Raw genomic sequence first — 54289 nt, 5'->3', positions numbered from 1 at the left:
TTTCGAGCGTAGCGTACAGGGAACGGGTGCGAGCCGCCGCCTGCGCAATTCGGGCAAGACCCCCGGCATCATCTACGGCGGCGCCGCCGAACCGAAGATGATCGAACTGGATCACAACGCGCTGTGGCACGCCCTGAAGAAGGAAGCGTTCCACTCGTCGATCCTGGAACTGGAAGTCGCTGGCAAGTCGGAACAGGCCCTGCTGCGCGCATTCCAGATGCACCCGTTCAAGCCGCTGGTGCTGCACGTCGATTTCCAGCGCGTGTCGGCCAACGACAAGATCCACGTCAAGGTGCCCCTGCACTTCATGAACCAGGAAACCGCTCCTGGCGTGAAGCTGGGCCACGGCATCGTCAACCACATCGTGAACGACCTGGAAGTGTCGTGCCTGCCGGCCGACCTGCCTGAGTTCATCGAAGTGGACCTGGCCGCCGCCGAGCTGAACCAGACCGTCCACCTGTCGGACATCAAGCTGCCGAAGGGCGTGACCGTGATCACCCACGGTGACGACAACCCGGCTATCGCCAGCATCTCGCAACCGGCTGGTGCCGTGTCGGAAGCTGCCGAAGGTGGCGAAGCCGCTGGCGAAACGCCGGCTGCCTAAGCTGCAGCAGCGGTTGCGGCCTGCCGGCCGCGCCACGAAGAAACCGCCGCTTCTTGCGGCGGTTTTTTTTCGCCCGGCAGCCGTCTGCCGGTTTTTCGGTATCCTTGGCGCTTGTGGCGCAGCCTTGCGCGCCAACGACCCAGTCAAACGCATGATCAAGCTCATCGTCGGCCTCGGCAATCCCGGTGCGGAGTACGAGGCCACCCGACACAACGCCGGCTTCTGGCTGGTGGACCAGCTGGCCCGCATGGGCGGCGCCACGATGCGCGTGGAGGGCCGCTTCCACGGCCTGGCCGCGCGTGCGCGGCTGTGGGACCAGGATATCTGGCTGCTCAAGCCGTCGACCTTCATGAACCGCTCCGGGCTGGCCGTGGTGTCGCTCGCGCGCTTCTACAAGGTCCTCCCCGACGAGATCGTGGTCGCGCACGACGAGATGGACCTGCCGGCGGGCGCGGCCAAGCTCAAGCGCGGCGGCGGCGCGGGCGGCCACAACGGGCTCAAGGACATCTCGGCCCACCTGTCCACGCAGGACTACTGGCGCCTGCGCCTGGGCGTGGGCCATCCGCGCAACGCGCCCGGCGGCGCCGGCGCGGGCCGCGAGGACGTGGTCAACTTCGTGCTCAAACCGCCGCGGCGCGAGGAGCAGGAAGCCATCGATGCCGCCATCGACCGCTGCATCGACCCGCTCGGCCTGCTGGCGCGCGGCGATGCCGAACGCGCCATGGCGCAGCTGCACACCACGCGCTGACAAATACGCACATCCCTGCGACAACAGCATGAAAACGGGCCGCATCTGCGGCCCGTCGTCATTTGGCGGTCCAAGACTGCTGTTGCAGACAATATGTCATCAAAGTGCCATGGGCGGCACATACATTCCGTGGTTTCCAATCGCATCGGTATCGCATGGTGGCCGATGCGCATGACAACCCACAGGAGGAAGCCCATGTCGTACCTGACCGATGAAGCACGAGCCGCCAGCCGCGCTGCCAAGCCCGACGTTGAAGTGCCCGGCCAGATGCTTGAAGACATCGTAGCCGCCAATCCGGCCCGCCGCCGGGTGCTGCGCGGCGGCCTGGGCCTGTCGCTGGCCTCGGCGTTCGGCAGCGGCCTGCTGGCCGCCTGTGGCGGCGATGACGATCCCGCACCGGCACCGGCACCGGCCCCCGCGCCCGCACCCGCTCCGGCCCCCGCGCCCGCCGCGGTCGCCCCGAGCTACGACGTCACCTTCGAGCCGATCGCCAAGTCGACCGCCGATACCGTGGTCGTGCCCAACGGCTACAGCGTCGACGTGCTGTTCTCCGCCGGCGACCCGGTCGAAGCCGGCGCCACCGGCTATGCCGGCGCCTTCCAGTCCTCGGCCGAAACCGAGCGCCAGGCCGGAGGCAACCACGACGGCATGCACTACTTCGCGCTGCCGGGCGTCGATCCGCAGAAGGGCGGCCTGCTCGCGATCAACCACGAACTGCCGGACTACAACATCCTGTTCCCGACCGCCTACAACGCCGCCACCGCAAGCGCGGAGCAAAAGCGCATCGCCCTGTCGGCGGTGGGCATCTCGGTGATCGAAGTCGAACTGGCCGTCAGCGGCAAGTGGCAGGTCAAGCGCGACTCGATCTACAACAAGCGCTACACCGGCAACACGCTGTACCGCGTGGGCGGCCCGGCCGCCTCGGTGGTGGGCTCGACCGTGGTCGGCATGCTCAACAACTGCTCGAGCGGCTACACGCCGTGGGGCACCTACCTGACCTGCGAAGAAAGCACGGACAACTACATCGACCCGACCCAGGCCGAGAACGGCTACGGCTGGGTGGTCGAGATCGACCCGTACGGCACGCTGGGCGCGCCGGCCAAGCGCACGGCGATGGGCCGTTTCGACCATGAGAACGTCGCCTTCCTGACCGACGCCAGCAACAACGTCGCCTTCTATATGGGCGATGACGGCACGCCGGGCTGCATCTACAAATTCATCCCGAGCAAGGCCTTCGATCCGAACAACCGCGCCGCCAATGCCAACCTGCTGGACAGCGGCACGCTTTACGTTGCCAGGTTCAATGCCGACGGCAGCGGCCAGTGGATCGAGCTGACGCAGGGCAAGAACGGCCTGACCGTCGGCGCATCGGACCCGGGCAACTGGACCCAGTCGGCGGTCTCGCCGGCGCCGAGCACGGTCGACTTCACCAGCCAGGCCGATGTGCTGATCAACACCAAATCGGCCGCGCGCGTGGCCGGCGGCACGCTGATGGACCGCCCCGAGTGGATCACGGCCGCACCGGACAAGACGCTCTACTGCACGCTGACCAACAACAGCGGCCGCCAGCAGACCGACGCCGCCAACCCGCGCAAGAACAACCTGCACGGCCATATCGTCAAGTGGAACGAAGCCGGCAATTCGCCGCTGGCCACGACCTTCACGTGGAGCATCCTGCTGCAGGCAGGCGACCCGTCGCTGGCCACCGACAACCTGAAGGGCAATATCAACGGCGACACCTTCTCCAGCCCGGACGGCCTGCGCGTCGACCCCAAGGGCCGCCTGTGGGTGCAGACCGATTCCAGCACCAGCGCCACCTATACCGGCACGTTCGGCAACAACAGCATGTACTACATTTCGCCGACGGGTCAGTCCCGGCGCTTCCTGGCGGGCCCGACCGGCTGCGAGATCACCGGCATTGCCTACACGCCGGACCTGACCACCTGCTTCATCAATATCCAGCATCCCACCGGCAAGTGGCCGGACGCGGCCAAGCCGCCGCGCTCGTCCACCATCGTGGTGCGCCGTAGCGACGGCAAGCCGATGGGTGCGTGACCGCGCAGTGTTGTAGGTAGTAGCAGTAACTGGGGAAAAGTTAAACCCCCGTCACCTTGCGGTGCCGGGGGCTTTTTTTGCCTGGCTGAAGCTGCGGGTCAGGCGGCGTGCTTTGCGGCCGTCAGCAGCCGGTAGCGCTGCATCAGGACCTCATGCGTTTCGACGCGGTTCGGATCCTTGGGGATACAGGCGACCGGGCAGACCTGCTGGCATTGCGGCTCGTCGAAGTGCCCGACACACTCGGTGCACTTGTTGGGGTCGATTTCATAGATCTCGGGCCCCATCGAAATGGCTTCGTTCGGGCACTCGGGCTCACAAACGTCGCAGTTGATGCAGTCGTCAGTGATCATCAGCGCCATGGTGTTTCCTTCCTGCGGACACGCCCGCGCCCGACTGGCCGCGACTCGACGTATCTGAGTCTGCTATTTTATTCCGGTTTGCCGATTTTCTCTTGCAGCCAGCGTTCCACCGACGGGAACACGAACTTGCTGACGTCGCCGCCCAGCACCGCGATCTCGCGCACAAAGGTGCCGGAGATGAACTGGTACTGGTCCGACGGCGTCAGGAACATGGTTTCCACGTCGGGCAGCAGGTAGCGGTTCATGCCTGCCATCTGGAATTCGTACTCGAAGTCGGACACCGCGCGCAGGCCACGCACGATCACGCGCGCATTGTTGTTGCGCACAAAGTCCTTGAGCAGGCCGGAAAAGCCTTCGACGCGCACATTGGGATAATGCCCGAGCACTTCACGGGCAATGCCGATGCGCTCTTCGAGCGAAAAGAACGGGCGCTTGTTGGGGCTGTGCGCCACGCCCACCACCAGTTCGTCGAAGATGTTCGACGCACGGCGGACCAGATCCTCGTGTCCCCGGGTCATTGGATCGAACGTGCCGGGATAGACCGCGATGACCATACTTCCTCCTTGATCTGCCCGCTGCCGGCCGTGGGCCGCCTCTTGCGCCGGCCGGACCGGCGTGGGTGCTGCGTCGCGAGCGTTGTGACAGCGGCGTAGTGTAACCCCAAATGCGCCACTTGGAAGTCGCCCGGCGCACCGTTTTGCCGCAGCGCAGCTAAGAACCCGTTTCCTATTGAGGAAGGGGACCTTCCTCATTGCGGAACAGGCCTACCCCGACAATCGCCCCAGCCTGGTGCATCAGGCCGCGCCGTTGCCCGGCACGCGATGCTGCAGCAGGTGGAAATGCACCGCGCCGGCGCGCGCGTGGCGCACGATTTCAAGCGATGCCGGCACCGGCGCGTCGGCACCGGTCAGCGCATGGTCGGTCTCGACATAGACTGCGCCGCCGGGCCGCGACAGCCGCGCCGCATGCTCCAGCGCCGGCCCGATCCAGTCCTCGGCAAAGGGCGGATCCAGGAAAACCACGTCGAAGCTGGCATCGGGCAGCTGCGCGGCAATGGCAAAGGCATCGCCCTGCATCACGCGCACCTGGGCCGCGTCGAGCCGGTACTGGTTGTCGCGCAGCTGCTTGGCCACGCGCGCATTGGACTCGACCAGCGTGACCGCGGCGGCACCGCGCGAGGCGGCCTCGAAGCCGAGCGCGCCGGAGCCGGCGAACAGGTCCAGGCATTCCAGCCCGGACAGGTCCTGGCCGAGCCAGTTGAAGAGCGTCTCGCGCACGCGGTCGGGCGTGGGGCGCAGGCCCTGGGCGTCGGGAACGGGCAGCAAGGTGCGCTTCCAGCGGCCGCCGATGATGCGGACCTGGGACGGTTCCTGGCGTGGTGCCTGGCGCGGTGCCTGGCGTGGCGCCGCGGAAACGGGGGAACGCCCGCCGCTGGCAGCGGCAGGAGAGGCGGGTCGCCCGCCGGTGGCGGGCGTCGGCAATCGGGAACGCGAATTCATCCCGTGATTGTAGAGCCTGCGGGCCGGTTCGCCGCACGCGCCGGAGTCCCGGCGCGCATGACGGGCCCAAGCGGTGCCGGCATCACTGCCTGGCGGCGGTCGCAGGCGCTGCCACCGGGCCGCCGACGATCACCGTCGCCATATTGTCCGGGCGCACATGACGCTGGAAAGCGGCCCTGACCTGCTCGCGCGTGACCTTGCCAATCTGGGCGGTCCAGGTGTCCAGGTAATCCAGCGGCAGCCCGTACCAGCCGATATTGGCGACGTTGGTCAGCAGCTTGCGGTTGTTGTCGATGCGCAGCGGGAAACCGTTGATGAGGTTGTCCTTGGCCGCGCGCAGCTCTTTCTCGGTCGGGCCCTCGGCGACAAAGCGCGCCAGCACCTGGCGCACCAGCGCCAGCGCTTCGTCGGTCTGCGCCTTCTTGGTCTGCAGGCTGATGCCGAACGGACCCGGCTGCTTGGACGGCGCGAAGTAGCTGTCCACGCCGTAGGTCAGGCCGCGCTTCTCGCGCACCTCGTCAGTCAGGCGCGAGCTGAAGCCGCCGCCGCCCAGCACGTAGTTGCCCACCAGCAGCGCGAAGTAATCGGGGTCGCCGCGGGCAATGGCCGGCTGGCCGATGGCCACGCTGGACTGCTGTGCCGGATGCGGCATGCGCTGCTCGCTCGGGGCGATGTTCAGGCGCACCTGCGGCATGGCCGGCGCCGCGCTGCCGGGCGGCAGCCCGCGCGTGAGCTGCTCGGCAATGGCTTCGGCCTGCTTGCGGTCGACCGCGCCGATCAGCGTCACCACGGCGCGCTGCGCGCCGTAGTTGTCGCGCCAGAACCTGACGATGTCGTCGCGTGTGATCGACGCCACGCTGTCCGGCGTCGCGGCCACGCCGTAGGGATGGTCGGGATACATGGCCTTGGCCAGCGCCTTGTCGGCGATTACGCCGGGCTTGACGTCGGCTTCGCGGATGGCGGTGATCAGGCGCTGCTTCTCGCGCCCGACCACGGCGTCCGGGTAGGTCGGTGCCTTGATCAGCTGCGCGGCCAGCGCGACTGACTGGTCCAGCTCCGGCTGCTCGGTCAGCGTGCGCAGCCCGATGCCGCCGCGGTCGCCGCCGGCAGCGCCGCCAAAGGCGGCACCGGTATCGGCAAAGCCATCGGCGATCTTCGCTTCATCGCGCGCCGGCTGGCCCTCCAGCGCCGCGGCGCCCTTGTCCAGCAGCGCGGCGGTCAGCGTGGCCAGCCCGGCCTTGCCCGGCGGGTCATAGCGGCTGCCGGCGTCGAAGTCGATATTGACGTCGAGCATCGGGATCGACGGGCTGTGCACGAAGAACACCTTGGCGCCGGTGGACGCGGTCCAGTGCTCGATCGGGATCGCGGCCTGCGCAAGTTGCGCGGCCAGCAGGACGACGGCGCCCAATGCGGCGCCGGCCAGTTTGCGCAGCGCACGCTGCGGGGTGGTGACGTACTGAGTCATCGCCTTTCCTCAGTGGCGCAGGCCCGACGGGGCCTGGGGCTTGGGCTTGTTTGGATCGATCGGCTGCGGCACCAGCGTGGCCACGGTCAGGTTGTCGTCGTTGAAATACTTCGCGGCGACGGCCTGCACCTGCGCCGGCGTGACGGCCTTGATCTTGTCGAGCATGCGGTCGATCTGGCGCCAGGAGATATCCGAGATCTCGGACACGCCGATTTCCATGCCCTGCCCGAACACCGAATCACGCTTGTAGATCTGGCCGGCCACCACCTGCGCCTTGACGCGCTTGAGCTCTTCCGGCGACACGCCTTCCTTGGCGATGCGCTGGACCTCGGCGCGCAGCGCGCGCTCGATCTCGTCGGTGTTGTGGCCTGTGGCCGGCGTGCCGTCGAGTACGAACAGCGACTCGCCGCGGTTGATGCTGTCGTAGCCGACGTTGACGTCGTCGGCCAGGCGCTGCTCGCGCACCAGTTCACGCGTCAGGCGTGCGTTGTCGTAGCCGTTGAGCACGGCCGACAGCACCTCAAGCGCGTAGGGGTCGACGTCCTTCTCGATATCGCGCAGGCGCGGCACCTTGTAGGCCATCACCATGTACTGGTTCTCGGCCGGCGCCTTGACCCAGATGCGCTTGATGCCCTTTTGCGCCGGCTCTTCCTGGTCCTTACGCAGCGGCAGCGTGCGCGGCTTGACCTTGCCGTAGTAGCGCTCCGCCAGAGCGCGCACTTCCTCGGCCTTGACGTCGCCGGTGACAATCACCATGGCGTTGTTGGGCACGTACCAGTGCCGGTACCACTCCTTGACGTCATCCACGCGCATGTTGACCAGGTCGTCCATCCAGCCGATCACCGGGTGGCGGTACGCGGCGGCGGTGTAGACCGTGGCCAGCAGCTGCTCATAGACGGTACCGCGCGCGGAGTCGTCGGTGCGCAGGCGGCGTTCTTCCATCACCACTTTCATCTCGCGTTCGAACTCGTCCTTGGTGATGATGAGGTTGGCCATGCGGTCGGCCTCCAGCTCCATCATCCTCGGCAGATACTGCTTGCCGATCTGCTGGTAGTACATGGTGAAGTCGCGGTTGGTCATGGCGTTCTCACGCCCGCCCAGCGCGGCCACCTGCTTGGAGAACTCGCCCACGCCAACTTTGGGCGTGCCCTTGAACATCATGTGCTCGAGCATGTGCGCCACGCCGGTGGTGCCGCTGACCTCATCGATGCCGCCCACGCGGTACCAGATCTGGTGCGCCACCGTGGGCGCGCGGTGGTCTTCCTTGACGATCAGCCGCAGCCCGTTGGACAGGCGGTATTCAGTCGTGCCCTGCGCGGTCGCGCCGGCCAGGGCGGTCTGCGTGCCGGGCCTCGGCGAGGGCACGGCTTCCTGCGCCCCCGCCGGCATCGACCAGGGCAGCAAGGCCAGCAGCAGCGTGGGAATGACACGCCGCGCAAGACGCGCGGCGCGGGCAGAAAGCGGATTGGAAGGTTGTGAGAGGCGTTGGATGCGCGTTTGGACGCAGGCTTTGGTGCCTTGTGCGCCCGCAGCGGTCAGGACAGCGCAATGGTTCATGCGACCCCGTCTGCTAGAATTTTGCCGATCGACTCACGTGCGCAAGACTGCGCGCATGAATCTGCCATGTAGCGAACTATACGCAATCGCCGGCCGGGACCACAACGGTTTCTCCCCAGCCATCGCGACACCTGCGTAACCCATTGATTTATAACCGGTTGCCTGCTGGCATTGGCTGCCGCCAGGGTATCGCCCCCGGTATTGACTCCATTCCCCAATGTTTAGTTTCTGGAAGAAGCGCAAGGCCGAGCCCGCGCCCGTCGAGGCGCCAGCCCCGGCCCCCGCTCCGGTCGAGGTCCCCGCCCCTGTGCCGGCACCGGCCCCCACGCCTGCGCCAGTCCCTGCGCCCGCACCGGCACCGGTCCCAGCGCAAGTGCCACCCCCTGCCCCAGCGCCCGTGGCAGCCCCGGTCCCCGTGCCGGCGCCCGCACCGGCCGAAGCGCTCGAGCTGGTCCCGCCGCCCGCCCAGACCGCTGAAGCGAAGCTGGGCTGGATGCATCGGCTGCGTACCGGCCTGTCCAAGACCAGCCGCAACATCGGCACGCTGTTCGTCGGCGTCAAGGTCGACGAGGCCCTGTTCGAAGAACTGGAAACCGCGCTGCTGATGGCCGATGCCGGCGTCGAAGCCACCGAGTACCTGCTGGGCGAGCTGCGCAAGCGCGTCAAGGCCGAGCGCATCGAGACCGCTGAAGGCGTCAAGGCGGCACTGCGCGAGCTGCTGACCCAGCTGCTGCGCCCGCTGGAAAAGACCATGGCGCTGGGCCGCGAGCAGCCAATGGTGATGATGATCGCGGGCGTCAACGGCGCCGGCAAGACCACCAGCATCGGCAAGCTGTGCAAGCACTTCCAGCGCTATGACCAGAAGGTGCTGCTGGCCGCCGGCGACACCTTCCGCGCCGCCGCGCGCGAGCAGCTGACGATCTGGGGCGAGCGCAACAACGTCACCGTGGTGGCGCAGGAAAGCGGCGACCCGGCGGCGGTGATCTTCGACGCCGTCAATGCGGCCAAGGCGCGCGGCATCGACATCGTCATGGCCGACACCGCCGGCCGCCTGCCGACGCAGCTGCACCTGATGGAAGAGCTCAAGAAGGTCAAGCGCGTGATCAGCAAGGCTATGCCGAGCGCGCCCCACGAGGTGCTGCTGGTGATCGACGCCAATACCGGCCAGAACGCCCTGCAGCAAACCCGGGCCTTCGACGACGCGCTGGGCCTGACCGGGCTGATCGTAACCAAGCTCGACGGCACCGCCAAGGGCGGCATCCTGGCGGCGATCGCGCGCCAGCGCCCGGTGCCGGTCTACTTCATCGGCGTGGGCGAGAAAGTGGAAGACCTGCAACCGTTCAAGGCGGACGAGTTCGCCGACGCGCTGCTGGGATAAGGCCCGGCAACCTGCGCCAAGCAAAACGCCCCGGCAGTGCCGGGGCGTTTTGCCTTGCAGGCCTGCGAACGCTTATTCCGCGTCGGGCTGCGACTTCGGCTGCGCCTTCTGGAAGGCAGGCAGCTCCATGCAGGTTTCATAGATCCTGGCGATCGCCGGGTAGCGGGCCAGGTCGATATTGAAGCGCTGCGCGTTGAACACCTGCGGCACCAGGCAGATATCGGCCAGCGTGGGCGTATCGCCAAAACAGAAGCGCCCGGCCTTGCCGCCGCGCTCCAGGTTGGTCTGCAGCGACGCAAAGCCCAGCTCGATCCAGTGGTGGTACCACGCGTCCTTGACCTCGTCGGTCACGCCCACGGTGTGCTTCAGGTACTTCAGCACGCGCAGGTTGTTCAGCGGGTGGATCTCGCACGCGATCTCCTGGGCCAGTCCGCGCACATAGGCGCGGTCCAGCGCCGTGCCGGGCAGCAACTTCGGCTCGGGGTGGATCTCGTCCAGGTACTCGACGATGGCCAGCGATTGCTGCAGCACGTGCTCGCCGTCGACGAACGCCGGCACCAGGCCGTCAGGGTTCACGGCGCGGAATTCCGGCTTGAGCTGCTGGCCGCCTTCCTTGAGCAGGTGCACCGGCACATAGTCATAGGACAGCCCCTTGAGCTCCAGCGCAATGCGCACGCGGAACGAGGCCGAGCTGCGGAAATAGCTGTAAAGCTTGAGCATCGGATCAGACTACCTTGATGGTGAGATCGCCCACGCCGCCGACGTGGCAGTGCATGACATCGCCCTTGACCACGGGGCCCACGCCTTCGGGCGTGCCGCTGAAGATCAGGTCGCCCGGCTGCAGCTCGAACAGCTTCGACAGGTACGACACCATCTCCGGCACCGACCAGATCAGGTCGGACAGGTCGCCGCGCTGCTTTTCCACGCCGTTGACCGCCAGCGTCACTGCGCCCTTCTCTGGATGGCCGATGGCCGACACCGGCACGATCGGGCCGATCGGCGCGGACTGGTCGAAGGCCTTGCCGGTCTCCCAGGGGCGGCCGGTTTTCTTCGATTCGTTCTGCAGGTCGCGGCGGGTCATGTCCAGGCCCACGGCGTAGCCGAACACGTGGCCGGCCGCCTGGTCGACCGGGATGTCGCGGCCGCCCTTGCCGATCGCCACCACCAGCTCCACTTCATAGTGGCAGTTGCTGGTGCCCGGCGGGTACGGGAAGGCGCCTTCGGTGCCGTCGGCGACATAGCTGACCGCATCGGACGGCTTGCAGAAGAAGAACGGCGGCTCGCGGTCGGGGTCCGAGCCCATTTCACGGGCGTGGGCAGCATAGTTGCGGCCGACGCAGTACACGCGCCGGACCGGGAAGCTAGCGTTGCTGCCGCGCACCGGCACGCCAACGGGCGCGGGCGGGGCGAACACGAATTCGGTCATGCATCTCTCCAGATTTGTTCTGATCAGTGCTGCGGCGCAGGGATGCGGGGTTGCGGGATGCAGCCACTCGCGGCGTCGCCAGCAGACGCGCCCGGCGCAGCAGGGCAACAGGATACACCGCGAGAGTTGGCTCTGCGTACGACCGCATACAATGAATCCAGGCATCCTCGCAGCGCCACCGCACCGGACTGGCGCAGGTGACCGGATACTTACCCGGCGCGAATCTTGCATGGCGCACTGCAACAGAGCCTAGCCATGACACGACGCCACCCGCCCCCATCGCCCACCCCCGCCGCACCTGCCCCGCCGACTGCCGGCGGCCGGGTGTTGCGGATCCTGCTCGTGCGGGACCCGCATGACGCCGACCCGCTAAACGTCGAGATCATCCGCGGCGGGCTGGTCAGCGCGGGCTTTACCGAGATCCAGATCGTCGATGCCGACCTGCGCCTGCCGGATGTGATCACGGCCACCCAGCCCGACATGCTGATCATCGCGTCCGAATCCGCCGCGCGCGACACCATCGAGCATGTCTGCGTCTCGACCCAGCATGCGCCGCGCCCGATCGTGCTGTTCACCGATAACGACGACAGCCAGCGCATCAAGGCAGCGCTGACGGCGGGGATCACCGCCTATATCGTCGACGGCCTGCGCGCCGAGCGCGTCAAGACCGTGCTCGACGTGGCCTATGCTCGCTTTGAACTGGACCAGCAGCTGCGCGCCGAGCTCGATGCCACCCGCCTCAAGCTGGCCGAGCGCAAGGTGGTCGAGCGCGCCAAGGGGCTGCTGATGCAGGCGCGCGGCCTCAGCGAGGACGAGGCCTACAAGCGCCTGCGCAGCATGGCGATGGAGCGCGGCCTGAAGCTGGTGGACGCGGCCCAGCGCGTGATCGACGTGATGGGCTGAGCCGCTCCCGCCTGCCAGTCGTGGTGCGCTGCCGCACGCGACTGGTGCAATGCACGCTCCTGGCGCTGCCGCGCGGCGTCACCTCCCTCCCCGGCTCCCCCGAATGTGGCAGCGGCGACCGCGCGCGCACCGCATCCGACCATTCCCTCCCGATCCGTCACAAATCCGCCCTCGAATGCTGCACTGCACAGGCTGGCATACGCCTTGCGTTATGCAGGTATCGGCCAACGGCGGCCGACCAACCATTTCGGCGGACACGGCCAACGCGGGCTGCGTCACGCCACGGACAACGGCGTCCCTGCGCCGCACCGGTCTTCTGGCGAAGCCGGTCGCGGCAGGGACGCCTTTTTTCTTGGAGCCATGCAATGCCCTCTCGCCTCAGGATTGCCAAGCCGCTGCACGCAGCCGTCCACGTTTCCGACGCGGCTGCCGACGCCGTCCCGGCCAGCAGCGGCCGCCGCCGCGTGCTGGCCACCATCGCCGGCGCCAGCGTGATGACGCTGGTCGATCCGCTGGTGCGCGCCGGTGCGTGGGCTGCGGGCTCGGATGCGCCCGAGAAGACCGATGTGCGCATCGGCTTTATCCCGCTGACCGACTGCGCCTCGGTGGTGATGGCCGCCACGCTCGGGCTGGACAAGAAATACGGCATCAAGATCACGCCGACCAAGGAAGCCTCGTGGGCCGGCGTGCGCGACAAGCTGGTCAACGGCGAGCTGGACGCGGCGCACGTGCTGTATGGCCTGATCTACGGCGTGCAGCTGGGCATCGGCGGTCCGAAAAAAGACATGGCCGTGCTGATGAACCTGAACCACAACGGCCAGGCCATCACGCTGTCGTCCAAGCTCGCCGAGAAAGGCGTGAAGGACGGCGCCAGCCTGAAGGCGCTGATGATGAAGGAGAAGCGCGACTACACCTTCGCCCAGACCTTCCCCACCGGCACGCATGCGATGTGGCTGTACTACTGGCTGGCAGCCAACGGCATCAACCCGATGCAGGACGCCAAGGCGATCACGGTGCCGCCGCCGCAGATGGTGGCCAATATGCGCGTGGGCAATATGGACGGCTTCTGCGTGGGCGAGCCCTGGGGCGCGCGCGCCATCGCCGACAAGATCGGCTTCACCGCCGAGACCACGCAGGCCATCTGGAAGAGCCACCCCGAAAAGACCCTGGGCACCACCGCCGAATTCGTGCAGAAATACCCCAACACCGCGCGCGCGATGGTGGCCGCGGTGCTGGAGGCATCGAAGTTCATCGATGCGTCGGCCTCCAACCGCCGCAAGACCGCCGAGACCATCGCCGCCAAGTCCTACGTCAACACCGACATGGACATCATCCTGGACCGCATGCTGGGCCGCTACACCAACGGCCTGGGCAAGACCTGGGACGACCCCGACGCGATGAAGTTCTACCAGGACGGCAGCGCCAACTACCCGTACCTGTCCGACGGCATGTGGTTCCTGACCCAGCACAAGCGCTGGGGCCTGCTGAAGGAACATCCGGACTATCTCGCCGTGGCCAGGCAGGTCAACCGCATCGACGTCTACAAGCAGGCCGCCGCCGCCGCCCAGGTGCCGCTGCCCAAGAGCGACATGCGCAGCGCCAAGCTGATCGACGGCGTGGTCTGGGACGGCAAGGACCCCAAGGCCTACGCCGACGGTTTCAAGATCAAGGCCTGACGCAAGCCTTCCCCCACTGATCCGCAGTGCCCCTGACGAAAGGAGCCAGACGTGAATGCCATAGCCCACACTACGCCCGATGGTGCAACTGTAGCCGCCAGCGCCGACCCCGACACCAAGGAGCGGGCGCGCCGGCGCGAGCAGGAAATCGCCGCGCAGGCCCGGCGTGCGCAACGCCGCGAAGCGGTCGCCGCGCTGGTGCTCAAGGCCGTGCCGCCGGTACTGGGTTTTGCCCTGTTCGTGCTGGCCTGGCACGGCATCGCCACGATGATCCCGGCCATCCCCACGCCGCAGGCCACATGGAACGCCGCGGTGCCGCTGTTTGCCGACCCGTTCTACCGCAACGGGCCCAATGACCAGGGCATCGGCTGGAACGTGCTGGCATCGCTGGCGCGCGTCGCGGCGGGCTTCGGCCTGGCCGCGCTGGTCGGCATCCCGGCCGGCTTCCTGATCGGGCGCTTTGCCTTCCTGAACGCGATGACCGCGCCGGTGATCAGCCTGCTGCGCCCGGTCTCGCCGCTGGCGTGGCTGCCGATCGGCCTGCTGCTGTTCAAGGCCGCCAACCCGGCCGCGATCTGGGCGATCTTTATCTGCTCAATCTGGCCGATGGTGATCAACACCGCGGTGGGCGTCACGCGCGTGCCGCAGGACTACCTGAACGTGGCGCGCGTGCTGGACCTGTCGGAATGGAAGGTATTCACGCGGGTGCTGTTCCCCGCAGTGCTGCCCTACATGCTGACCGGCGTGCGGCTGTCGATCGGCACCGCGTGGCTGGTGATTGTCGCGGCCGAGATGCTGACCGGCGGCACCGGCATCGGCTTCTGGCTGTGGGACGAATGGAACAACCTGAAGGTCGAGCACATCGTGATCGCGATCTTCGTGATCGGCATCATCGGGCTGCTGCTCGAGCACGCGCTGCTGGCGCTGGCCCGGCGCTTCAGCTACGGCACCAACTGATACGCGGGGAGAATCGCCATGGACAAGTTCGTCAGCATCGAAAACGTCGGCCAGACCTTCAAGACCCGCAAGGGCCCGTTCGTCGCCCTGCGCGATATCAACCTGCAGATCGCCGAGGGCGAGTTCATCACGCTGATCGGCCATTCCGGCTGCGGCAAGTCCACACTGCTGAACCTGGTCGCGGGACTGGCCACGCCCACCACCGGCGCGCTGATCTGCGCCGGGCGCGAGATCGCCGGGCCGGGGCCAGAGCGCGCGGTGGTGTTCCAGAACCATTCGCTGCTGCCGTGGCTGACGTGCTTCGAGAACGTCTACCTGGGCGTGGAGCGCGTCTTCGCCGCCAACGAGAGCAAGCCACAGCTCAAGGCGCGCACGCATGACACGCTGGCGCTGGTGGGCCTGACGCACGCCGAGAACAAGTACCCGCATGAAATCTCCGGCGGCATGAAGCAGCGCGTGGGCATTGCCCGCGCGCTGGCGATGGCGCCCAAGGTGCTGCTGATGGACGAGCCCTTCGGCGCGCTCGATGCGCTCACGCGCGCGCACCTGCAGGACGAGCTGATCAAGATCGTGGCGCGCACTCGCAGCACGGTGGTGATGGTGACCCACGACGTCGACGAGGCCGTGCTGCTGGCCGACCGCATCGTGATGATGACCAATGGCCCGGCCGCCACCATCGGCGAGATCCTGAAGGTGGGCCTGCCGCGCCCGCGCGACCGCGTCGCGCTGGCCGATGACAAGGCCTATCACGCCTGCCGCACCGCGGTGCTGGACTTCCTCTACCGCAAGCAGCGCAACCCGGCGCTGCAGGAAGCCGCGTAGTGTCCTCAGGAGGCGATGCGCGGTGACCGGCGGCGGTGGGCGCGGCGGCCTGGCTCCGCTATCATGAACCCAGAACAGACTACCCCCACGCCGCCATGACCACGCCAGCCACGTCCTTCCCTGCTGCCCGCTATATCAAGGAGATCGGCCGCGGCGTCAACGGCGCGCGCGCGCTGCCCCGCGAAGACGCGCAGGCCCTGTTCGACGCCATGCTGGCCGGGCGCGTCTCCGACCTGGAGCTTGGCGCCATCCTGATGGCCTACCGCATCAAGGGCGAGGCCCCGCACGAGCTGGCGGGCATGCTGGAAGCCGCCCATGCGCACTGCCAGCCGCTGCCGGCGCCGCCTGACCGGCAGGTGGTGGTGATCCCCAGCTACAACGGCGCGCGCAAGCAACCCAACCTGGTGCCGCTGCTGGCGCTGCTGCTGGCGCGCGAAGATGTCCCCGTGCTGGTGCACGGCACGCGCCTGTTCAATGGCCGCGTGACTAGCATGACGCTGTTCGAGGCCCTGGGCGTGCCCTTGTGCGCGACGACCGACGAGGCCTCGGCACGGCTGCGCGAGGGCAGCGACCTCGGGCCGCTCGCGGTGTTGCCGGTGGATGTGCTGTCGCCCGGGCTGTCGCAGCTGCTGGAGCGGCGCACCGTGATCGGCCTGCGCAATTCGGCGCATACGGTGGCCAAGATGCTGCAGCCGGTGGGCGAGCATTCGCCCGCGGAAGGGTTGCGCCTGTACAGCTACACCCACCCCGAATACCGCGAGACGCTGACCGACTACTTCTCGCATGAGCCCGCCAACGTGCTGCTGGCACGCGGCACCGAGGGCGAAGTGGTGGCCGATGCGCGCCGCACCAGCCGCATCGACTGGCTGCATGAGGGGCACCAGCAGACGCTGGTCGATCCGGCCGTGGGTTCACTGGCCGAAGTACCTGAACTGCCGCCCGGCAGCGACGCCGGCCAGACCGTGGCCTGGATCCGGCGCGTGCTGGACGGCGCGGTGCCGGTGCCGGCACCGATCGCGATCCAGGTCGATGCCATCCGCGAATGCCTGCGGCAAGGCACCCACGTGACCTGGGCCAGCCCGGTCTGAGCCAGCCCCGGGACCGCTGTCAGGCCTTGCGCGGAGGCAGCGGGATGCGCTCGGTCTCGCCCGGCACGTGCGGGAACTGATCGTCCTCCCAGCGCTGGGCGGCAGCCTCGATCGCCACCTTGCTGCTGGCAACGAAATTCCAGTAGATAAAGCGGTGCCCGTCGGTCGGGTCGCCGCCCAGCAGCATCACGCGCGACGGCGCCGTGGCCGTCAGCGTCGCGGGCTGGCCCGGCGTGAGCACCACCATATGCTCGGCCGGCAGCGGCTCGCCGTCGAGCGCCACCGCGCCATCCACCGGATAGACGCCCCGTTCGGCATGCTCGGCCGGGATCTCCACGCTCGCGCCCGCATCCAGCTCGATCGCCACATACAGGGTGCGGCTGAAGACCTTGACCGGAGAGACCTGGCCAAAGGCATCGCCCGCAATCACCACCATGCGCACGCCCGGCCGCTCGATCTGCGGCAGCGTGGCAGCGGGATGGTGGAAGAACGACGGCTCGGCACCCTCATGCTCCTGCGGCAGTGCCACCCAGGTCTGGATGCCGTGCAGCCGGGCCCCGGCGGGGCGCACATGCTCGGGCGAGCGTTCCGAGTGCACGATGCCGCGCCCGGCGGTCATCCAGTTGACGTCGCCTGGGCGGATCGCCTGGTCGCTGCCCAGGCTGTCGCGGTGGATGATCTCGCCCTCGAACAGGTAGGTGACCGTGGCCAGCCCGATATGGGGATGCGGACGCACATCAGCGCCGGCGCCCGGCGGCAGCTGCACCGGCCCCATATGGTCGAAGAAAATAAACGGCCCGACGGTCTGGGTAGCGGCGGCGGGCAACAGCCGGCGCACGGTAAAATCGCCCAGGTCGCGCACATGCGGCTTGAGCAAGTGTTCGATAGCAGACATAACTCCTCCGGTGGAATGAGAGAGGCTCGCAAGGATGCCAGCGCGCCGCAGGTGGGTCGAGTGTAGCCGCTGCTGCAACAAATCATTGCAGCAGCGGGCAGAACCCCCGTGCCCCGCGCCGCTCTAATATCCTGTGCGCCGAACCGTGGGTATCGTTTCCGCCGCTCGAAGCGGTAAGTAGCTATGCTATCCGCAAGAGCAATCGAGTGGAACTATCACTGCCATCGGGACTCCAATTAGCACTCACCCGGCCTGAGTGCTAATATGTGTTGCAGTGCCGCCGACCAAGAGGCGCGGCACACCGGCAACCGAACCGCCGGATGCGAAAGGAGCCATTGAGTGAACGCAGTCTTGTCTGCCGACCAAACCCTGAATAACCGTCTGCCGACGGCACCCCGGAGCACGGGCAGCTTTGCGCTGACCTTCCCGGCCACCGTTGGCAACCTCGACAGCTATATCCAGGCTGTCCACCGGATTCCGTTGTTGACCGCGGAGGAAGAGCAGCGCCTGGCGCGCGAGCTCCGCGACCACGACTCCGTTGATGCTGCCCGCCAGATGGTGATGTCCCACCTGCGCCTGGTGGTGTCGATTGCCCGCCAGTACCTGGGCTACGGCCTGCCCCACGCCGACCTGATCCAGGAAGGCAATATCGGCCTGATGAAGGCGGTCAAGCGCTTCGACCCCGACCAGGGCGTGCGCCTGGTGTCGTACGCGATGCACTGGATCAAGGCCGAGATCCACGAATACGTGCTGAAGAACTGGCGCATGGTCAAGGTGGCCACCACCAAGGCCCAGCGCAAGCTGTTCTTCAACCTGCGCAGCCACAAGCAGGGCGCACACACGTTCACGCCGGAGCAGGTCGAGGCCGTGGCGCGCGAGCTGAACGTCAAGCCCGAAGAAGTGATGGAGATGGAAACCCGCCTGTCGGGCGGCGACCTGGCGCTGGAAGGCCAGATCGACGACGGCGAAGAGGAATTCGCCCCCATCGCCTACCTGGCGGACAACCACAACGAGCCCACCCGCGTGCTGGAAGCCAAGCGCCACGACCGCATGCAGGTCGAGGGTCTGGAAGAGGCGTTGGCCAAGCTGGACGAACGCAGCCGCCGCATCATCGAGGCGCGCTGGCTGCACGTCGAGGACGATGGCTCGGGCGGCTCCACGCTGCATGAGCTGGCTGACGAGTTCGGCGTCTCGGCCGAGCGCATCCGCCAGATCGAGGCCGCGGCCATGAAGAAGATGAAGGGGGCGCTGCAGGCGTTCGCCTGACCCGCTCCCCCAGCCATGCAAAAGGCCGGTCCACTGGACCGGCCTTTTTGTTGCCCGCGAGGGGACAAGTGCGACGTTATGCCGCACCCCTTCCCTCCCTTTCACATCACGACAGCAGCTGTTTCAGGTCGTGCGCGATCGGATCCGGACCCTGGCCGTGGCGGATGAACAGCCGCAGCTTGCCCTCCGGATCGAACACATAGCTGCCCGCGGAGTGGTCCACCGTGTAGTTGCTCGGGGAGCTGCCCGGCACCTTGGCATAGAACACCTTGAAGTCCTTGGTCACCTTCTGCAGTGCGGCTTCGTCGGCCGGGCGCAACCCCAGGAAGCGCGCATCGAAGGCCGGCACGTACTGGGCCAGCAGCGCCTGCGTGTCGCGTTCCGGATCGACCGTGACGAACAGCACCTGCACGCGGTCGGCGTCCGGGCCCAGTTTCTCCATCACCGCCTTCAGTTCGGCCATCGTGGTCGGGCACACGTCCGGGCAGTGGGTGTAGCCGAAGAACATCACCACCGCCTTGCCCTTGAAGTCGGCGATGGTGCGCACCTTGCCGTGATGGTCGGTCAGCGAGAAGTCCTTGCCGAAGTCCGCCGCGCCGGTGATGTCGACATTGCGGAACGAGACCTTCTGCTGCCCGCAGGCAGCCACGGCCAGCGCAAGCGCGGCCAGCAGGGAAAAGCGGCGGAAGGCGGCGAACAGGCCGGAGGCGGGGCTTAGGCGGGGCATGCGGCGGAAACCGGTCAGGGGTGGGAGGAAACGGCGGCACCGGAGGGCGGCGACATCACGCAGTATCGCCGATCGTGTCGCCACGCTGCGCCGGCCGCGACAAGATGCCGCAGCCGGTGGGCCACAGGTCACACCTGGGGCACGAACTTGAAGTAGTGGTCGACCAGCAGCGCGGCAAACAGCAGCGACAGGTACAGGATCGAGAAGCGGAAGGTGCGCTGCGCCAGTTCGTCTGAATAGTTGCGGTACATCTTCCAGGCATAGGCCAGGAAACCCGCGCCCAGCGCCAGCGCGGCCGCCAGGTAGATATAGCCGCTCATGCCGTAGACAAAGGGCAGCAGCGTCGCGGCGATCATGATCAGCGTGTACAGCAGGATATGCAGCAGCGTATAGCGCTCGCCGTGCGTGACCGGCAGCATCGGCAGGCCGGACTTGGCGTAGTCGGCGCGGCGGTACAGCGCCAGTGCCCAGAAGTGCGGCGGGGTCCAGGTGAAGATGATCAGCACCAGGAACCAGGCCTCGGCCGGCACCTCGCCCGCCACCGCGGCCCAGCCCAGCGCCGGCGGCATCGCCCCGGACAGTCCGCCGATGACGATGTTCTGCGGCGTGGCCGGCTTGAGCAGGATGGTGTAGACCACCGCGTAGCCGAGGAAGGTGGCAAAGGTCAGCCACATCGTCAGGTCGTTGGCGTAGACGTGCAGCAGCCACATGCCGGCGCCGCCCAGGATGGCGGAGAACACCAGGGTCTGCGGCGTGGTGATCTCGCCGGTGGCCGACGGGCGCCACGCGGTGCGGCGCATCAGCGCGTCGATCTTCTGCTCGACCAGGCAATTGATGGCAAAGGCCGCACCGGCCAGCAGCCAGATGCCGGCGGCGCCGCCGATCAGCACGCGCCACGGCACCATGCCGGGCGTGGCCAGGAACATGCCGATGATGGCGCAGAACACGGCCAGCTGCGTCACGCGCGGCTTGGTCAGGGCGGCGTATTGTCGGGCAAGGTGCCGTATCCGGCTCAACTTGCCCAGCGAATGGGGGTGGGTAGCGGTAACCACGGAAGGGGTCTTGTCTTTCATGTGGCGCGGGCGGCGTTCGGCACGGCAGCGGGGGCGCCGGCGGCCCGCATGGTGAGCCCTGCGAGCCCTGTATTGTAGTGGAGGCGGACCAGCAGCAGCAGGAGCAGCGCCGCGCCGCCGTTGTGCGCAACCGCGGCCACCAGCGGCCAGTCGAACACGATATTGGACATCCCGGTGGCCAATTGCAGCACCAGCGTGCCCAGCAGCCAGCCGGCCGCGCGCGCGAGCCCTTCAAGCCTGCGCGCGCGCAGGCCAAGCCACGCCAGGTAGCCCAGCACGACAAAGGCAAAGCCGCGGTGGACCCAGTGGATCGCCACCAGCGCCGCGTGCGGGATGTAGTCGCCGTCGGCGGTCATGCCCAGCTGGCGCCAAAGCGTGAAGCCGTGGCGGAAATCCATCTCGGGCACCAGCTGGCCGTTGCACAGCGGGAAGTCGGTACAGGCCAGCACCGCGTAGTTGGTGCTGACCCAGCCGCCCAGGAAGATCTGGATCACCAGCAGCAGCAGGCCGATGCGCACCGGCCAGCGCAGGCGCGCGGCCTGCGCCGCGACCGGGTGCGGCGGATCGTTGCGCGAGCCCAGCTGGATCAGCACGGCCAGCAGGGCCATGCCCAGCATCAGGTGCGTGACCACGATGACGGGCTGCAGCTTCAGGGTCACAGTGAAGGCGCCGAACGCGCCCTGCACGCACACCAGCAGCAGCACCCCGGTGGCGAACCACGGCGACTGCTTCAGCTCGCGCCGCTTGACCCACGCCAGCACCATCAGCGTGATGATCAGCACCCCGACCGCCATGGCGAAGTAGCGGTGGATCATCTCGATCCACGCCTTGGCCAGCGTCACCGGGCCGCTGGGCAGCGCGGTCTCGGCCGCGCGGATCGGCTCCATCGCGGCGTGCGGGTTGGAGTGCCCGTAGCAGCCGGGCCAGTCCGGGCAGCCCAGGCCGGAGTCGGTCAGGCGCGTGAAGCTGCCGAACATGATCAGGTCCAGCGTCAGGAACGCCGTGATCCAGGCGAGTTTGCGGTACTTGTTGCGGTCCCCTTTCACCAGCACGTAGGACAGCGGAAACAGCGCGATCAGGATGCCGATGATGGCCAGTTGCAGCAGCATGCCGTCCCCTTTAGCCGATGCGCGAGACCTTGAGCAGCTTCTTCAGGTCGCCGCTCATCTTCTTGGGGTCCGGGTCCTGCGGGAAACGCATCATCAGGTTGCCCAGCGGGTCGACCAGGAACAGGGTGTCCTCGGCGCGCTTGCCGGGTTCGGCCGGCAGCCACTGCTGGGCGGCCTGGCGGTCGATGCGCAGGAAACGCACACCGGCGTAGGGCTCGTTGTAGGCGGCGGTCAGGCGCTCGTCGATCTTGCCATCATCGGTCACCAGCCACACCGGCACGATCCGTTCGCGGTCCTGGCCCTGCCCGGCGCGGATCTGGCGGATGGTGAAGAGCTTCTTCGCGCAGGCCTCGTCGCAGGCGGACGGATCGGCGGTCACCAGCAGCCATTTGCCGCGGAACTGCTCCAGCGGCACGGCACGACCCTGCTCGTCGGTGACGCGCACCGGCGGCATCGGCCGCTGCGGGTCGACCAGCGCGCCGTAGTTGGTGGCGCCACCGCGCGGCTTGATCACGTAGTAGGTGAAGTAAGAGGCAATCACCGGCGACGCGCACACCAGCAACAGCATCAGCATCTGCAGGCGGCCGCGGCGCGTGCGCGCATCGATGCGGGTATCCGGCGGCGAGGCCGCGGCGGCCGGGGCGGAGTCTTGCTGTGCCATGGAGTACGTCTGTCCTTTGTCTTCGGCGAGCGCATGCGCCCGGTTCATTCGAGTTACGGTGCGGCCACCCGGCGCGCGCGGCGCCAGCCCAGCACGGCCACCAGCACCACCGTCAGCGCGGCCAGCCCGAACCACTGGAAGGCATAGCCGTAGTGTCGGTCCGCGCCCAAGTCGGCCGGGGCCCAGTCGCGCGCCAGGCCATCGCCGGTGTCGCTGCGCTGCTCCAGCACCAGCGGGTGCAGCGCCAGGCCGGTTTCGGCCGCATAGGCAGCGATGTCCAGGTTCTGGCGGATCTTGCTGCCAGCGGCGTCCTGGCCCAGGCTATAGACCCGCGGCACGGCCGCCAGTGCCGTGCCTTCGATCGTTACCTCGCCCTCGGGCGTGGGGAACGGCGCAATCCTGGTGCGGTCCTGGGCATCGCGCGGCAGCCAGCCGCGCAGCACCAGCACCGCCTGCATGGCGCCGGCGGCACCTGCTGGCGCTGGCGAGGCGGCTGAAATCCGCAGCGGCGTCAGCACCAGGAAGCCGGCGCGGCTATCCCCGGGGCTGCTGCCATTGCCGTGGGGGCGATTATCCAGCAATACGCTGCGGGCCGTGTCAAAGCGCCCGGTCACGCGGACCGTGCGGTCGGTCACAACTTGCGGCAGCGGCGCCGTGCCCAGCAACACCGGCGGCTGCGCCGACAGCGCCTGCAGCCGCGCCGCGCGCGCCTCTTTGTCGTGCGCGCGGTTGAGCTGCCAGTTGCCCAGCGCGCAGGTCACGGCGATCACCACCAGCGCGGCGGCCAGCGGCAGCGGGCTGAACCTGCGGCGCACTGTCATCGCCAGGCGGGACCACAACGCGGGCCGGTGCGATAATGGGTTTTTCCGTCGCTCTTTGCCCCGACCTGCCCCGCCATGCGCATTGTCATCATCGTTGCCTTCATCCTGATCATCGCCAGCCTGGCCTCCGCCCTGTTCTTCATGATGCGCGACCGCGGCACGACGCCCAACATGATGCGCTCGCTGATGCTGCGTGTCGGGTTCTCGGTGGCGCTGTTCCTGTTCATCCTGTTCTCGAACTGGATGGGCTGGATCCACAGCACGGGCATCCGCATGGCGCCCTGAACGCCAGGACGCGGGCAGCAGGCCCGCAAAAGACAAACGCCGCAGGCTAGACAACCTCCTGCGGCGTTTCTCTTTTGCGTTGGCGCCGGCCGCCCCCGAGGGGCGCGCCGGCGGGTACGGCAGCCGGATTTACAGCCAGTACACCACGACGTAGAGGAACAGCCACACCACGTCAACAAAGTGCCAGTACCAGGCAGCGCCTTCGAATGCAAAGTGGTGATCAGGCGTGAAGTGGCCCTTCAGCACGCGGATCAGCACCACGGTCAGCATGATAGCGCCCATGGTCACGTGGAAGCCGTGGAAGCCGGTCAGCAGGAAGAAGGTCGAGCCGTAGATGCCCGAGGACAGCTTCAGGTTCAGTTCCGAGTAGGCGTGCATGTACTCGTACACCTGGAAGCACATGAAGACCGCGCCCAGCAGGATGGTCAGCGACAGGCCCTGGATCAGCTGGCTGCGCTTGCCGGCCAGCAGCGCGTGGTGCGCCCAGGTCAGCGTCAGGCCGGACATCAGCAGCAGCGCGGTGTTGATGGTCGGGATCGGCCACGGACCCATGGTCTGGAAGCTTTCCACCACGCCGGCCGGGCCGGTGTTGGGCCACACCGCGGCAAAGTCGGGCCACAGGATCTTGTTGTTCAGGTCGCCCAGCCACGGCATGGCGATGGTGCGGGCATAGAACAGCGCGCCGAAGAAAGCCGCGAAGAACATCACCTCCGAGAAGATGAACCAGCCCATCGACCAGCGGAACGACAGGTCGATGTTCTTGCCGTACATGCCGCCTTCGGACTCGCTGATGGCGTCGCCAAACCAGCTCTTGAGCACGAACAGGAACCACAGCAGGCCGAAGCCGCACAGGTACGGCGCCCAGGGCTGCCCGTTTACCCAACCGGCGGCTCCCGCGCCCGTCATCAGCAGGCCGAAGCTTGCCGTGATCGGGTGGCGCGACGGGCCCGGTACGAAGTAGTACGGAGCGTTTGCGCGATTCGCACTCATTCTTTTATCTCCAGCTCAGAGTCTTTGATTCAGTATTCGTGATCCGCGCTTTGGCACTGCGGGCCGCCCCCTCCTCTGGGCCGGCCCCGCCGCCGCGGTTGCTTTGTTCTGCGACTGCTTTTGTTGTCTACCCTTCCTGCCCTGCTATCCCGCTGCCTGTCCCACCACGATGCGCACGATGACCACCAGCACCGCGATGAAGATGGCCGCCGCGATCACGCCTGCGATCACCACATGCACCGGGTTTAACCGGGCCATGTCGCGCTCGTGCTCGGCGCCTTTGCGCAGGCCGATGAACGACCACAGCACCGCGCGCATGGTTTGCGCGAACGACATCTTGCGCTTGACCGCGTCCTTCATCTCATCCATCGCCCGTCCTCCTCAGCCCCGGCATGCACCGCAGCCGTCTCAGATGCCCTTGCCGGCCGGTGCCGGCTGCGGCGCCACCTGGCCCTCGGGCGCCTGCGCCACCGGCGCACCCACCTCGAAGAAGGTGTACGACAGCGTAATATTCTTCACATCTTTGGGCAGCGCGGGATCGATCACGAACACCACCGGCATCTCGCGCGCCTCTTTCGCCTTGAGCGTCTGCTGCTTGAAGCAGAAGCACTCCAGCTTCATGAAATACTGGGTCGCCTGCTTGGGCGCGTAGCTCGGGATGGCCTGCGCCGAGATATCGCGCGGCTGCCCGTTGGCCACCTCATAGACGATCGTCGCCATCTCGCCCGGGTGCACTTCCATGCTGTTCTTCACCGGCCGGAAGGCGAAGGGCCCGCGCGCGTTGGAGTCGAACTCCACCGTGATGGTGCGGCTCTTGTCGACCTGCGTGTTCTTCACCGCGCCGTGCAGCTCGCGCGTGGTGATCACGTTGATGCCGGTGATCTCGCAGATCTTCTTGTACAGCGGCACCAGCGCATAGCCGAAGCCGAACATCACGGCCACGATCACGACCAGGCGCAGCATCATGCCGCGGTTGAACCGCTTGTCCGCTTCCCTGCCAGCCTGCTGGTCGTTGCTCATCTCGCTACCCTGCCGCCTCAGCCAAGAAACATCATCTTGGCGAAGAACCCCAGAAAGAAAACCACCACGATCGACAGCAGGATCAGGCCAAGGCGGCGGTTGGCGGCCTTCTGGTCCGGGCGTGATGGGCTTTTGTCTGGAGACTGCATAGTTGCTTCTGTTGCCTGCCGGCGCGGGAGGCGGACGCTGCCGCCTCCCGCTGCCTGATTACGCTGGCCGCGCCTTAGCGGACCTGCGGGGGAACTTCAAAGGTGTGGAACGGCGCCGGCGACGGCACGGTCCACTCCAGGCCCTCGGCGCCATCCCAGGGCTTGTCGGCGGCCTTCTCGCCACCGCGGTACGACGGCAGCACCACGAAGAAGAAGAAGTACACCTGCATCAGGCCGAAGCCCAGCGCACCGATCGACGCGATCGCGTTGAAATCCGCGAACTGGGTCGGATAGTCGGCATAGCGACGCGGCATGCCGGCCAGACCCAGGAAGTGCATCGGGAAGAAGGTGACATTGAAGAAGATGATCGAGCCCCAGAAGTGGATCTGGCCGCGGGTTTCGTTGTACATGAAACCGCTCCACTTCGGACCCCAGTAGTAGAAGCCCGCGAACAGCGCGAACAGCGAGCCGGCCACCAGCACATAGTGGAAGTGCGCCACGATGAAGTAGGTGTCCTGCAGCTGGATGTCGATCGGGGCCACGGCCGGCATCAGGCCGGTGAAGCCGCCGATGGTGAACACGAAGATGAAGCCGATCGAGAACAGCATCGGGGTCTCGAAGGTCATCGAGCCGCGCCACATGGTGGCGATCCAGTTGAAGATCTTCACGGCGGTGGGCACCGCGATCAGCATGGTCGCGTACATGAAGAACAGCTGGCCGGTCACCGGCATGCCGGTCGTGAACATGTGGTGGGCCCACACGATGAACGACAGGATGGCGATCGAGGCGGTGGCGTACACCATCGAGCTGTAGCCGAACAGGCGCTTGCGGGCAAACGCCGGCACCACCTGCGAGACGATCCCGAAGGCCGGCAGGATCATGATGTACACCTCGGGGTGGCCGAAGAACCAGAAGATGTGCTGGTACATCACCGGGTCGCCGCCGCCGGCGGCCGAGAAGAAGCTCGTGCCGAAATGGCGGTCGGTCAGCACCATGGTGATGGCACCAGCCAGCACGGGCATCACGGCGATCAGCAGGTAGGCGGTGATCAGCCAGGTCCAGCAGAACATCGGCATCTTCATCAGCGTCATGCCCGGGGCGCGCATGTTGAGGATGGTCACGATGATGTTGATCGAGCCCATGATCGACGACGCACCCATGATGTGCATCGCGAAGATGGCCATGTCCATGCCCGGGCCCATCTGCACCGACAGCGGCGCGTACAGGGTCCAGCCGGCGGCGGTGGCGCCGCCCGGGACCAGGAACGAGCCGGCCAGCAGCAGCGCGGCCGGCGGCATCAGCCAGAAGCTGAAGTTGTTCATGCGCGCGAACGCCATGTCGGACGCGCCGATCTGCAGCGGGATCATCCAGTTGGCGAAGCCGACGAAGGCCGGCATGATCGCGCCGAACACCATCACCAGGCCGTGCATGGTGGTGAACTGGTTGAACAGCTCGGGGCGGAAGAACTGCAGGCCCGGCTCGAACAACTCCAGGCGGATCAGCAGTGCCAGCAAGCCGCCCGATAGCAGCATGATGAACGAGAACAGCAGGTACAGCGTACCGATGTCCTTGTGGTTGGTCGCGAACAGCCAGCGGCGCCAGCCATGCGGGTGGTCGTGCGCGTGGTCGTCATGCGCGTGATCGTGCGGATGGGCGAGCGCGTCCGGGGTAGCAGTACTCATCGCAAATGCTCCTCTAATCCTGTTCTGTCTTCAGCGGGTCAGCCCGCGACGCGGTTGCCCGCGAGGCTGGCCTGCTTGTCAGCCTTGTCGGCCGGCTTGGCTTCGGCCTTCGGCGCTTCGCCGCCGGCCGCGCCGCCGCCCTCGGGGAACTTGCCCGCGCGGGCACCCACGAAGTCGCTCGGCTGGATCACTTCACCCGTCTTGTTGCTCCAGGCGTTGCGCGTATAGGTCATGACCATGGCCAGCTCGGTATCCGAGAGCTGCTTCCACGACGGCATGCCGCCCTTGCCTTCGAGCAGGATGTGCATCTGGCCGGCCTTGGGGCCGTTCACCACCTTGGAGCCGTCCAGCGCCGGGAAGGCGCCGCCGCCCTTGCCGTTGGGCTGGTGGCAGACCGCGCAGTTGGCTGCGTAGATCTTCTCGCCGCGCACCTTGGCCTCGTCCAGCGTCCAGGTCTTGTTGGGATCGTCGGCCTTGGCCGCCAGCTCCTTCTTCTTGCCGTCGACCCACTTGGTGTAGTCGGCGTCCGAAACCACGCGCACCACGATCGGCATGAAGGCGTGTTCCTTGCCGCACAGCTCGGCGCACTGGCCGCGGTACACGCCGATCTTCTCGGCCTTGAACCAGGTGTCGCGCACAAAGCCGGGGATCGCATCCTGCTTGACGCCGAAGGCCGGGATCATCCAGGCGTGGATCACGTCGTTGGCAGTGGTAACGATGCGGATCTTCTTGTTGACCGGCACGACCAGCTCGTTGTCCACCTCCATCAGGTAGGTGTTCGACTTGGGCTGCTCGTTGTTGATCTGCTCGCGCGGGGTGGTCAGGGTCGACACGAAGGAGATGCCTTCGCCTTCGCCCTTCAGGTAGTCATAGCCCCACTTCCACTGGTAGCCGGTGGCCTTGATGGTGACGTCGGAGTTGGTGGTGTCCTTCATCGCCACCACGGTCTTGGTCGCCGGCAGGGCCATCGCAATCACGATGATGAACGGGACGATGGTCCAGATCACTTCGACCGTGATGCTCTCGTGGAAGGCAGCAGGCTTCGCACCCTTGGACTTGCGGTGCTTGAAGACGGAATAGAACATCACGCTGAATACCGCGATGAAGATCACCGTGCACATGATCAGCATCATCCAGTTCAGCCAGTGAATCTGTTCGGCGATCTTGGTAACCGGCTCGGTCAGGTTGAGCTGGCGCACGGCGGGGCCGCCCGGCATGTCGCTGACCGCGGACGCCGTCTGGCTGGCAAGCAGGGACGCGCCGGCCAGACAAACTGCGGATGCCTTCTTCCACATTTTCATTTGTTATCTACCCAATTTACAGATTCAAATCTGTCCCCGCCGCCGCCACCGCCGCCTCTCAGAGGCGGCGCAAGGCCGCTGCGAGCTCCTGCGCGAACTTGCGTCGCCGGTACGGGTCCACGTAACACCCCACCTGTACCTCACGCCCGCCCGAGCGCAGCGTCACCAGCGCGCGGAACGATTCACCCAGTTCGACCCGCACCCAGCGCGGGTTGAATTCCCGGCGCGTCACCTTTGTGCCGCTGGCTGTCTCCACGACCAGCATGCCGTCGGTAATGCTGACGCGCTCATAGTCTGTCGCATGGCGCGCATACACCAGCAGCGCGATCCCCAGCCCGATCAGCTCGATGCTGGCAAATGGCAGCACGAGCCAGGACCCTTGCCACGCGAAAAACAACGCGATGGCAAGCGAAACCGTGAGGATCGAGAGGTAAAACCAGCCGACCTGGCGTGGAGACAGCGAGCAATTCCGCTTCATCAGCCAGTCGTGGGGCGCGGGGAGAGGTCCGTCGAGATTTCCGCCGGAGTCACCACCTGCCGTCTGGAGTGCGATACCCAAGTCTTGCATCGCCAACCACTCTGCATCGGATGCACACCCGGGACGATGGCGCCCGGGCCGCACAGTGCAAGTGCAAAACCAGGACGTTCTTGTGCCAGGGGACCACTGCGACAAACTGGCGCATTATAGGGCGCTTCCTATACACGGACAAGGGCGCGCCTTGACCGGACGGCTTGCGCGCCGCTTGATTCTGTGCATAGGGAAGAGCCCCGCCATCGCCCTGCCCGCCGCGCCGGTGCTATGTTTGCGGCAATCCCGCACCGGCGCAAGTTAACTCTGTTTTAACTTGTCCGGCGCGGCCTTGCACGGCCGATCTGGTCCAGCGGCACCACCGCGCGGCCCTGGTCGTCGACCGCCTGGCCGCCACGCGGGGCCAGCTTCCAGGCGTGGCCGTAGACGATCTCGAAGGTGAGCGGGATCACGCCGTCGGCGTTGCGCCGCCGCTCCAGCGCCTGCGCCAGCGCCTGGTACCAGCCGCGGCCGCGCAGGCCCTGCGGCAGCGCAGCGGCCGGCCCGCGCAGGCCGCCGAAGGCCTGCACCTCGCGCAGCAGCGTGGCGGGGGACTCGTAGGTCACGGTCAGCGTCTCCATGTCCATCACCGGGGTGGACCAGCCGCTGTGCACCAGCATGTCGCCGATATCGTGCATGTCGACAAAGCGCAACGTATGGGGAGCTTCGTCGACTTCGGCAAAGGCCGCGCGCAGCTCCTTCAGGGTGTCCGGGCCGAACAGCGAGAACAGCACCAGCCCTTCGTCGCGCGCCACGCGGTGCCACTCCGGGAACACGCGGTGCGGCTCCGGATGCCAGTGCAGCGCCAGGTTGGACCACAGCAGGTCGAAGCTCGCGGGCGCAAAAGGCAGTGTGGCAAGATCGCCCTGGACCAGGTCAAAGAGCGGCCGCTTGCCCAGCATGCGGCCGATCCAGCCGGGCCGGCGCTGCGGGTCGCGCTGGCCGGCCTCGGCCAGCATCGCGCCGGAGATGTCCAGCCCGGCAATCTGCGCATCCGGGAAGCGGTCGCGCAGCCCGGCCAGGCCCTGACCGTGGCCGCAGCCGATATCCAGCGCGCGCTGCGGCGCCAGGCGGATCACTTCCATGCGCTCCTGCATGCGGCGGCCGATTTCGCCCAGCAGGAAGTCCAGCTGGCCGAAGCCGCGGCTGCGCCGGTCGAAGGCGAGCCGGGTCAGGCGCGCGGGGGGCAGGAAGGCATCGGGGGAATCAGCGGCATGCAGGGACACGGGCAGACAGGGCAGCAAGAAAATCAGGAACCGGCGCGGGGGCAGATACAGGATCAGGCCCGGGCGCCGGATGAACGCGGCCGCGGCGCCCGATGGGCTGCGGCCGGACGGCAAGTATACGCGCGCGCCGCGCTGGCTGCCGGCGCCGCCGGCAAGGTGCTGGCCGGCCTGCGCGCTGGCGCTGGGGCGCCACTTCCACTGCCCGGCCTGCGCCGCATCGCCCCTGGCATTCGATCACGCCCACACGCTGGGCGACTACGCGTCGCCCCAGGACCAGCTGGTGCTGGCGCTCAAGTTCGGCCACGCGCTGCCACTGGCGGGCTGGCTCGCGGCCCGGCTGGCCGCGGGGCTGCCGGGGGCTTGGGCCGGCGCCCGGCGGGCGCCGCCCGACCTGATCGCACCCATCCCCCTGTCACCGCAGCGGCTGGCCGCGCGTGGTTTCAACCAGGCCTGGGAAATCGCGCGGCCGCTGGCGCGCCACTTGGGCCTGCGCGCCGACCCGGTGCTGCTGCAGCGCCAGCGCGACACCGGCAGCCAGCGCGCGCTGGACCTGGCCGCCCGGCAGGTGAACCTGCGCGGCGCCTTCCGGCTGGCGCGCGCCGTGCGGCTGGACGGCCTGCACGTGGCGCTGGTGGACGATGTGATGACTTCCGGCGCCACCGTGCACGAAGCCGCCAGCGTGCTCAAGGCGCATGGCGCGGCCCGCGTCAGCGTGATCGTCGCGCTGCGCACGCCGTAGCTTTGGATGACACTGGCCGGTGCGCGCGGTAAGCTGCGCACCGTTCTGACGAAGGGCGCAGCGCGCCCGCCATCCCCTGCATCATGTTCAATGTCGTCCTGGTCGAACCGGAAATCCCGCCCAATACCGGCAATGTGATCCGCCTGTGCGCCAACACCGGCGCGCAGTTGCACCTGGTCAAACCCCTGGGCTTTCCGCTGGAAGACGCGCGCATGCGCCGCGCGGGACTGGATTACCACGAGTACGCCACCATGCGCGTGCATGAAAGCTGGGACGCGCTCATGGCCAGCGAGCAGCCCGACCCGGCGCGCATGTTCGCGCTGACCACGCGCGGCTCGACGCCGTTCGGCCAGATGGCGTTCCGGCCCGGGGACTGGTTCGTGTTCGGTTCCGAGACGCGCGGGCTATCACCGGAGCGGCGCGACTGGTTCCCGCCCGCGCAGCGCATCCGGCTGCCGATGCGGCCCGACAACCGCAGCCTGAACCTGTCGAACACGGTCGCCGTGGTGGTGTTCGAGGCGTGGCGCCAGAACGGGTTCGAAGGCGGCAGCTGAGCCGCCCGGCCAGCGCCTACTCCGGCTGCACGCCGGCGGCGCGGATCACCTTGTCCCAGCGTGCCTTCTCGCTCACCATGGTCTGGCGCAGCGAGGCTGGCGCGGTACCGGCCGGCACGAAATACTGCGCGCGCATCTTGTCGCGCACGTCGGCGCTGCCGATGATCGCCACCAGCTCGCGGTAGAGCCGGTCGATCACAGCCTGCGGCGTGCCCGCCGGCGCCAGCACCGCCTGCCAGGAAATCGCCTCGAAGCCCGGGTAGCCGGATTCCGCCACCGTCGGCACCGACGGCAACACCGCCGTGCGCCCCGTGGTGGTCACGGCCAGCACGCGCAGCTTGCCCGCGTTGACCTGCGGCATCGCGATCGCCGGCACCATGAAGCCCGCCTGCACCTGCCCGCCCACCATCGCCGTGGTGATCTGCGGGAAGCCGGGGTACGGCACGTGCTGCAGGTCGATGCCCGCCATCGCCTTCAGTTGCTCCATCGCCAGGTGCGAGGCGCTGCCGTTGCCGGGCGAGCCATAGTTCAGCTCAGCCGGCTTCGACCGTGCCAGCGCGACGAACTCGCGCAGGTTGTGCACCGGCAGGCGCGCATCCACCACCAGCACGTTGGGCGAGGTCGCCACCAGCGTGACCGGCGCCAGCTGGCGGAACGGGTCGTAGTTCAGGTTGCGCGACAGCGTCGGCGCGGTCACCAGCGGGCCGTTGATGGTGAACAGCAGCGTATAGCCATCGGGGGCGGCGCGCGCCACCATGCCGGTGCCGATATTGCCGCCGGCGCCGGGACGGTTTTCCACCACCACCGGCTGGCCCAGCGCGGCGGCCAGCTTTTCGGTCACGATGCGCGCGATCAAGTCGGGCGACGAGCCCGGCGGGAACGGCACCACCATGCGGATCGGCCGCGCGGGCCAGGGTTGGGCGAAGACGCTGCCGGAAGTCCCGGCAGCGCAGGCAGCCGCCAGCGCGATCAGCGCTTGTCGTCGTGTGGGCATGCGGTGCAGAGGATCAGAAGGTGGATACGCGGGTAGTCATTCGTCGCGCGCGTCGCGCTGCAGCAGCTGCGCCACCGCATCGGCGGCGCTCAGCCCGTCGAACAGCACCGCGCAGACCGCGCGGGCGATCGGCATCTCGACGCCGTGCGTGGCGGCCAGCTCGGCCACCGCCTGGGCGCAGCGCACGCCTTCGGCGACGTGGCCCAGCCCGGCCAGGATCTGCTCTAGGCTCTGCCCCGCCGCCAGCTGCTGGCCGACCTTGCGGTTGCGCGACAGGTCGCCGGTGGCGGTCAGGATCAGGTCGCCCACGCCGGCCAGGCCCATGAAGGTCTCGACCCGGCCGCCCAGCGCCAGCCCCAGGCGCGTCATCTCGGCCAGCCCGCGCGTCACCAGCGCGGCGCGCGCGTTCAGGCCCAGGCCCAGCCCGTCGCTGGCGCCGGTGGCAATGGCCAGCACGTTCTTGACCGCACCGCCGACTTCCACGCCGGTCAGGTCGTCGCTGCCGTAGATGCGCATCGCGTGATGGTGGAAAGCCGCCTGCGCGCGTTCGGCCAGCGACGGCTCGTTGCCCGCCACAGTCAGCGCGCACGGCAGCCCCAGCGCCACCTCGCGCGCGAAGCTGGGGCCGGTCAGCACGCCGTAGGCAAAGCCCTCGGTGCGCCCGGTGGCATCGAGCTCGGCCCGCACCATCTGGTGCGGCAGCAGGTGGGTGCCGGACTCGAAGCCCTTGCACAACCACAGCATCGACACCGGCCTGGCGCTGCGCGCGGCCAGCCGGCGCGTCATCTCGCGCAAGCCCGCCACCGGCGTTGCCACCACCACAATGCCGTCGGCATCGTCGGCGGCATGCGCCACGGCCTGCTCGAAATCCGCCTGCACCGCCAGCCGCCCGGACAGCGTCACGCCGGGCAGGTAGGCGGCGTTCTCACGCGTGGCCGCAATCGCCGCGAGTTGCGCGGGATCGCGTCCCCACAGCACCACGTCGTTGGTGGCCGCGGCATGGCTGGCGAGGGCGGTGCCCCAGGCACCGGCACCGAGGAAGGTCAGTTTCATGGCAGCTCGAACAGAAGATGGCGCGGAGGTTCACGCCACCGATGGTAGTCCAAAGTCGAAACGGGGCCGCAGCCCCGTTTCGATGATGGCTCAGGCCGCCGGAATCAGTGGCGGGCCTGGCTGCCGTCGGGCATCACGATGCCGCTGTTGCCGCCTTCGGCACCCTGGGCTTCTTCCATGGCGGCCTGCAGGCGTTGCTCATACAGCGCCTGGAAGTTGATTTCCGACAGGTGGATGGCCTGGAAGCCGGCGCGGGTGATCACGTCAGCGATATTGCCGCGCAGGTACGGGTACAGGATGGTCGGGCAGGCGATGCCCAGCAGCGGGTCCAGCTGCTCCACCGGCACGTTGCGGATATCGAAGATGCCGGCCTGGTGCGCTTCCACTAGGAAGGCAACCTTGTCCTGCACCTTGGTCGTCACGGTGCCCGTCACCACCACCTCGAAGATCCCTTCCTGCAGCTGCGAAGCGCCGACGTTGACCTGCACTTCCACCGACGGGGCTTCCGATTCCAGGAAGATGCCGGGCGAATTGGGCTGCTCCAGCGACATGTCTTTCAGGTAGACGCGCTGGATGTTGAAGAAGGGTTGATCGTCCTGCTGGGTGTTTTGCTGGTCGCTCATGAAAGGCTTCCGGGAGGATGGGCTGGATGTGCATCGGGCGCGGCGGCCGCAGCCCTTGCGTCGTGCAAGGGTGGCCGGTGCCCGGTTGGAAAACGCATATGGTACATGACGCGGGTGGCGAATTCACCCGCGCCGGGGGTGTGCCGGAACCGGCCCGGCGCGGAATCAGACGATTCCGCGCCAGCGCCGGCGCAACCGGCTCAGGCAGCCAGCAACGGCACCAGGCCACCCTGGCGGTCCAGCGCCGAGAGGTCGTCGAAGCCGCCCACGTGGGTCTCGTCGATGTAGATCTGCGGCACGGTGCGGCGACCAGTACGGGCCATCATCTCTTCACGCTTGCCGGGTTCGCGGTCGATCAGGATCTTCTCGATCATTTCCACGCCCTTGGACTTGAGCAGGCGTTCAGCCATCAGGCAATACGGGCACACAACGGTGCTGTACATGACGACACGGGCCATGCGGGTTCTCCTTGAATGCAATGCGCGCGCAGCCCGGCCTGGCCGGGGGCGCGCTGTGACGGATACGGCGGTGCTGCCCGGGATTACTTCACCAGCGGCAGGCCTGCCTGCTGCCAGGCGGCGATGCCGCCCTCGAGCGCGTAGATCTCACTGTAACCGGCTTCCTTCAACGCTGCCTGGGCCTTGCCCGAGCGCTGGCCGGTCTGGCACACGACGATGATGGGGGCAGCCTTGTCCTTTGCAAGGCCGGCCGCGCGCGAGGGCAGGTCGGCCAGCGGCGCGCTCTTGGCTTGGGGCAGGTGACCCTTGGCATACTCGGCGGGCTCGCGGATGTCGACCACGACCGCGCCGCGCTTGTTGATCAGCTGGGTCGCGGCGGCCGTATTGACGGTCTTGCCGCGGGTGCTGCGCGAAATCGCGGGCCAGGCCAGCAGGCCGCCCGAGACCACGGCGAGGGCGATCAGAGCGAGGTTGTTGTAGTCGGCGAAGAAATTCACGTTGGCATTCCGGTAGGTTGGGTCGGCGGCATTATAAAATACGCGGTTTGGCGTCCAGGCCCTGCCGTCGCATGGCCATCCGCCATTGTCGCCTGTCTGAGACATGGGATGTCCACAAGGAACCCATCAGCCCCCTCCAGGTGACGGCGCGGACGCATGCAGGTTACCTACTCTCTGGAAGCAGCAGCATGTACAAGCTCGTCCTCATCCGCCACGGCGAATCCACGTGGAACCTTGAAAACCGCTTTACCGGCTGGGTCGACGTCGACCTGACCGAAACCGGCGCCGACCAGGCGCGCCAGGCCGGCAAGCTGCTCAAGGATGCCGGCCTGGGCTTTGACGTGGCCTATACCTCGGTGCTCAAGCGCGCCATCCGCACGCTGTGGCATGTGCAGGATGAAATGGACCTGATGTGGATCCCGGTGCGCAACGAATGGCGCCTGAACGAGCGCCACTACGGCGCGCTGGCCGGCCTGAACAAGGCAGAAACCGCCGCCAAGTTCGGCGACGAGCAGGTGCTGGTGTGGCGCCGCAGCTATGACACGCCGCCGCCCGCACTGGAGCCCACCGATCCGCGTGCCTCGTACGACGATCCGCGCTACGCCAATGTGCCGCGCAACGAGATCCCACTGACCGAGTGCCTGAAGGACACCGTGGCCCGCGTGATGCCGTTGTGGAACGAATCCATCGCCCCCGACATCCAATCCGGCAAGCGCGTGGTCATTGCCGCCCATGGCAACAGCATCCGCGCGCTGGTGAAATACCTGGACCAGATCTCGGATGACGATATCGTCGGACTCAATATCCCCAACGGCACCCCGCTCGTCTATGAGCTGGACGCCGACCTGCGCCCCCTGCGCCACTACTACCTGGGTGACCAGGACGCCATCGCCGCCTCGCTGGCGGCCGTGGCCAGCCAGGGCAAGGCACGCTGAAGCCGGCCCGGGCGGCCGCGCGCGGATGTGCGGCCGCCCACCCTGAGTCGGGACGGGACAGGCCCGTTTCACCACACGCACTTATACTGTCGGACAAACCGCCCGGCGCCGGGCGGCCGCAGCCGGCATAATCTCCCTACCGTACACCAGTACTTCGAGTACACGTTCAGGCAGCCCTCATGCGCAAGACGCTCAAGAACATCAGCCTAGTTTCTGTCGGCCTCGTCGCCGGCGTGCTCGCCACGCTGCAGATTTCGGCGACCGCCCAGAACTCATCGGGGCCCTTGCCGCTTGACCAGTTGCGGCTGATGGCCGATATCTTCGGGCAGATCAAGCGCGAGTACGTGGAGCCGGTCGATGACAAGAAACTGCTGACCGAAGCCATCAAGGGCATGGTCGCCAGCCTCGACCCGCATTCGTCCTACCTCGACGAGAAAGACTTCAAGGAACTGCAGGAAGGCACGCGCGGGCGCTTTGCCGGCCTGGGCATCGAGATCTCGCAGGAAGAAGGCCTGGTCAAGGTGATCAACCCGATCGAGGACACCCCGGCCTTCCGCGCCGGCATCCAGCCGGGCGACCTGATCACCCGCATCGACGACAAGCCCGTGCGCGGCCTGCCGCTGGAGCAGGCGGTCAAGCGCATGCGCGGCGAGCCCGGCACCAAGGTCACGCTGACCATCTACCGCAAGAGCGAGGAACGCACCTTCCCGGTCTCGATCACGCGCGCCGAAATCCGCGTGCAGTCGGTCAAGGCCAAGATGCTGGACAACAATATCGGCTGGATCCGCCTGACCAGCTTCCAGGAACGCACCATCTCCGACTTGTCCCGCAAGCTGGCCGAGCTGGCGCAGAAGAACCCCAACATGAAGGGCCTGGTGCTGGACCTGCGCAATAACGGCGGCGGCGTGCTGCAGGGCGCGGTCGGCGTGGCCGCGGCGTTCCTGCCGGAAGACGCCACGGTGGTATCCACCAACGGCCAGGTGCCCGATGCCAAGCGCGTGTACAAGGCGTCGTACAACAACTACCGCCTGTCGTCGCTGGAAGACGATCCGCTCAAGGGCCTGCCCGCGCTGTACAAGAAGATCCCGATGGTGGTGCTGACCAACGCCTACTCGGCCTCGGCCTCCGAGATCGTGGCCGGCGCGCTGCAGGATCATCACCGCGCGCAGATCATGGGCAAGACCACCTTCGGCAAGGGCTCGGTGCAGACCGTGCGCCCGCTGACCAACGACACCGGCATCAAGCTGACCATCGCGTACTACTACACGCCGAGCGGCAAGTCGATCCAGGCCAAGGGCATCCGTCCGGACATCCCGGTCGACCAGAACCCCGAAGGCGATCCAGACGACGCGCTGATCACGCGCGAGATCGACACCGAGCGCCACCTGCACAACAAGCAGGAATCGGAGGAGCCGGAAATGACCGAGCGCGAGCAGCGCCGCGTGGACGAGCTGCGCCGCCTGGAAGAAGAGAACGCGAAGAAGTCACCGGAAGAGCGCGAGAAGGACCGCCGCAAGAAGCCGGTGGAATTTGGCTCGGCCGAAGACTTCATGCTGCAGCAGGCCATCGCCCAGCTCAACGGCCAGCCGGTCAAGCGCTCCAAGTCGAAGCTGGAAACCAATCCGCCGGCCGAAAACGGCAAGGCGGCAAAGCCCTCGGGCAAGAGCGGCGCCAAGGGCGCCAGCGCACCGGCAGCCAAGCCGGCGGCACCGGCCCCCGCCAAGCAGCCGCCAGCCAGCGCCCCGATCGGCGAGCCGCTGGGCACGCCGACGGGCAAGGCTCCCTGAAGCCGGGGCTTGCGCCACACCAGAAGCGGCCCTGCGGGGCCGCTTTTTTCATTCCCGCCCGCCCGGCATGGGAAAGCAACTTGGAGCACAATGCCAGGCGTGACCTGCCCGGCCCTGCCGCCCTCACCGCAACACGAAGCGCCGCACCAGCCCCGCGCCAGCCATCATGAACGACGACCAGAACGACGGCCTCAACGACGAACAACTGCTGCGCTACTCGCGCCACATCCTGCTGGACGAGCTCGGCATCGAGGGCCAGCGGCGCCTGCTTGCCGGCCATGCGCTGGTGATCGGCGCCGGCGGCCTGGGCGCGGCCGCGCTGCCGTTCCTGGCCTCGGCCGGGGTGGGCCGCATCACGGTGGTCGACAACGACGAAGTCGACCTGACCAACCTGCAGCGCCAGATCATCCACACCACCGCCAACGTGGGCCGTCCCAAGGTGGATTCGGCGCGCGAAGGCATGCTGCGCATCAACCCCGGGCTGGAGATCGTGACGGTGCCCGCGCGCGTGGGCGATGCAGAGCTTGACCAGCTCGTCGCCACGGCCGACGTGGTGCTCGACTGCTGCGACAACTTCGCTACGCGCCAGGCGGTCAACCGCGCCTGCGTGGGCCACAAGGTGCCGCTGGTGTCAGGCGCGGCGCTGCGTTTCGATGGCCAGATCAGCGTGTTCGACCGGCGCCAGCCCGACGCGCCCTGTTATGCCTGCCTGTTCCCGCCGGCCGAACCCGCGCCGGAAGTGGCCTGCGCCACCATGGGCGTGTTCGCGCCGCTGGTCGGCATGGTCGGCACGGTGCAGGCGGCCGAGGCGCTCAAGCTGCTCGCCGGTGTCGGCGAGAGCCTGGCGGGCCGGCTGCTGATGGTCAATGCGCTGTCGATGGAATGGACCACGATGCGGCTGGCACGTACGCCGGATTGCCCGGTCTGCGCCGGGCACTGAAGCCGAAGGCTAGTCCCGCTGCGCCGTGTGCGCCCGCAGCCAGTCGGTGACGGCGGCGCGGTCGCCGCGAAAGACGATGCGCGCCTCGTGCTGTTCGCGCTGGAAGGCGTACATCGGATCGTAGTACTCGCGCAGCAGCACGGCAATCCAGTCGCGGTGCAAATCCACCTCGCCCCGCTCCGCCTGCTGCGCCAGCGCCTGGTCCAGCAACGCTGACAGCTTGCCGTAGCGGGCGCCGCCCAGCCGCGGCGAGATCCCGGCCATGGCCTCGCGCAGGCGCGTGGCGTAGGCTTCGAAGCCTTCCGTGCTGCCCTTCTCGGCGATGAACTCCGCCGCCAGCCCTTGAACATAGTCGCGCAGCACGCGCTCCACGCGTTCATCGAACGACGCGTCCAGCCACACCAGCGGGCTGGCCTGCATGCGCTGCGTCAGCGCCTGCGGCACGTCGCGGCTGCCGATATAGCGGCCCTCGTCCTCCACCACCAGCGCGCGCCAGCCTGCGTCAATATGCCGCAGTACGTCGATGGCCAGTGCGTTCTCGAAATCGATCTGCGGCGGTTGCGCCAGCGCGCGCCGCCCGAAGGCCGAGCCGCGGTGCCGCGCATGGCCTTCGAGGTCGATCGCGGCGGGCACGTCGGCCAGCACATCGGTCTTGCCGCTGCCGGTCAGGCCGCCCAGCACGAACCACTGCTGCTCCGCCGCCGCAGCATCGGTGGTCTCGATCAGAAAGCCGCGCATCGCCTTGTAGCCGCCAGTCACGCGGGGGTAATCGACACCGGCCGCGTGCAGCCATTGCTGCACCAGCTGCGAGCGCAGCCCGCCGCGGAAGCAATACAGGTAGCCGTCCGGATGCGCGCGCGCAAACTCCGCCCAGGCTGCGATCCGCGCCGCCTTGCGCAGGCCCGAAACCAGCTGGTGGCCAAGTTCGATTGCCGCCTGCTGGCCCTTCTGCGCATAGCACAGACCCACCTCATGGCGCTCGGCATCGTCCATCAGCGGCAGGTTGACCGCGCCGGGGAAGGCCCCGCGCGCGAATTCCAGCGGCGCGCGCACGTCAAGCATGGCCACGCCGCTGAGGAACAGGGTGCGGAAGTCCGCGGTGTCAGGGCGCATCACTGGTCATAGGGTGAGTTCCGCGCGGCGCCGTGGCGGGACAGGAGCCTTTGCCCGCCAGCGACGCCTGGATGAAGACAGGAATTGGAATGAGAAGGGTTACTGCCAACAGGCGAGCAAAACGGCGATGCCGAATGGCGCCGCGCGCTGGGGCGGGCCGCTCATCGAGAGCGGCCACGCCGGAGACCGGCTTATTGCTCGCCCGGCTCCAACTGCGACTGCAGGTAGTTCTGCAGCCCAACCTTGTCGATCAGGTCCAGCTGCGTTTCCAGGTATTCGATATGTTCCTCCGTATCGGTGAGGATATCGACCAGGATTTCGCGGCTGACGTAATCGCCCACGGATTCGCAGTAGGCGATGCCTTCCTTGACGGTGGCGTGCGCGGTCTGCTCGAGCTTCAGGTCGCACTTGAGCATTTCGGGCGTGTCTTCGCCGAGCAGCAGCTTGTGCAGGTCCTGCAGGTTGGGCAGGCCGTCCAGCATCAGGATGCGCTCGATCAGGCGGTCGGCGTGCTTCATTTCGCCGATCGATTCCTTGTACTCCACCTCGCCGAGCTTCTTCAGGCCCCAGTGGCGATACATGCGGGCGTGCAGGAAATACTGGTTGATCGCGGTCAGCTCGTTCTTGAGCTGGGCGTTCAGATGCTGGATGACCTTCTTGTCACCTTTCATTGGCGGCTCCTGTTGCACCGGGCCCGCGCAAAAACACGAAACGGCGCCAATGGCGCCGTGCAGTCAGTGAAAAAGGAAAAAGCGCAAAAGCGCGCCGTGAACCGGATCTTCAGTTCATGGGCGCGTTCAGGCCACCAGCGCCTTGCGCTGGTCGTTCGCGACTGCCGGGTCCCGAGTGTCCATTATGGTACATGGGCCCGATGCGGAACAGGAAGAAATCTCCACAACCTGGATGTTGGCGAGGGTCGCCACGGTGACGTTGCGCACCGCTGCCACGCCTTCCTGCAACACCTGCTGCGCGCAGTCGCGGCAGCGGCCGCAGCACGTGCCGACACCAAGCGTTTCGGCCAGTTCGTCGAGGGTTTCGATGCCCAGGTGCGCAGCACCGTGAATCTCACGATCGGTGATCTGGTTGCAGATACAGACGTACACAACTCCCTCCTGTGGGGCGCGTGGCACCGGCATGCCACTGCGAATGAACGTCAGAATATCAGAGATCAATAATGATAACAATTCCCATTAAGCCACATAGGAAGAGGTCGGGTAGACGCCACAGGATGCAAAAAGAAGGCGGCTGAGGCGGCACTTTCCAGCTTATTAAAGTGCTGCATCAGCCGCCCTGCTGCACCAGAAAACCCTGTTGGCTTTATGGTCGTGCCAGCTGCCGCAAAGCGGTCGCCTGCTCCTCCGGATCGTAGGCCTGCAGGACCTGGTCGACCAACGGCTCGAGCCGTTCGCAGTGGGCATGCAGGATCTCCTGCTTGACCCGCAGCAGCTGCGCCGGGTGCATCGAGAACTCGCGCAGCCCCATGCCCAGCAGCAGCCGGGTCATGGACGGGTCGCCCGCCATTTCGCCGCACACGGCCACCGGCACGCCGGCGCGGTTGGCCTCGCGGATGGTGCGCGCCACCAGCTGCAGCACCGCCGGGTGCAGCGGGTCGAACAGGTGCGCCACCGCGTTGTCGGCGCGGTCGATGGCCAGCGTGTACTGGATCAGGTCGTTGGTGCCGATGGACAGGAAGTCCATCTTGCGCAGGAACAGCGGCAGCAGCAGCACCGCCGCCGGGATCTCGATCATGGCACCGACCTTCATGCCCGGATCGTAGGCCTCGCCGCGCTCGTCGAGCTGGCGCTTGGCCTTGGCGATCAGCGCCAGGGTCTGGTCGATCTCGCTGGCGTGCGCAAGCATCGGCACCAGCAGCCGCACCGGGCCGAAGGCCGAAGCCCGCAGCAGCGCGCGCAGCTGGGTCAGGAACATGCCCGGCTCGGACAGCGACCAGCGGATCGCGCGCAGACCCAGCGCCGGGTTCAGCGCGGTCTCGAAGTCATCGCTGCGGCCGTCGCCCCGGGCATCGAGCGGCTTGTCGGCGCCGATGTCGATGGTGCGGATAGTCACCGGCAGCCCGTGCATGGCATCGACCGCGCCGCGATAGGCCTGGAACTGCTCGTCTTCGCCCGGCAGCTCGTCGCGCCGGTTCATGAACAGGAATTCAGAGCGGAACAGGCCCACGCCGACCGCGCCGGCCGACAGCGCCGCGCCGGCATCCTCGGCCATCTCGATATTGGCCAGCAGGTCGATCTCCAGCCCGTCCAGCGTCACCGCCGGGGTATGCCGCAGCCGCTGCAGGCGCTTCTTTTCCAGCGCGCGCTCGCTCTGCCGGTGGCGGTACTCTTCCAGGATGATGGCGGTCGGGTCGACGATCACCAGCCCGGCATCGCCATCGATGATGATCCAGTCGTCCTGGCGGATCAGCTCGCTCGCGCTCTGCACGCCGACCGCGGCCGGGATGTCCAGGCTGCGCGCGACGATGGCGGTATGCGAGGTGCGCCCGCCCATGTCGGTGACGAAGCCGTGGAAGATCGTATGGCGGAACTGCAGCATGTCGGCCGGGGAGATATCGTGGGCCACCACGATCACCCCGGTCGCGGCCTCGCCGTCGGCGGCCAGCGCCGGTACCGGCGCTGGCACCAGCACCGGGGCCCCGGCCAGCGCCTTCAGGATGCGCTCGACCACCTGCCGGATATCGGTCTTGCGCTCGCGCAGGTATTCATCCTCGATCTCGTCGAACTGGCGCATCAGCTCTTCGAGGCGCGTGGTAAGTGCCCACTCCGCGTTGTAGCGCCGGCCCCGGATCAGGGCCTCGGGCTCGCGCGCCAGCGCCTCGTCGTCGAGGATCATCGCGTGCACGTCCAGGAACGCGCCCAGCTCCTCGGGCGCGTCACGCGGCAGGTCGCGCTTGAGCGCGACCAGTTCCGCGCGCACCGCGGCGCGCGCGGCGCGCAGCCGTTCGACCTCGGCGTCGAGCTGGTCTTCATCGACCAGGTAGTGCGACACATCCAGCGCCGCGGGCGCAAGCAGGTGCGCGCGCCCGATGGCGACGCCGCGCGAGACCGGGATGCCGTGCAGGGCGAAAGGCATGTACCGCTCCGTCAGGAACGTTTAAGAATTCGGGTCGAGGCCGCCGGCCTCACTCTCCCTCGCCAAAGCGGTTGGCGATCAGCGCCAGCAGCGCGTCCATCGCCTCCTGCTCGTCGGGTCCGTCGGTCTCGAGGGTCACCGTCGAGCCGATCCCGGCGGCCAGCATCATGACGCCCATGATGCTCTTGGCGTCGACCTGGCGACCATTGCGGGACATCTTGACCTGGCTGACAAAGTTGCCGGCGAGCTGGGTCAGCTTGGCGGACGCGCGTGCATGCAGTCCAAGCTTATTGATGATGGTGGTGTCCCTCTGCAGCATATTTGTCGGGATGGTTTGCGGTTTGGTTCTGGACAGTCGTGGTGCCGACCTGCAGCACACCCTGCGAGCCGCCGGCCAGGGCCTTGGTAGCCAGCTGGTCGAGCTTTTCGCCCCGGTAGCAGATCGCGCGCACGAGCATGGGAAGGTTGACGCCGGCCAGCACGCGCACGCGGCCCGGCTCGGCCAGGCGTGCGGCGATATTGGCGGGGGTGGCGCCGAAGATATCGGTGAGGACCAGCGCGCCGTTGTCTTCGCAGATGGCAGCCAGCCGGCGCCTGGCCTCGGCCAGCACGACGGCGGGATCGGCATCGGGAAGGACGTCGATGGCTTCCAGCCCCTGCGGCTGGCCGCAGTAGACGTGGGCGGCGCAATCGCGCAGGGCCGAAGCCAGCGGCGTGTGCGCGATGATCAGAATGCCTGCCATGATGGTGAATCCGTTGGATTGCCCCGATTGTAGCAGGCGGCCCCCGCGCTCCCGCTGCCGGCCCGGCTCAGCGGCCGGCAGCGTCGACGGCGTGCTCCAGCGCGTCGATGAACATCGCCGCCACATGGAAACCGGTTTGCTGGGTGATCTCCTGAAAACAGGTCGGACTCGTCACATTGACCTCGGTCAGGTAGTCGCCGATGACATCCAGGCCCACCAGCAGCAGGCCCTGCTCCCACAGCCCCGGCGCCAGTGCTTCGGCGATCTCGCGGTCGCGGGTGCTCAGTTCCTGCGCGCGGCCGGTGCCGCCGGCAGCCAGGTTGCCGCGCACTTCGCCGGCCATCGGCACGCGCGCCAGCGAATACGGCACCGGCACGCCGCCGATCAGCAGGATGCGCTTGTCGCCGTCCTTGATCGCCGGGATATAGCGCTGCACCATCAGCGTGCGGGCGCCGTCGTGGCCCAGCGTCTCGACGATCGCGGCCAGGTTCATGCCGTCAGCGCCGACGCGGAACACCCCCATGCCGCCCATGCCGTCCAGCGGCTTGACGATGATGTCGCGATGCTCGGCGTGGAAGTCGCGGATGCGCGCCAGGTCGCGCGTGACCAGCGTCGGCGTGATGTATTCCGGGTACTGGGCAATGGCCAGCTTCTCGGAATGGTCGCGGATCGCGCGCGGCTTGTTGAACACGCGCGCGCCCTGCGACTCGGCCAGCTCCAGCAGCCAGGTGCTGGTGACGTACTCCATGTCGAAAGGCGGGTCCTTGCGCATCAGCACCGCGTCGAAGGCCGACAGCGGCTCCAGCGCGCTGTTGCCCTCGCGGTACCAGGCGCTGTGGTCGGCGTCGCTGGTCTCGCCGGTCAGGTGCAGGCGCGTGGCCACGGTCTCGACCGTGCGGCCGGACAGCGCCAGCTGCGCCTGCAGGCACCAGTACAGCTCGTGGCCGCGCGCGGCGGCCTCGGTCATCATGGCGTAGGTGGAGTCCTTGTAGGTCTTGAAGGTCTCCAGCGGGTCAGTGATGAAGAGGATGCGCATTGGGCTCGTCACAGGATCGGGTTCGGGTCGGTTTTCTCGAGTTCCAGCGACGCCGCCAGTAGCGCCAGCCGCGCCACCACGCCGTACATGTAGAACCGGTTGGGGACGGCCGCGCCGGGCTTGGCGTGGCTGTCAGGGATGCCGTTCGGGGCAAACGCCAGCGGCACGAAATGCATGCCCGGCGCGTTCAGGTTTTCGTCGTTGCCACGGCCCGTGTGCACGCGGTAGAAGCCGCCGACCACGTAGCGGTCGATCATGTACACCACCGGCTCGGCCACCGCTTCATTGACCTTCTCGAAGGTGTGCACGCCTTCCTGGATGATGACGTCGCTGACCTCCAGGCCTTCCTTGACGACGCTCATCTTGTTGCGCTCCTTCCGGTTCAGGCCCTTGACCTCGGACGGGTCGCGCACGGTCATGATGCCCATGCCGTAGGTGCCGGCATCGGCCTTGACTACCACGTACGGCGTCTCCTTGATGCCGTACTCGCGATACTTCTTGGCGATCTTCTTGAGCACGCCCTCGACCGCGTCGGCCAGTTCTTCCTCGCCCACGCGCTCGTGGAAGTCCACGCCGGAGCAGCGGGCGAAGTACGGGTTGACCATCCACTGGTCGATGTCAATCAGCTTGGCGAACTTCTTGGCCACCTCGTCATAGGCGGCAAAGTGGCTGCTCTTGCGGCGCGTGGACCAGCCGGCGTGCAGCGGCGGCAGCAGGTACTGCTCGTTGATGTTTTCCAGGATCGGCGGGATGCCGGCCGACAGGTCGTTGTTCAGCAGGATCGAACAGGGATCGAAGTCCTTCAGCCCCAGCCGGCGGCCCTTGGTGCCCAGGCGCGCCAGCGGCTCGACCACCAGGGTCTGGCCGTCGGGCAGCTCGATCGGGGTCGGTTCGGTGATTTCCTCGGAGAGCGAGCCCAGGCGCACGTTCAGGCCCGCCTGGCGCATGATCAGCGACAGCCGCGCCACGTTCTGCAGGTAGAACATGTTGCGGGTATGCCGCTCGGGGATCAGCAGCAGGTTCTTGGCGTCCGGGCAGATCTTCTCGATCGCCGCCATCGCCGCCTGCACCGCCAGCGGCAGCATTTCCGGGGCCAGGTTGTTGAAGCCGCCCGGGAACAGGTTGGTATCGACCGGCGCCAGCTTGAAGCCGGCATTGCGCAGGTCCACCGAGCAGTAGAACGGAGGGGTATGCTCCTGCCATTCCAGTCTGAACCAGCGCTCGATAGACGGCGTGGCGTCCAGGATCTTCTTTTCCAGTTCGAGCAGCGGACCGTTCAGCGCGGTGATGAGATGCGGGACCATATCCATCCTATAGATCGTCTTTATCGTTCGCCCCGATTGTAGAGGAACGGCCAACCAGGCGCTGGCACCCCCCCTTATAAGGATATGCACGGCCGGGCCTGAGGGATAACGATATGGGGATGGGCGGCGCGAAATAAAGAGCCGGCCGCACAGGCAAAAAAAAGCGCGGCGATGCCGCGCTCTTGAATGGCCTGACAGATACGGGGAGCGTTCTGCAGGTGGAGGAAACTGCCTCACTGGCAATGTATGTGCCCAGCACATTAAAGACAATTGAAGCTTTTTAAGATCGGAGTTAAGCACTTTGCGAAAAGCCCGCGCGGCGCGTGGGGGGATCGCCAGGCAGCCCTTGCCGGTACTCGGCTGGCGGGTTTTGCGAGGAGCTACGGGAGTCCTCCCCGAGCATGCGCAACACAAGTGGCTCGGCCACGCCTGACCGGCAAATGTCTGCAATCGCAGGCAATGCCAGAAAGAAAAAAGCCCGGCACACGGCCGGGCTAAAGCTCCTGAGAGAAGATTCCCAATCAGCTCTCCAGCACAACACTTTTGCGGTCAGACTTCATACGCGGTCTCGCCGTGCGAGGTGATATCCAGGCCCTCGCGCTCTTCGTCTTCCGGCACCCGCAGGCCGATCAGCATGTCCACCAGCTTGTAGGCCACGAAGGCGACCACGCCGGACCACACCACGGTGGTCAGCACGCCTTCGAACTGGATCCACAGCTGGCCGGCGATCGAATAGTCATCCGCCACCTTGTTGGTCACGTAGTCGTAGATGCCCGTGCCGCCCAGGCTGGGCGAGGCGAACACGCCGGTCAGCAGCGCCCCCAGGATGCCGCCCACGCCGTGCACGCCGAACACGTCCAGCGAGTCGTCCATGCCCAGCATGCGCTTCAGGCCGGTCACGCCCCACAGGCACAGCAGGCCAGCCAGCAGGCCGATCACGATCGAGCCCATCGGGCCGACGAAGCCGGCAGCCGGGGTAATCGCCACCAGGCCGGCCACCGCACCCGAGGCACCGCCCAGCATCGACGGCTTGCCCTTGCCGATCCACTCGCCGAAGGTCCACGCCAGCACCGCGGCGCAGGTGGCCAGCAGCGTGTTGACGAAGGCCAGTGCGGCCGAGCCGTTGGCTTCCAGCGCCGAGCCGGCGTTGAAGCCGAACCAGCCGAACCACAGCAGCGAAGCGCCGACCATGGTGAACGTCAGGCTGTGCGGACGTATCGCCTCGCGGCCGAAGCCGATGCGCTTGCCGAACATATAGGCACCCACCAGGCCAGCCACGGCGGCGTTGATATGCACCACGGTGCCGCCGGCGAAGTCGAGCGCGCCCTTCTGGAACAGCCAGCCCGACTTGGCGGTCGCGGCGGCGCCGGCAGCGGCGTCGGTGTAGGCGTCCGGACCCGGCCAGAACCAGACCATGTGGGCCATCGGGATGTAGGAGAAGGTGAACCACAGCACCACGAACACCAGCACGGCCGAGAACTTGGCGCGTTCGGCGAAGGCGCCGATGATCAGGCCGCAGGTGATGCAGGCGAAGGCGCACTGGAACGCGAAGTAGCCCAGTTCCGGCACCACCACGCCCTTGCTGAAGGTCGCCGCCACGGCCTCGACCGTCAGCCCCTTCATGAAGAGCCGGTCGGTGCCGCCGAAGAAGGCGTTACCCTCGGTGAAGGCAAAGCTGTAGCCGTAGATCGCCCACAGCAGCGCCACCAGCGAGAAGATCACCAGGCACTGCATCAGTACCGACAGCATGTTCTTGGAGCGCACCAGGCCGCCGTAGAACAGCGCCAGGCCGGGCAGCGTCATCAGGATCACGAAGGCGGTCGAGACCAGCAGCCAGGCGGTGTCGCCCTTGTTGGGCGCCGGAGCGGCCGGCGCGGCGGCGGCTTCCGCGGGGGCGGCGGCCGGTGTGGCCGCGGCAGGCGCAGCGGCGGCGGGAGCAGCCGGCGCCGACGCTTCGGCAGCGGCTGCAGCGGGGGCGGCGGAGGCGGCCGGGGCGGATGCCTCGGCGGCCGGCTTGTCCTGTGCGGCGGCCGGCGTGGAGATGCCCACGCCCGCCGTGCCGATGGCCAGCGCCATCGCGCCGGCCGTCAGGAATCGCTTGAACCAGGTTTTCATGTGCTTAACCTCTTGTGTTGTGCTGTCTCGGGGTCACAGTGCATCGCCGCCGGTCTCGCCGGTGCGGATGCGGATGACCTGCTCGATCGGGGCCACGAAGATCTTGCCGTCGCCGATCTTGCCAGTGCGGGCCGATTTCTCGACCGCCTCGATGGCGCGCTCGACCACGTCGTCGGGGACTGCCACTTCGATCTTCACCTTGGGCAGGAAGTCGACGATGTACTCCGCGCCGCGGTACAGCTCGGTGTGGCCTTTCTGGCGGCCGAAGCCTTTCACTTCGGTCACGGTGATGCCGGACACGCCCACGTCCGACAGCGCTTCGCGCACCTCGTCGAGCTTGAACGGCTTGATCACTGCAATGATGAGTTTCATCAGGATTCTCCTGGGGGCGGGCCGGCAGCTCGCCCGGGCTGCGTCAGAGTTAGAAAGTCTTGGTGATCGAGGCCCACGCCGCCGCCTTGCCCAGGTAGCGGCCACGGTTGGCGCTGGTGTACGCCGCTTGCTTGGCGTTGGTATCGACATAGGCTACGGCCAGCGCGAAACCCTTGCCCAGGTCCTTGGTCAGGCCGATCTTCCAGTCGGTGTACGAGGCATCGCTGTTGTGCTTGACGTCCTGGTAGCCGACGTGCGCGTTCAGGGTCAGGTCCCAGAAGTTCAGCGGCACGTTGGCGCTCAGGTCGATGTAGCCGCTGTTCTTGCTGTCGGCCCAGCCAAACAGATTGGTGACCGCGTGCGAGTACTTCAGGAACACCGGGCCCCAGCCGATGCCGGCGTACAGTTCCGTGGTGTAAGGGCGCGGGTTGTTGTAGCCGCCCGGGTAGTAGTACTCCAGCACGCCCACGTCATAGTTGAATTCGGTGCCGGCAACCTTGAAGGTGTTCTTGAAGCCGCCGTAGAAATCCATCTCGACCGGGGCCGAAACCGCCGGGTTGGCATCCTCGAGCCAGCTGATGCTGGAGTTCCAGTTGCCCACGTAGAAGCCGCTTTCGTGGGCGTAGTCAAAGCCACCCTGGATGGCCGGGCGCAGGTTGGTCTGGCTGATGCCGCGATAGCGGTAGTCCGAGACCAGCGACACGTTGGCCGTGAACGTATGCGGCGATGCCGGCTCGGCCGCGGCGGCGGCAGGTGCCGGGGCCGCCGCGTCCGTGCTTTGCGCGTAGGCAGTGGCAGCGGCACTGGTCAGGACAACCGCGCTGACTGCAAGGGCCAACTTCTTCATGGATTTCTTCTCCCTTTTCCTGATGGCTCGGATTTCGTTTATTGGATTTCGGTGATTCAATGAGGCAGGCGTACCCACTACTGCAACTGCCATGCCAGCTCCGCTGAAGTCGGCGATGCAAGTCGGCGATGCATGTCGGCCGTAATCTCGTGCCGTGACCAAAGCCAGACTTGAATCTGCCCTGCAGCGAAGCCAGATCGGGTTAAAAGGTGTGAACGCGGATACGCCGGAGCTTTCGTCCACGTGCCTCACGGGCGATAATTGAGTCCTGACGGTGGCTGCGTGCCGCGACACACAAGGCCGCGCGCCCGCAATCGGGGCGCCCAAATCCTGTGCGAAAGCGCGCTATACGCCAGATGCCCACCCGGATTGGCACCAGTTAGGTGCGCAAAGGAGAAACCATGAAACCGACCGATCTCTTCAACGACCTGCAGAACAAGGTCAGCGAGGCGCTGCGCAACTCGCCGGCAAGGGACATCGAAAAAAACGTGCGCAGCATGATGACCCAGGGCTTTGCAAGGCTGGACCTAGTCACGCGCGAGGAATTCGACGTCCAGTCGCAGGTGCTGGCCCGCACCCGCGCCCGCCTGGAGGAACTGGAGGGCCGCGTGGCGGAGCTTGAGCGCCGCGCCGGCATCCCGCCCGGCGCCGGCGCGGTGGACTCGACCGGGGGCGCGTGAGCACGCCGGACCTGCCCGATCCCGCCAGCCTGCCTGAAGGCCGCCACTCCTGGCGGCCTTTTTCGTTAACGGTTCGATGACATGAGCCTTGCCGTCCTACGCAGCCGGGCACTGACCGGCATCGCCGCGCCGCCGGTGCGGGTCGAGACCCACCTAGCCAACGGCCTGCCGGCCTTCACCATCGTCGGCCTGGCCGACACCGGCGTGAGCGAAAGCCGCGAGCGCGTGCGCGCCGCCATCCTCAACAGCGGCTACGAGTTTCCCAACCACCGCATCACCGTCAACCTGGCCCCGGCCGACCTGCCCAAGGAATCCGGCCACTTCGACCTGGCCATCCCGCGGTCCCGACATGCGCGACGTGCGCGGCCAGGCGCAGGCACGCCGGGCCATTGAAGTGGCGGGCGCCGGCCAGCACTCCGCCCTGCTGGTGGGCCCGCCGGGCACCGGCAAGTCGATGCTGGCGCAGCGCCTGCCCGGGCTGCTGCCGCCGATGACGTTGCAGGAAGCACTGGAATCCGCCGCGGTCATGAGCCTGACGCCGGGCGGCTTCCGCACCGCGCTATGGGGCCAGCGCCCGTGCCGGTCGCCGCACCACACGGCATCCGGGCCGGCCATGGTCGGCGGCGGCGGCAACCCGCGCCCGGGCGAGATCTCGCTGGCGCACCACGGCGTGCTGTTCCTGGACGAGCTGCCCGAATTCGACCGCAGGGTGCTGGAAGTCCTGCGCGAGCCGCTGGAATCCGGCCGCATTACCGTCACCCGCGCCGCCGGCCACGCCGACTTCCCCGCCTGCTTCCAGTTCGTCGCCGCGATGAACCCCTGCCCGTGCGGCTACCTCGGCCATCCCGACCGCCCCTGCCGCTGCACGCCCGACCAGGTGCGGCGCTACCAGTCCCGCATCTCCGGCCCGATGCTCGACCGCATCGATCTGCAGGTGGAAGTCCCCGCGCAGGACCAGGGCGAGATGCTCGACGGCCCGCCCGGCGAACCCAGCGCCTTGGTGCGCACCCGCGTGCTGGCCGCGCGCGAGCGCCAGCTGGCCCGGCAGGGTAAGCCAAACAATGAACTGGGCGGACGGGAGATTGAACTGCACTGCGCGATGGAACCGCAGGCGCAGGCATTGCTGCGCGGCGCGATGACGCGGCTGGCGTGGTCGGCGCGGTCGTACTACCGCGTGCTGAAGGTAGCCCGCACCATCGCCGACCTGGAAGGTGCCGAGGTGCTGACCGCCGCGCACGTGGGCGAGGCGATCCAGTACCGGCGGGCGTTGCGGATGGCGGGCGGTTGAATGCCTCGGCCTAACCGACAAGCGAAGTCAGCGTCGCCGCCCCCGCCGGATCCATCTCCCTGGGCACCTCGCGCCGCGCCAGGTACGCCTGCATGGCCGACGCGATCGCCTTGCCCAGTTCCACGCCCCACTAGTCATAGGCGTGGATGCCCCAGATCGCGGCCTGCACGAAGACCTTGTGCTCGTACAGCGCGATCAGCGCGCCCAGGGACGCGGCGTCGAGCATGTCCAGCCAGAGCAGGCTGACCGGCACGTTGCCGGTGAAGGTGCGATGGGGTGCCAGCCGTGCGGCCTCCTGCGGCGGCAGGCCGGATGCCGACAGCGCGGCCAGCGTCTCATCGTGGTTGCGTCCGCAAGACAGCGCGCTGGCCTGCGCCAGCAGATTGGCCAGCACCAGCTGGTGATGCTTCTGCGCCCGCGGCAGCGACACCTCGCAGCGGCGCGTGCCGATCAGGTCAGCGGGCACCAGGTGCGTGCCCTGGTGCAGCAGCTGGAAGTAGGCGTGCTGCCCGTCCGGCCCCAAGGCCGCCCCAGACGATGGGGCCGGTATCGTGTTCCACTACCCTGCCCGCCGCGTCCACGCGCTTGCCGCACGACTCCATGTCCTGCTGCTGCAGGTAGGCGGGCAGCCTGGCAAGCGGTGCCGCGTAGGGCGCGACCAGCTGCGTCGGCGCGCCCAGGAAATTGCGGTTCCAAATGCCGCACAGTGCCATCGCCACCGGCAGGTTTTGCGCCAGCGGGGCGCTGCGGAAGTGCGTGTCCATGGCGTGCGCGCCGTCCAGCAGCGCGCCGAACTGGCGCGGGCCGGCGGCGATCATCACCGGCAGGCCGATGGCCGACCACAGCGAATAGCGCCCGCCGACCCAGCCCCAGAAACGGAATACCTGCTGCGGCAGGTAGCCCTCGGCCACGGCACGCGCGGCGTTGGCAGTGATTGCGGCGAACTGCGCCGGCACTTGTTGCGCTGGACAGCCGTGGTCCAGCAGCCATTGCCGCGCCGAGGCGGCATTGATCAGCGTGTCGTGCGTGGTGAAGGTCTTGGACGAGACCAGGAACAACGTGGTGGCGGCATCGGCCTGGCGCAATACGGCGCATAGCTGCGCCGGGTCCGGGTTGGAGACGAAATGCAGCTGCACGGCGTCGCTGGCGTGTGCGGCCAGCGCCTCGCAGGCCATGCGCGGTCCCAAATCGGAACCGCCGATGCCGAGGCTGACCACATGCCGGACCGGCGCGCCGCCGAAGCCGCGCACGCGGCCATCGCGCACGGCATCGGCGAAGTCGCAGGCGTGCGTCAGTTCCGCATCGATTTCCGCCGCCAGCTGGCGGCCCTAGGGTGGATGCGCGTCGGCGCCGCCGCGCAGCGCGACGTGCAGCACGGCGCGGCCTTCGGTGGCGTTGCCGGCGAGCATGGCGTCGCGCTGCGCCTCGATGCCCGCGTCTTGCGCCAGGGCCAGCAGCGCTTCATGGACAGTGCCGTTGATGCGTTGCCGCGTGAAGTCCAGTTCGATGCCGGCAGCCGACAAGCGCGCATAGTCGCCGCGGCCCGGCTCGAGCACCAGTTCACGCAGATGCGGCAGCGGCTGCACCGCCAGCGCGGCGAGAGCCCGCCATGCAGGGCGTTCGGTCAGCCGCATCACGCCTCCTCCGACCACTGCACGCCTTCGCGCGCCATGAACGCCGACGATGCCGCCGGGCCCCAGGTGCCGGCGGTATAGGGGCGCGGGCCTTCGTCCTGCTGGCGCCACGCTTCCAGGATCGGGTCGACCCAGGTCCAGGCGGCCTGCAGTTCGTCGCGCCGCACGAACAGCGCCAGCCGGCCGCGGATCACGTCGAGCAGCAGGCGCTCGTAGGCTTCGGCGCGCCGGGTGGTGAAGGCCGAGTCCAGGTTCAGCGCCAGGCTCAGCGGTTTCAGCTTCATGCCCTCGCCCGGCTGCTTGACCATCAGCGTCAGCCGCACCGACTCTTCCGGCTGCAGCCGGATCACCATGCGGTTGGGTTGGAGCGTGCTGCCGGAATCGAAGATCGAATGCGGCACCTCGGCAAAGTTGATCACCACCTCGGTCACGCGCTCCTGCATGCGCTTGCCGGTGCGCAGGTAGAACGGCACCTTGTTCCAGCGCCACGTGCCCAGTTCGGCGCGCATCGCGACGAAGGTCTCGGTGCGGCTGTCGGGCGGAATGCCTTCTTCCTGCAGGTAGCCGCGCACCAGCTCGCCGGCGATGGCGCCCGCGGTGTACTGGCCGCGCACGGTGTTGCGGCGCACGTCCTCGGGCGACATCGGCCGCAGCGAGCGCAGTACCTTGAGCTTTTCATCGCGCACCGCATCGGAGGTGAGCGATGCCGGCGGCTCCATCGCCAGGATGCTGACCAGCTGCAGCAGGTGGTTCTGCACCATGTCGCGCATGGCGCCGGCCTCGTCGTAGAAGCCGCCGCGCGTGCCCACGCCCACGGTCTCGGCCACGGTGATCTGCACGCTGCGCACGAACGGCGTGCGCCACAGCGGCTCGAAGATCGAATTGCCGAAGCGCAGCGCCATCAGGTTCTGCACCGTTTCCTTGCCCAGGTAGTGGTCGATCCGGTAGGTGCGGTCCTCGCTGAAGTAGCGGCTGACCACCTCGCCGATGCCGATGGCCGAGGCCAGGTCCACGCCCAGCGGTTTTTCCAGCACCAGCCGCGTGTCGTTGGCGATCAGGCCATGGCTGGCAAGGTTGTCGCAGGTGGCCGCGAACAAGCCGGGCGGCATCGCCATGTAGTAGATGCGCAGCGCGTCCTGGCGCAGCTGCGCGGCCAGCGCCGGATAGTCCCCGGACT

Annotated in this window: 56 protein-coding genes and 2 pseudogenes (2 of these 58 running past the window's edge); 18 read left to right on the top strand and 40 right to left on the bottom strand. The window is 67.3% G+C overall.

What is annotated here, in order from left to right; genetic code table 11:
- The 3 genes from AC1Q7H_RS04200 to AC1Q7H_RS04190 all read left to right on the top strand — a co-directional run.
- Nucleotides 1-604, top strand: the 3' portion of a protein-coding gene (locus tag AC1Q7H_RS04200) for a 50S ribosomal protein L25/general stress protein Ctc (RefSeq protein WP_153953202.1). It extends 14 nt beyond the left edge of the window; 604 of the gene's 618 nt are visible here — the last part of the coding sequence; its start codon lies off the left edge, out of view; it ends in the stop codon at nt 602-604.
- Nucleotides 605-755: 151 nt separating this feature from the next.
- Nucleotides 756-1352 carry an aminoacyl-tRNA hydrolase gene (gene pth, locus AC1Q7H_RS04195; RefSeq protein ID WP_013955462.1) on the top strand — a complete coding sequence of 199 codons (597 nt, stop codon included), beginning with the start codon at nt 756-758 and terminating at the stop codon, nt 1350-1352.
- A gap of 195 nt (nt 1353-1547) precedes the next feature.
- On the top strand, nt 1548-3407 hold the full coding sequence (locus AC1Q7H_RS04190) for a PhoX family protein (protein ID WP_211980672.1): 1860 nt from the start codon (nt 1548-1550) through the stop codon (nt 3405-3407).
- Nucleotides 3408-3505: 98 nt separating this feature from the next.
- Here the strand turns inward: AC1Q7H_RS04190 and AC1Q7H_RS04185 are convergent, their stop codons facing one another.
- The 5 genes from AC1Q7H_RS04185 to AC1Q7H_RS04165 all read right to left on the bottom strand — a co-directional run bounded on the left by AC1Q7H_RS04185 (nt 3506) and on the right by AC1Q7H_RS04165 (nt 8287).
- Complete coding sequence (locus tag AC1Q7H_RS04185; RefSeq protein WP_010814370.1) at nt 3506-3766, bottom strand: YfhL family 4Fe-4S dicluster ferredoxin; 261 nt, start codon at nt 3764-3766, stop codon at nt 3506-3508.
- A gap of 68 nt (nt 3767-3834) precedes the next feature.
- Complete coding sequence (coaD, locus tag AC1Q7H_RS04180) at nt 3835-4320, bottom strand: pantetheine-phosphate adenylyltransferase (protein ID WP_010814369.1); 486 nt, start codon at nt 4318-4320, stop codon at nt 3835-3837.
- A gap of 240 nt (nt 4321-4560) precedes the next feature.
- Entirely contained in the window at nt 4561-5265 is a 705-nt protein-coding gene (gene rsmD, locus AC1Q7H_RS04175) for a 16S rRNA (guanine(966)-N(2))-methyltransferase RsmD (protein ID WP_013955460.1), read from the bottom strand.
- Nucleotides 5266-5347: 82 nt separating this feature from the next.
- Nucleotides 5348-6730 carry a M16 family metallopeptidase gene (locus AC1Q7H_RS04170; protein ID WP_211980671.1) on the bottom strand — a complete coding sequence of 461 codons (1383 nt, stop codon included), beginning with the start codon at nt 6728-6730 and terminating at the stop codon, nt 5348-5350.
- A gap of 9 nt (nt 6731-6739) precedes the next feature.
- Nucleotides 6740-8287, bottom strand: a complete 1548-nt coding sequence (locus AC1Q7H_RS04165) for a M16 family metallopeptidase (RefSeq protein WP_211980670.1) — start codon at nt 8285-8287, stop codon at nt 6740-6742.
- A 217-nt stretch (nt 8288-8504) separates the two neighbouring features.
- Between AC1Q7H_RS04165 and ftsY the strand changes: the two genes are divergently transcribed.
- Complete coding sequence (ftsY, locus tag AC1Q7H_RS04160; RefSeq protein WP_013955457.1) at nt 8505-9665, top strand: signal recognition particle-docking protein FtsY; 1161 nt, start codon at nt 8505-8507, stop codon at nt 9663-9665.
- Between the two features lie 72 nt (nt 9666-9737).
- On the opposite strand, the gene maiA is transcribed toward ftsY, so the two are convergent.
- Complete coding sequence (maiA, locus tag AC1Q7H_RS04155; RefSeq protein WP_013955456.1) at nt 9738-10385, bottom strand: maleylacetoacetate isomerase; 648 nt, start codon at nt 10383-10385, stop codon at nt 9738-9740.
- Between the two features lie 4 nt (nt 10386-10389).
- The gene (locus AC1Q7H_RS04150; protein ID WP_211980669.1) at nt 10390-11091 is read right to left on the bottom strand and encodes a fumarylacetoacetate hydrolase family protein; all 702 of its coding nucleotides are present in this window, start codon (nt 11089-11091) and stop codon (nt 10390-10392) included.
- Between the two features lie 255 nt (nt 11092-11346).
- Here AC1Q7H_RS04150 and AC1Q7H_RS04145 point away from each other — a divergent pair, with 255 nt between their 5' ends.
- The 5 genes from AC1Q7H_RS04145 to ybiB all read left to right on the top strand — a co-directional run bounded on the left by AC1Q7H_RS04145 (nt 11347) and on the right by ybiB (nt 16537).
- Nucleotides 11347-11994 (top strand): ANTAR domain-containing response regulator, encoded by a 648-nt coding sequence (locus AC1Q7H_RS04145; RefSeq protein WP_492378149.1) that lies wholly within the window; start codon nt 11347-11349, stop codon nt 11992-11994.
- Nucleotides 11995-12359: 365 nt separating this feature from the next.
- The gene (locus AC1Q7H_RS04140) at nt 12360-13670 is read left to right on the top strand and encodes a CmpA/NrtA family ABC transporter substrate-binding protein (RefSeq protein ID WP_013955453.1); all 1311 of its coding nucleotides are present in this window, start codon (nt 12360-12362) and stop codon (nt 13668-13670) included.
- A 51-nt stretch (nt 13671-13721) separates the two neighbouring features.
- On the top strand, nt 13722-14627 hold the full coding sequence (ntrB, locus tag AC1Q7H_RS04135) for a nitrate ABC transporter permease (protein WP_249679039.1): 906 nt from the start codon (nt 13722-13724) through the stop codon (nt 14625-14627).
- A gap of 18 nt (nt 14628-14645) precedes the next feature.
- Complete coding sequence (locus tag AC1Q7H_RS04130) at nt 14646-15449, top strand: ABC transporter ATP-binding protein (RefSeq protein ID WP_013955451.1); 804 nt, start codon at nt 14646-14648, stop codon at nt 15447-15449.
- 95 nt (nt 15450-15544) lie between these two features.
- Nucleotides 15545-16537 carry a DNA-binding protein YbiB gene (gene ybiB / locus AC1Q7H_RS04125; RefSeq protein WP_211980665.1) on the top strand — a complete coding sequence of 331 codons (993 nt, stop codon included), beginning with the start codon at nt 15545-15547 and terminating at the stop codon, nt 16535-16537.
- 19 nt (nt 16538-16556) lie between these two features.
- On the opposite strand, the gene AC1Q7H_RS04120 is transcribed toward ybiB, so the two are convergent.
- The gene (locus tag AC1Q7H_RS04120) at nt 16557-17432 is read right to left on the bottom strand and encodes a pirin family protein (protein WP_211980664.1); all 876 of its coding nucleotides are present in this window, start codon (nt 17430-17432) and stop codon (nt 16557-16559) included.
- A 369-nt stretch (nt 17433-17801) separates the two neighbouring features.
- Between AC1Q7H_RS04120 and rpoH the strand changes: the two genes are divergently transcribed.
- Nucleotides 17802-18698, top strand: coding sequence for an RNA polymerase sigma factor RpoH (rpoH, locus tag AC1Q7H_RS04115; protein ID WP_371827408.1), 897 nt, complete (start codon nt 17802-17804; stop codon nt 18696-18698).
- A 106-nt stretch (nt 18699-18804) separates the two neighbouring features.
- Here rpoH and AC1Q7H_RS04110 read toward each other — a convergent pair whose 3' ends face one another.
- From AC1Q7H_RS04110 to AC1Q7H_RS04090, 5 genes are all read right to left on the bottom strand, one after another.
- Nucleotides 18805-19425, bottom strand: a complete 621-nt coding sequence (locus tag AC1Q7H_RS04110) for an SCO family protein (RefSeq protein WP_211980662.1) — start codon at nt 19423-19425, stop codon at nt 18805-18807.
- A gap of 128 nt (nt 19426-19553) precedes the next feature.
- Nucleotides 19554-20498, bottom strand: a complete 945-nt coding sequence (gene cyoE, locus AC1Q7H_RS04105) for a heme o synthase (RefSeq protein WP_013955446.1) — start codon at nt 20496-20498, stop codon at nt 19554-19556.
- A complete protein-coding gene (locus tag AC1Q7H_RS04100; RefSeq protein WP_013955445.1) occupies nt 20495-21607 on the bottom strand; it encodes a COX15/CtaA family protein in 1113 nt (370 codons plus the stop codon). The genes cyoE and AC1Q7H_RS04100 overlap by 4 nt, the downstream gene beginning before the upstream one ends.
- A 10-nt stretch (nt 21608-21617) precedes the next feature.
- Nucleotides 21618-22268, bottom strand: a complete 651-nt coding sequence (locus AC1Q7H_RS04095; RefSeq protein WP_194946769.1) for an SCO family protein — start codon at nt 22266-22268, stop codon at nt 21618-21620.
- Nucleotides 22269-22321: 53 nt separating this feature from the next.
- The gene (locus tag AC1Q7H_RS04090; protein ID WP_211980661.1) at nt 22322-23089 is read right to left on the bottom strand and encodes an SURF1 family protein; all 768 of its coding nucleotides are present in this window, start codon (nt 23087-23089) and stop codon (nt 22322-22324) included.
- Between the two features lie 75 nt (nt 23090-23164).
- Between AC1Q7H_RS04090 and AC1Q7H_RS04085 the strand changes: the two genes are divergently transcribed.
- Nucleotides 23165-23374, top strand: a complete 210-nt coding sequence (locus tag AC1Q7H_RS04085; protein ID WP_013955442.1) for a twin transmembrane helix small protein — start codon at nt 23165-23167, stop codon at nt 23372-23374.
- Between the two features lie 129 nt (nt 23375-23503).
- On the opposite strand, the gene AC1Q7H_RS04080 is transcribed toward AC1Q7H_RS04085, so the two are convergent.
- The 8 genes from AC1Q7H_RS04080 to AC1Q7H_RS04045 form a co-directional block, all read right to left on the bottom strand.
- Nucleotides 23504-24364 (bottom strand): cytochrome c oxidase subunit 3, encoded by an 861-nt coding sequence (locus AC1Q7H_RS04080; RefSeq protein ID WP_013955441.1) that lies wholly within the window; start codon nt 24362-24364, stop codon nt 23504-23506.
- Nucleotides 24365-24508: 144 nt separating this feature from the next.
- A complete protein-coding gene (locus AC1Q7H_RS04075) occupies nt 24509-24733 on the bottom strand; it encodes a DUF2970 domain-containing protein (protein WP_013955440.1) in 225 nt (74 codons plus the stop codon).
- A 39-nt stretch (nt 24734-24772) separates the two neighbouring features.
- A complete protein-coding gene (locus tag AC1Q7H_RS04070) occupies nt 24773-25384 on the bottom strand; it encodes a cytochrome c oxidase assembly protein (RefSeq protein WP_013955439.1) in 612 nt (203 codons plus the stop codon).
- A gap of 17 nt (nt 25385-25401) precedes the next feature.
- On the bottom strand, nt 25402-25533 hold the full coding sequence (locus AC1Q7H_RS04065; RefSeq protein WP_010814819.1) for a cytochrome oxidase small assembly protein: 132 nt from the start codon (nt 25531-25533) through the stop codon (nt 25402-25404).
- A 74-nt stretch (nt 25534-25607) separates the two neighbouring features.
- Nucleotides 25608-27215 carry a cytochrome c oxidase subunit I gene (ctaD, locus tag AC1Q7H_RS04060; RefSeq protein WP_010814820.1) on the bottom strand — a complete coding sequence of 536 codons (1608 nt, stop codon included), beginning with the start codon at nt 27213-27215 and terminating at the stop codon, nt 25608-25610.
- Nucleotides 27216-27253: 38 nt separating this feature from the next.
- Entirely contained in the window at nt 27254-28516 is a 1263-nt protein-coding gene (gene coxB / locus AC1Q7H_RS04055) for a cytochrome c oxidase subunit II (RefSeq protein ID WP_013955438.1), read from the bottom strand.
- Between the two features lie 58 nt (nt 28517-28574).
- The gene (locus AC1Q7H_RS04050) at nt 28575-29084 is read right to left on the bottom strand and encodes a DUF2244 domain-containing protein (protein WP_013955437.1); all 510 of its coding nucleotides are present in this window, start codon (nt 29082-29084) and stop codon (nt 28575-28577) included.
- A 272-nt stretch (nt 29085-29356) separates the two neighbouring features.
- Nucleotides 29357-30310 (bottom strand): methyltransferase domain-containing protein, encoded by a 954-nt coding sequence (locus AC1Q7H_RS04045; protein ID WP_193351035.1) that lies wholly within the window; start codon nt 30308-30310, stop codon nt 29357-29359.
- A 70-nt stretch (nt 30311-30380) separates the two neighbouring features.
- Here AC1Q7H_RS04045 and AC1Q7H_RS04040 point away from each other — a divergent pair, with 70 nt between their 5' ends.
- Both AC1Q7H_RS04040 and trmL read left to right on the top strand, forming a co-directional pair.
- Nucleotides 30381-31049, top strand: coding sequence for a ComF family protein (locus AC1Q7H_RS04040; RefSeq protein WP_249221243.1), 669 nt, complete (start codon nt 30381-30383; stop codon nt 31047-31049).
- An 83-nt stretch (nt 31050-31132) separates the two neighbouring features.
- On the top strand, nt 31133-31603 hold the full coding sequence (gene trmL, locus AC1Q7H_RS04035; RefSeq protein ID WP_211980660.1) for a tRNA (uridine(34)/cytosine(34)/5-carboxymethylaminomethyluridine(34)-2'-O)-methyltransferase TrmL: 471 nt from the start codon (nt 31133-31135) through the stop codon (nt 31601-31603).
- Nucleotides 31604-31619: 16 nt separating this feature from the next.
- Here trmL and AC1Q7H_RS04030 read toward each other — a convergent pair whose 3' ends face one another.
- From AC1Q7H_RS04030 to AC1Q7H_RS04010, 5 genes are all read right to left on the bottom strand, one after another.
- Nucleotides 31620-32597 (bottom strand): Bug family tripartite tricarboxylate transporter substrate binding protein, encoded by a 978-nt coding sequence (locus AC1Q7H_RS04030; protein ID WP_013955432.1) that lies wholly within the window; start codon nt 32595-32597, stop codon nt 31620-31622.
- Between the two features lie 36 nt (nt 32598-32633).
- Nucleotides 32634-33650, bottom strand: a complete 1017-nt coding sequence (locus AC1Q7H_RS04025) for an NAD(P)H-dependent glycerol-3-phosphate dehydrogenase (RefSeq protein ID WP_211980659.1) — start codon at nt 33648-33650, stop codon at nt 32634-32636.
- Between the two features lie 104 nt (nt 33651-33754).
- Nucleotides 33755-34273 carry a protein-export chaperone SecB gene (secB, locus tag AC1Q7H_RS04020; protein WP_010814828.1) on the bottom strand — a complete coding sequence of 173 codons (519 nt, stop codon included), beginning with the start codon at nt 34271-34273 and terminating at the stop codon, nt 33755-33757.
- A gap of 200 nt (nt 34274-34473) precedes the next feature.
- Nucleotides 34474-34731 carry a glutaredoxin 3 gene (gene grxC, locus AC1Q7H_RS04015; protein WP_013955430.1) on the bottom strand — a complete coding sequence of 86 codons (258 nt, stop codon included), beginning with the start codon at nt 34729-34731 and terminating at the stop codon, nt 34474-34476.
- An 83-nt stretch (nt 34732-34814) separates the two neighbouring features.
- Nucleotides 34815-35228 (bottom strand): rhodanese-like domain-containing protein, encoded by a 414-nt coding sequence (locus tag AC1Q7H_RS04010; RefSeq protein WP_041227714.1) that lies wholly within the window; start codon nt 35226-35228, stop codon nt 34815-34817.
- 188 nt (nt 35229-35416) lie between these two features.
- On the opposite strand from AC1Q7H_RS04010, the gene gpmA reads away from it, so the two are divergent.
- From gpmA to AC1Q7H_RS03995, 3 genes are all read left to right on the top strand, one after another.
- Nucleotides 35417-36163: a 2,3-diphosphoglycerate-dependent phosphoglycerate mutase gene (gene gpmA, locus AC1Q7H_RS04005; RefSeq protein ID WP_010814831.1), complete on the top strand. Its 747-nt coding sequence runs from the start codon at nt 35417-35419 to the stop codon at nt 36161-36163.
- A gap of 179 nt (nt 36164-36342) precedes the next feature.
- Nucleotides 36343-37950, top strand: a complete 1608-nt coding sequence (locus AC1Q7H_RS04000; RefSeq protein ID WP_492380984.1) for a S41 family peptidase — start codon at nt 36343-36345, stop codon at nt 37948-37950.
- A gap of 166 nt (nt 37951-38116) precedes the next feature.
- A complete protein-coding gene (locus tag AC1Q7H_RS03995; RefSeq protein WP_211980658.1) occupies nt 38117-38890 on the top strand; it encodes a HesA/MoeB/ThiF family protein in 774 nt (257 codons plus the stop codon).
- A gap of 9 nt (nt 38891-38899) precedes the next feature.
- On the opposite strand, the gene mnmH is transcribed toward AC1Q7H_RS03995, so the two are convergent.
- From mnmH to AC1Q7H_RS03940, 11 genes are all read right to left on the bottom strand, one after another.
- Nucleotides 38900-40003, bottom strand: coding sequence for a tRNA 2-selenouridine(34) synthase MnmH (gene mnmH / locus AC1Q7H_RS03990; RefSeq protein ID WP_153953191.1), 1104 nt, complete (start codon nt 40001-40003; stop codon nt 38900-38902).
- Between the two features lie 191 nt (nt 40004-40194).
- Nucleotides 40195-40674: a bacterioferritin gene (gene bfr, locus AC1Q7H_RS03985; RefSeq protein WP_013955425.1), complete on the bottom strand. Its 480-nt coding sequence runs from the start codon at nt 40672-40674 to the stop codon at nt 40195-40197.
- A 126-nt stretch (nt 40675-40800) separates the two neighbouring features.
- The gene (locus tag AC1Q7H_RS03980; RefSeq protein WP_041227713.1) at nt 40801-41106 is read right to left on the bottom strand and encodes a (2Fe-2S)-binding protein; all 306 of its coding nucleotides are present in this window, start codon (nt 41104-41106) and stop codon (nt 40801-40803) included.
- 214 nt (nt 41107-41320) lie between these two features.
- Nucleotides 41321-43093 (bottom strand): phosphoenolpyruvate--protein phosphotransferase, encoded by a 1773-nt coding sequence (gene ptsP / locus AC1Q7H_RS03975; RefSeq protein ID WP_153953190.1) that lies wholly within the window; start codon nt 43091-43093, stop codon nt 41321-41323.
- A gap of 49 nt (nt 43094-43142) precedes the next feature.
- Nucleotides 43143-43412 carry an HPr family phosphocarrier protein gene (locus AC1Q7H_RS03970; protein WP_010814838.1) on the bottom strand — a complete coding sequence of 90 codons (270 nt, stop codon included), beginning with the start codon at nt 43410-43412 and terminating at the stop codon, nt 43143-43145.
- A complete protein-coding gene (locus tag AC1Q7H_RS03965; protein WP_492380983.1) occupies nt 43381-43836 on the bottom strand; it encodes a PTS sugar transporter subunit IIA in 456 nt (151 codons plus the stop codon). The genes AC1Q7H_RS03970 and AC1Q7H_RS03965 overlap by 32 nt, the downstream gene beginning before the upstream one ends.
- Before the next feature lie 67 nt (nt 43837-43903).
- Nucleotides 43904-44872, bottom strand: coding sequence for a glutathione synthase (gene gshB / locus AC1Q7H_RS03960; RefSeq protein WP_211980657.1), 969 nt, complete (start codon nt 44870-44872; stop codon nt 43904-43906).
- 8 nt (nt 44873-44880) lie between these two features.
- On the bottom strand, nt 44881-46176 hold the full coding sequence (gshA, locus tag AC1Q7H_RS03955) for a glutamate--cysteine ligase (protein WP_013955420.1): 1296 nt from the start codon (nt 46174-46176) through the stop codon (nt 44881-44883).
- Between the two features lie 549 nt (nt 46177-46725).
- A complete protein-coding gene (locus AC1Q7H_RS03950) occupies nt 46726-48291 on the bottom strand; it encodes an ammonium transporter (protein ID WP_492380982.1) in 1566 nt (521 codons plus the stop codon).
- A gap of 33 nt (nt 48292-48324) precedes the next feature.
- Nucleotides 48325-48663, bottom strand: coding sequence for a P-II family nitrogen regulator (locus AC1Q7H_RS03945; protein ID WP_010814843.1), 339 nt, complete (start codon nt 48661-48663; stop codon nt 48325-48327).
- 49 nt (nt 48664-48712) lie between these two features.
- Nucleotides 48713-49510: a TorF family putative porin gene (locus AC1Q7H_RS03940; RefSeq protein WP_211980655.1), complete on the bottom strand. Its 798-nt coding sequence runs from the start codon at nt 49508-49510 to the stop codon at nt 48713-48715.
- A gap of 401 nt (nt 49511-49911) precedes the next feature.
- Here AC1Q7H_RS03940 and AC1Q7H_RS03935 point away from each other — a divergent pair, with 401 nt between their 5' ends.
- Together AC1Q7H_RS03935 and AC1Q7H_RS03930 are read left to right on the top strand one after the other, a co-directional pair.
- Nucleotides 49912-50190, top strand: coding sequence for an accessory factor UbiK family protein (locus AC1Q7H_RS03935; protein WP_013955417.1), 279 nt, complete (start codon nt 49912-49914; stop codon nt 50188-50190).
- An 81-nt stretch (nt 50191-50271) separates the two neighbouring features.
- Nucleotides 50272-51478: pseudogene (locus tag AC1Q7H_RS03930) on the top strand (YifB family Mg chelatase-like AAA ATPase).
- Nucleotides 51479-51608: 130 nt separating this feature from the next.
- Here the strand turns inward: AC1Q7H_RS03930 and AC1Q7H_RS03925 are convergent.
- From AC1Q7H_RS03925 to zwf, 3 genes and pseudogenes are all read right to left on the bottom strand, one after another.
- Nucleotides 51609-51944 carry a phosphoglucose isomerase-related protein gene (locus AC1Q7H_RS03925; RefSeq protein WP_492380981.1) on the bottom strand — a complete coding sequence of 112 codons (336 nt, stop codon included), beginning with the start codon at nt 51942-51944 and terminating at the stop codon, nt 51609-51611.
- Nucleotides 51934-53112 (bottom strand): annotated as a pseudogene (locus tag AC1Q7H_RS03920) (phosphoglucose isomerase-related protein). The gene AC1Q7H_RS03925 and the pseudogene AC1Q7H_RS03920 overlap by 11 nt, the downstream one beginning before the upstream one ends.
- On the bottom strand, nt 53112-54289 hold the 3' portion of the coding sequence (zwf, locus tag AC1Q7H_RS03915; protein ID WP_492380980.1) for a glucose-6-phosphate dehydrogenase. The gene runs 310 nt beyond the window's last position; 1178 of the gene's 1488 nt are visible here — the last part of the coding sequence; its start codon lies beyond the right edge, outside the window; it ends in the stop codon at nt 53112-53114. The pseudogene AC1Q7H_RS03920 and the gene zwf overlap by 1 nt, the downstream one beginning before the upstream one ends.

The organism is Cupriavidus sp. GW823-FHT06D04, from assembly GCF_058795055.1.
This window is presented reverse-complemented; position numbering and strand designations above follow the sequence as displayed.

What these genes read in the sequence shown, in the direction of transcription:
- gshB (WP_211980657.1), bottom strand. Translation starts at nt 44,872, where the DNA reads ATGCGCATCCTCTTCATCACTGACCCGCTGGAGACCTTCAAGACCTAC.
- AC1Q7H_RS04170 (WP_211980671.1), bottom strand. Translation starts at nt 6,730, where the DNA reads ATGACTCAGTACGTCACCACCCCGCAGCGTGCGCTGCGCAAACTGGCC.
- AC1Q7H_RS04145 (WP_492378149.1), top strand. Translation starts at nt 11,347, where the DNA reads ATGACACGACGCCACCCGCCCCCATCGCCCACCCCCGCCGCACCTGCC.
- AC1Q7H_RS04165 (WP_211980670.1), bottom strand. Translation starts at nt 8,287, where the DNA reads ATGAACCATTGCGCTGTCCTGACCGCTGCGGGCGCACAAGGCACCAAA.
- AC1Q7H_RS03995 (WP_211980658.1), top strand. Translation starts at nt 38,117, where the DNA reads ATGAACGACGACCAGAACGACGGCCTCAACGACGAACAACTGCTGCGC.
- AC1Q7H_RS03965 (WP_492380983.1), bottom strand. Translation starts at nt 43,836, where the DNA reads ATGGCAGGCATTCTGATCATCGCGCACACGCCGCTGGCTTCGGCCCTG.
- AC1Q7H_RS04120 (WP_211980664.1), bottom strand. Translation starts at nt 17,432, where the DNA reads ATGTCTGCTATCGAACACTTGCTCAAGCCGCATGTGCGCGACCTGGGC.
- AC1Q7H_RS04065 (WP_010814819.1), bottom strand. Translation starts at nt 25,533, where the DNA reads ATGCAGTCTCCAGACAAAAGCCCATCACGCCCGGACCAGAAGGCCGCC.
- AC1Q7H_RS04050 (WP_013955437.1), bottom strand. Translation starts at nt 29,084, where the DNA reads ATGCAAGACTTGGGTATCGCACTCCAGACGGCAGGTGGTGACTCCGGC.
- ybiB (WP_211980665.1), top strand. Translation starts at nt 15,545, where the DNA reads ATGACCACGCCAGCCACGTCCTTCCCTGCTGCCCGCTATATCAAGGAG.
- AC1Q7H_RS03950 (WP_492380982.1), bottom strand. Translation starts at nt 48,291, where the DNA reads ATGAAAACCTGGTTCAAGCGATTCCTGACGGCCGGCGCGATGGCGCTG.
- secB (WP_010814828.1), bottom strand. Translation starts at nt 34,273, where the DNA reads ATGAGCGACCAGCAAAACACCCAGCAGGACGATCAACCCTTCTTCAAC.
- AC1Q7H_RS04150 (WP_211980669.1), bottom strand. Translation starts at nt 11,091, where the DNA reads ATGACCGAATTCGTGTTCGCCCCGCCCGCGCCCGTTGGCGTGCCGGTG.
- rsmD (WP_013955460.1), bottom strand. Translation starts at nt 5,265, where the DNA reads ATGAATTCGCGTTCCCGATTGCCGACGCCCGCCACCGGCGGGCGACCC.
- AC1Q7H_RS03935 (WP_013955417.1), top strand. Translation starts at nt 49,912, where the DNA reads ATGAAACCGACCGATCTCTTCAACGACCTGCAGAACAAGGTCAGCGAG.
- gshA (WP_013955420.1), bottom strand. Translation starts at nt 46,176, where the DNA reads ATGGTCCCGCATCTCATCACCGCGCTGAACGGTCCGCTGCTCGAACTG.
- AC1Q7H_RS04130 (WP_013955451.1), top strand. Translation starts at nt 14,646, where the DNA reads ATGGACAAGTTCGTCAGCATCGAAAACGTCGGCCAGACCTTCAAGACC.
- cyoE (WP_013955446.1), bottom strand. Translation starts at nt 20,498, where the DNA reads ATGAAAGACAAGACCCCTTCCGTGGTTACCGCTACCCACCCCCATTCG.
- AC1Q7H_RS04075 (WP_013955440.1), bottom strand. Translation starts at nt 24,733, where the DNA reads ATGGATGAGATGAAGGACGCGGTCAAGCGCAAGATGTCGTTCGCGCAA.
- ptsP (WP_153953190.1), bottom strand. Translation starts at nt 43,093, where the DNA reads ATGCCTTTCGCCCTGCACGGCATCCCGGTCTCGCGCGGCGTCGCCATC.
- AC1Q7H_RS04095 (WP_194946769.1), bottom strand. Translation starts at nt 22,268, where the DNA reads ATGGCACAGCAAGACTCCGCCCCGGCCGCCGCGGCCTCGCCGCCGGAT.
- AC1Q7H_RS03940 (WP_211980655.1), bottom strand. Translation starts at nt 49,510, where the DNA reads ATGAAGAAGTTGGCCCTTGCAGTCAGCGCGGTTGTCCTGACCAGTGCC.
- pth (WP_013955462.1), top strand. Translation starts at nt 756, where the DNA reads ATGATCAAGCTCATCGTCGGCCTCGGCAATCCCGGTGCGGAGTACGAG.
- AC1Q7H_RS04100 (WP_013955445.1), bottom strand. Translation starts at nt 21,607, where the DNA reads ATGCTGCTGCAACTGGCCATCATCGGCATCCTGATCGCGCTGTTTCCG.
- AC1Q7H_RS04040 (WP_249221243.1), top strand. Translation starts at nt 30,381, where the DNA reads ATGAACGCGGCCGCGGCGCCCGATGGGCTGCGGCCGGACGGCAAGTAT.
- coaD (WP_010814369.1), bottom strand. Translation starts at nt 4,320, where the DNA reads ATGGTCATCGCGGTCTATCCCGGCACGTTCGATCCAATGACCCGGGGA.
- AC1Q7H_RS04025 (WP_211980659.1), bottom strand. Translation starts at nt 33,650, where the DNA reads ATGAAACTGACCTTCCTCGGTGCCGGTGCCTGGGGCACCGCCCTCGCC.
- ctaD (WP_010814820.1), bottom strand. Translation starts at nt 27,215, where the DNA reads ATGAGTACTGCTACCCCGGACGCGCTCGCCCATCCGCACGATCACGCG.
- maiA (WP_013955456.1), bottom strand. Translation starts at nt 10,385, where the DNA reads ATGCTCAAGCTTTACAGCTATTTCCGCAGCTCGGCCTCGTTCCGCGTG.
- AC1Q7H_RS04185 (WP_010814370.1), bottom strand. Translation starts at nt 3,766, where the DNA reads ATGGCGCTGATGATCACTGACGACTGCATCAACTGCGACGTTTGTGAG.
- AC1Q7H_RS03970 (WP_010814838.1), bottom strand. Translation starts at nt 43,412, where the DNA reads ATGCTGCAGAGGGACACCACCATCATCAATAAGCTTGGACTGCATGCA.
- AC1Q7H_RS04070 (WP_013955439.1), bottom strand. Translation starts at nt 25,384, where the DNA reads ATGAGCAACGACCAGCAGGCTGGCAGGGAAGCGGACAAGCGGTTCAAC.
- AC1Q7H_RS04000 (WP_492380984.1), top strand. Translation starts at nt 36,343, where the DNA reads ATGCGCAAGACGCTCAAGAACATCAGCCTAGTTTCTGTCGGCCTCGTC.
- AC1Q7H_RS04140 (WP_013955453.1), top strand. Translation starts at nt 12,360, where the DNA reads ATGCCCTCTCGCCTCAGGATTGCCAAGCCGCTGCACGCAGCCGTCCAC.
- AC1Q7H_RS04085 (WP_013955442.1), top strand. Translation starts at nt 23,165, where the DNA reads ATGCGCATTGTCATCATCGTTGCCTTCATCCTGATCATCGCCAGCCTG.
- AC1Q7H_RS04090 (WP_211980661.1), bottom strand. Translation starts at nt 23,089, where the DNA reads ATGACAGTGCGCCGCAGGTTCAGCCCGCTGCCGCTGGCCGCCGCGCTG.
- grxC (WP_013955430.1), bottom strand. Translation starts at nt 34,731, where the DNA reads ATGGCCCGTGTCGTCATGTACAGCACCGTTGTGTGCCCGTATTGCCTG.
- bfr (WP_013955425.1), bottom strand. Translation starts at nt 40,674, where the DNA reads ATGAAAGGTGACAAGAAGGTCATCCAGCATCTGAACGCCCAGCTCAAG.
- ftsY (WP_013955457.1), top strand. Translation starts at nt 8,505, where the DNA reads ATGTTTAGTTTCTGGAAGAAGCGCAAGGCCGAGCCCGCGCCCGTCGAG.
- mnmH (WP_153953191.1), bottom strand. Translation starts at nt 40,003, where the DNA reads ATGCGCCCTGACACCGCGGACTTCCGCACCCTGTTCCTCAGCGGCGTG.
- AC1Q7H_RS03945 (WP_010814843.1), bottom strand. Translation starts at nt 48,663, where the DNA reads ATGAAACTCATCATTGCAGTGATCAAGCCGTTCAAGCTCGACGAGGTG.
- gpmA (WP_010814831.1), top strand. Translation starts at nt 35,417, where the DNA reads ATGTACAAGCTCGTCCTCATCCGCCACGGCGAATCCACGTGGAACCTT.
- AC1Q7H_RS04110 (WP_211980662.1), bottom strand. Translation starts at nt 19,425, where the DNA reads ATGCCCCGCCTAAGCCCCGCCTCCGGCCTGTTCGCCGCCTTCCGCCGC.
- AC1Q7H_RS04030 (WP_013955432.1), bottom strand. Translation starts at nt 32,597, where the DNA reads ATGCCCACACGACGACAAGCGCTGATCGCGCTGGCGGCTGCCTGCGCT.
- AC1Q7H_RS04080 (WP_013955441.1), bottom strand. Translation starts at nt 24,364, where the DNA reads ATGAGTGCGAATCGCGCAAACGCTCCGTACTACTTCGTACCGGGCCCG.
- AC1Q7H_RS04190 (WP_211980672.1), top strand. Translation starts at nt 1,548, where the DNA reads ATGTCGTACCTGACCGATGAAGCACGAGCCGCCAGCCGCGCTGCCAAG.
- trmL (WP_211980660.1), top strand. Translation starts at nt 31,133, where the DNA reads ATGTTCAATGTCGTCCTGGTCGAACCGGAAATCCCGCCCAATACCGGC.
- coxB (WP_013955438.1), bottom strand. Translation starts at nt 28,516, where the DNA reads ATGAAAATGTGGAAGAAGGCATCCGCAGTTTGTCTGGCCGGCGCGTCC.